The 57,671-nt window shown below is 41.8% G+C and carries 44 protein-coding genes, 1 tRNA gene and 1 pseudogene (1 of these 46 running past the window's edge); 18 read left to right on the top strand and 28 right to left on the bottom strand.

Going from position 1 to position 57,671, the window contains the following annotated elements; all coding sequences use genetic code 11:
- Nucleotides 1-54: 54 nt before the first annotated feature.
- The 6 genes from ACEYW6_RS06265 to ACEYW6_RS06290 form a co-directional block, all read right to left on the bottom strand.
- On the bottom strand, nt 55-756 hold the full coding sequence (locus ACEYW6_RS06265) for a hypothetical protein (RefSeq protein WP_412979042.1): 702 nt from the start codon (nt 754-756) through the stop codon (nt 55-57).
- A gap of 141 nt (nt 757-897) precedes the next feature.
- Entirely contained in the window at nt 898-2,331 is a 1,434-nt protein-coding gene (locus tag ACEYW6_RS06270) for a vWA domain-containing protein (protein WP_412979043.1), read from the bottom strand.
- 223 nt (nt 2,332-2,554) lie between these two features.
- Nucleotides 2,555-2,734 carry a hypothetical protein gene (locus tag ACEYW6_RS06275; RefSeq protein ID WP_412979044.1) on the bottom strand — a complete coding sequence of 60 codons (180 nt, stop codon included), beginning with the start codon at nt 2,732-2,734 and terminating at the stop codon, nt 2,555-2,557.
- A 116-nt stretch (nt 2,735-2,850) separates the two neighbouring features.
- Nucleotides 2,851-2,919 (bottom strand) — tRNA-Phe (locus ACEYW6_RS06280).
- A 32-nt stretch (nt 2,920-2,951) separates the two neighbouring features.
- On the bottom strand, nt 2,952-3,689 hold the full coding sequence (locus tag ACEYW6_RS06285; protein ID WP_412979045.1) for a hypothetical protein: 738 nt from the start codon (nt 3,687-3,689) through the stop codon (nt 2,952-2,954).
- A gap of 457 nt (nt 3,690-4,146) precedes the next feature.
- Nucleotides 4,147-4,347 (bottom strand): hypothetical protein, encoded by a 201-nt coding sequence (locus ACEYW6_RS06290; RefSeq protein ID WP_015132106.1) that lies wholly within the window; start codon nt 4,345-4,347, stop codon nt 4,147-4,149.
- An 86-nt stretch (nt 4,348-4,433) separates the two neighbouring features.
- On the opposite strand from ACEYW6_RS06290, the gene ACEYW6_RS06295 reads away from it, so the two are divergent.
- Complete coding sequence (locus tag ACEYW6_RS06295; RefSeq protein WP_412979046.1) at nt 4,434-4,595, top strand: hypothetical protein; 162 nt, start codon at nt 4,434-4,436, stop codon at nt 4,593-4,595.
- A gap of 563 nt (nt 4,596-5,158) precedes the next feature.
- Here ACEYW6_RS06295 and ACEYW6_RS06300 read toward each other — a convergent pair.
- The 3 genes from ACEYW6_RS06300 to ACEYW6_RS06310 form a co-directional block, all read right to left on the bottom strand.
- Nucleotides 5,159-6,655: an aldehyde dehydrogenase family protein gene (locus tag ACEYW6_RS06300; RefSeq protein WP_412979047.1), complete on the bottom strand. Its 1,497-nt coding sequence runs from the start codon at nt 6,653-6,655 to the stop codon at nt 5,159-5,161.
- 113 nt (nt 6,656-6,768) lie between these two features.
- Nucleotides 6,769-7,491 (bottom strand): cyclase family protein, encoded by a 723-nt coding sequence (locus ACEYW6_RS06305; protein WP_412979048.1) that lies wholly within the window; start codon nt 7,489-7,491, stop codon nt 6,769-6,771.
- A 312-nt stretch (nt 7,492-7,803) separates the two neighbouring features.
- Complete coding sequence (locus ACEYW6_RS06310) at nt 7,804-11,067, bottom strand: PAS domain S-box protein (protein WP_412979211.1); 3,264 nt, start codon at nt 11,065-11,067, stop codon at nt 7,804-7,806.
- Between the two features lie 1,045 nt (nt 11,068-12,112).
- Here ACEYW6_RS06310 and ACEYW6_RS06315 point away from each other — a divergent pair.
- The 4 genes from ACEYW6_RS06315 to ACEYW6_RS06330 all read left to right on the top strand — a co-directional run bounded on the left by ACEYW6_RS06315 (nt 12,113) and on the right by ACEYW6_RS06330 (nt 20,022).
- Complete coding sequence (locus ACEYW6_RS06315) at nt 12,113-14,656, top strand: proteasome protein (RefSeq protein WP_412979049.1); 2,544 nt, start codon at nt 12,113-12,115, stop codon at nt 14,654-14,656.
- Nucleotides 14,657-14,709: 53 nt separating this feature from the next.
- Nucleotides 14,710-15,519: an Rpn family recombination-promoting nuclease/putative transposase gene (locus ACEYW6_RS06320; RefSeq protein WP_412979050.1), complete on the top strand. Its 810-nt coding sequence runs from the start codon at nt 14,710-14,712 to the stop codon at nt 15,517-15,519.
- A 239-nt stretch (nt 15,520-15,758) separates the two neighbouring features.
- Nucleotides 15,759-18,734: a molecular chaperone gene (locus ACEYW6_RS06325; RefSeq protein WP_412979051.1), complete on the top strand. Its 2,976-nt coding sequence runs from the start codon at nt 15,759-15,761 to the stop codon at nt 18,732-18,734.
- 196 nt (nt 18,735-18,930) lie between these two features.
- Nucleotides 18,931-20,022, top strand: a complete 1,092-nt coding sequence (locus ACEYW6_RS06330; RefSeq protein ID WP_412979052.1) for a hypothetical protein — start codon at nt 18,931-18,933, stop codon at nt 20,020-20,022.
- A gap of 102 nt (nt 20,023-20,124) precedes the next feature.
- On the opposite strand, the gene ACEYW6_RS06335 is transcribed toward ACEYW6_RS06330, so the two are convergent.
- Nucleotides 20,125-20,304, bottom strand: coding sequence for a high light inducible protein (locus tag ACEYW6_RS06335; RefSeq protein WP_190893926.1), 180 nt, complete (start codon nt 20,302-20,304; stop codon nt 20,125-20,127).
- A gap of 187 nt (nt 20,305-20,491) precedes the next feature.
- Nucleotides 20,492-21,220 carry a cytochrome b/b6 domain-containing protein gene (locus ACEYW6_RS06340; protein ID WP_412979053.1) on the bottom strand — a complete coding sequence of 243 codons (729 nt, stop codon included), beginning with the start codon at nt 21,218-21,220 and terminating at the stop codon, nt 20,492-20,494.
- Between the two features lie 64 nt (nt 21,221-21,284).
- Between ACEYW6_RS06340 and ACEYW6_RS06345 the strand changes: the two genes are divergently transcribed.
- From ACEYW6_RS06345 to ACEYW6_RS06355, 3 genes are all read left to right on the top strand, one after another.
- Nucleotides 21,285-21,584, top strand: a complete 300-nt coding sequence (locus ACEYW6_RS06345) for a hypothetical protein (protein WP_412979054.1) — start codon at nt 21,285-21,287, stop codon at nt 21,582-21,584.
- 59 nt (nt 21,585-21,643) lie between these two features.
- Complete coding sequence (locus ACEYW6_RS06350) at nt 21,644-22,567, top strand: DMT family transporter (protein ID WP_412979055.1); 924 nt, start codon at nt 21,644-21,646, stop codon at nt 22,565-22,567.
- A 455-nt stretch (nt 22,568-23,022) separates the two neighbouring features.
- On the top strand, nt 23,023-24,729 hold the full coding sequence (locus ACEYW6_RS06355) for an alpha/beta hydrolase (RefSeq protein WP_412979056.1): 1,707 nt from the start codon (nt 23,023-23,025) through the stop codon (nt 24,727-24,729).
- A gap of 236 nt (nt 24,730-24,965) precedes the next feature.
- Here the strand turns inward: ACEYW6_RS06355 and ACEYW6_RS06360 are convergent, their stop codons facing one another.
- Nucleotides 24,966-25,220 (bottom strand): hypothetical protein, encoded by a 255-nt coding sequence (locus ACEYW6_RS06360; RefSeq protein ID WP_412979057.1) that lies wholly within the window; start codon nt 25,218-25,220, stop codon nt 24,966-24,968.
- 461 nt (nt 25,221-25,681) lie between these two features.
- On the bottom strand, nt 25,682-26,278 hold the full coding sequence (locus ACEYW6_RS06365) for a response regulator (RefSeq protein WP_412979058.1): 597 nt from the start codon (nt 26,276-26,278) through the stop codon (nt 25,682-25,684).
- A 509-nt stretch (nt 26,279-26,787) separates the two neighbouring features.
- On the opposite strand from ACEYW6_RS06365, the gene ACEYW6_RS06370 reads away from it, so the two are divergent.
- The 3 genes from ACEYW6_RS06370 to ACEYW6_RS06380 all read left to right on the top strand — a co-directional run bounded on the left by ACEYW6_RS06370 (nt 26,788) and on the right by ACEYW6_RS06380 (nt 31,572).
- Nucleotides 26,788-29,091 (top strand): ATP-binding protein, encoded by a 2,304-nt coding sequence (locus ACEYW6_RS06370; RefSeq protein ID WP_412979059.1) that lies wholly within the window; start codon nt 26,788-26,790, stop codon nt 29,089-29,091.
- A gap of 52 nt (nt 29,092-29,143) precedes the next feature.
- Entirely contained in the window at nt 29,144-29,599 is a 456-nt protein-coding gene (locus ACEYW6_RS06375) for a response regulator (protein WP_190893920.1), read from the top strand.
- 272 nt (nt 29,600-29,871) lie between these two features.
- Nucleotides 29,872-31,572 (top strand): ATP-binding protein, encoded by a 1,701-nt coding sequence (locus ACEYW6_RS06380; RefSeq protein WP_412979060.1) that lies wholly within the window; start codon nt 29,872-29,874, stop codon nt 31,570-31,572.
- A gap of 1 nt (nt 31,573) precedes the next feature.
- Here ACEYW6_RS06380 and ACEYW6_RS06385 read toward each other — a convergent pair whose 3' ends face one another.
- Nucleotides 31,574-32,083 carry a hypothetical protein gene (locus ACEYW6_RS06385; RefSeq protein WP_412979061.1) on the bottom strand — a complete coding sequence of 170 codons (510 nt, stop codon included), beginning with the start codon at nt 32,081-32,083 and terminating at the stop codon, nt 31,574-31,576.
- A 449-nt stretch (nt 32,084-32,532) separates the two neighbouring features.
- Here ACEYW6_RS06385 and truB point away from each other — a divergent pair, with 449 nt between their 5' ends.
- Nucleotides 32,533-33,417: a tRNA pseudouridine(55) synthase TruB gene (gene truB, locus ACEYW6_RS06390; RefSeq protein WP_412979062.1), complete on the top strand. Its 885-nt coding sequence runs from the start codon at nt 32,533-32,535 to the stop codon at nt 33,415-33,417.
- A 184-nt stretch (nt 33,418-33,601) separates the two neighbouring features.
- The gene (locus ACEYW6_RS06395) at nt 33,602-34,450 is read left to right on the top strand and encodes an alpha/beta fold hydrolase (protein ID WP_190893916.1); all 849 of its coding nucleotides are present in this window, start codon (nt 33,602-33,604) and stop codon (nt 34,448-34,450) included.
- A 169-nt stretch (nt 34,451-34,619) separates the two neighbouring features.
- Here ACEYW6_RS06395 and ACEYW6_RS06400 read toward each other — a convergent pair whose 3' ends face one another.
- The 5 genes from ACEYW6_RS06400 to carA all read right to left on the bottom strand — a co-directional run bounded on the left by ACEYW6_RS06400 (nt 34,620) and on the right by carA (nt 38,906).
- Complete coding sequence (locus tag ACEYW6_RS06400) at nt 34,620-34,922, bottom strand: DUF1816 domain-containing protein (protein WP_190893915.1); 303 nt, start codon at nt 34,920-34,922, stop codon at nt 34,620-34,622.
- An 86-nt stretch (nt 34,923-35,008) separates the two neighbouring features.
- Nucleotides 35,009-36,070 carry a 23S rRNA (guanosine(2251)-2'-O)-methyltransferase RlmB gene (gene rlmB / locus ACEYW6_RS06405; protein ID WP_190893914.1) on the bottom strand — a complete coding sequence of 354 codons (1,062 nt, stop codon included), beginning with the start codon at nt 36,068-36,070 and terminating at the stop codon, nt 35,009-35,011.
- Between the two features lie 92 nt (nt 36,071-36,162).
- Nucleotides 36,163-36,642 carry a Mini-ribonuclease 3 gene (locus ACEYW6_RS06410; protein WP_412979063.1) on the bottom strand — a complete coding sequence of 160 codons (480 nt, stop codon included), beginning with the start codon at nt 36,640-36,642 and terminating at the stop codon, nt 36,163-36,165.
- Nucleotides 36,643-37,228: 586 nt separating this feature from the next.
- Nucleotides 37,229-37,594 carry an STAS domain-containing protein gene (locus tag ACEYW6_RS06415; RefSeq protein ID WP_190893946.1) on the bottom strand — a complete coding sequence of 122 codons (366 nt, stop codon included), beginning with the start codon at nt 37,592-37,594 and terminating at the stop codon, nt 37,229-37,231.
- A gap of 145 nt (nt 37,595-37,739) precedes the next feature.
- Nucleotides 37,740-38,906: a glutamine-hydrolyzing carbamoyl-phosphate synthase small subunit gene (carA, locus tag ACEYW6_RS06420; RefSeq protein WP_412979212.1), complete on the bottom strand. Its 1,167-nt coding sequence runs from the start codon at nt 38,904-38,906 to the stop codon at nt 37,740-37,742.
- A 226-nt stretch (nt 38,907-39,132) separates the two neighbouring features.
- On the opposite strand from carA, the gene ACEYW6_RS06425 reads away from it, so the two are divergent.
- A complete protein-coding gene (locus tag ACEYW6_RS06425; RefSeq protein ID WP_412979064.1) occupies nt 39,133-40,176 on the top strand; it encodes a TIGR02281 family clan AA aspartic protease in 1,044 nt (347 codons plus the stop codon).
- Here ACEYW6_RS06425 and trpD read toward each other — a convergent pair.
- The 3 genes and pseudogenes from trpD to ACEYW6_RS06440 all read right to left on the bottom strand — a co-directional run.
- Nucleotides 40,106-41,179, bottom strand: a complete 1,074-nt coding sequence (gene trpD, locus ACEYW6_RS06430) for an anthranilate phosphoribosyltransferase (protein ID WP_412979065.1) — start codon at nt 41,177-41,179, stop codon at nt 40,106-40,108. The two genes, ACEYW6_RS06425 and trpD, sit on opposite strands and share 71 nt — an antisense overlap.
- A gap of 80 nt (nt 41,180-41,259) precedes the next feature.
- The gene (locus ACEYW6_RS06435) at nt 41,260-42,141 is read right to left on the bottom strand and encodes a DNA adenine methylase (protein WP_412979066.1); all 882 of its coding nucleotides are present in this window, start codon (nt 42,139-42,141) and stop codon (nt 41,260-41,262) included.
- Between the two features lie 166 nt (nt 42,142-42,307).
- Nucleotides 42,308-42,511: pseudogene (locus ACEYW6_RS06440) on the bottom strand (transposase); the annotation flags it as partial.
- A 134-nt stretch (nt 42,512-42,645) separates the two neighbouring features.
- Here ACEYW6_RS06440 and ACEYW6_RS06445 point away from each other — a divergent pair.
- Nucleotides 42,646-44,781: a cytochrome-c peroxidase gene (locus ACEYW6_RS06445; RefSeq protein WP_412979067.1), complete on the top strand. Its 2,136-nt coding sequence runs from the start codon at nt 42,646-42,648 to the stop codon at nt 44,779-44,781.
- Between the two features lie 75 nt (nt 44,782-44,856).
- Here ACEYW6_RS06445 and ACEYW6_RS06450 read toward each other — a convergent pair whose 3' ends face one another.
- Nucleotides 44,857-46,179, bottom strand: a complete 1,323-nt coding sequence (locus ACEYW6_RS06450; protein WP_412979068.1) for a serine hydrolase — start codon at nt 46,177-46,179, stop codon at nt 44,857-44,859.
- Between the two features lie 469 nt (nt 46,180-46,648).
- A complete protein-coding gene (gene eis, locus ACEYW6_RS06455; RefSeq protein WP_412979069.1) occupies nt 46,649-47,827 on the bottom strand; it encodes an enhanced intracellular survival protein Eis in 1,179 nt (392 codons plus the stop codon).
- 448 nt (nt 47,828-48,275) lie between these two features.
- On the opposite strand from eis, the gene ACEYW6_RS06460 reads away from it, so the two are divergent.
- A complete protein-coding gene (locus tag ACEYW6_RS06460; RefSeq protein WP_412979070.1) occupies nt 48,276-49,472 on the top strand; it encodes a hypothetical protein in 1,197 nt (398 codons plus the stop codon).
- 66 nt (nt 49,473-49,538) lie between these two features.
- Nucleotides 49,539-52,058: a phosphoenolpyruvate--protein phosphotransferase gene (gene ptsP, locus ACEYW6_RS06465; RefSeq protein WP_412979213.1), complete on the top strand. Its 2,520-nt coding sequence runs from the start codon at nt 49,539-49,541 to the stop codon at nt 52,056-52,058.
- 173 nt (nt 52,059-52,231) lie between these two features.
- On the opposite strand, the gene ACEYW6_RS06470 is transcribed toward ptsP, so the two are convergent.
- The 4 genes from ACEYW6_RS06470 to ACEYW6_RS06485 form a co-directional block, all read right to left on the bottom strand.
- A complete protein-coding gene (locus ACEYW6_RS06470; RefSeq protein ID WP_412979071.1) occupies nt 52,232-52,621 on the bottom strand; it encodes a hypothetical protein in 390 nt (129 codons plus the stop codon).
- Between the two features lie 208 nt (nt 52,622-52,829).
- Nucleotides 52,830-53,177, bottom strand: a complete 348-nt coding sequence (locus tag ACEYW6_RS06475; RefSeq protein ID WP_412979072.1) for a hypothetical protein — start codon at nt 53,175-53,177, stop codon at nt 52,830-52,832.
- Between the two features lie 100 nt (nt 53,178-53,277).
- Nucleotides 53,278-53,574, bottom strand: coding sequence for a hypothetical protein (locus ACEYW6_RS06480; RefSeq protein WP_069074363.1), 297 nt, complete (start codon nt 53,572-53,574; stop codon nt 53,278-53,280).
- Between the two features lie 298 nt (nt 53,575-53,872).
- Nucleotides 53,873-55,966: a TonB-dependent receptor plug domain-containing protein gene (locus ACEYW6_RS06485; protein ID WP_412979073.1), complete on the bottom strand. Its 2,094-nt coding sequence runs from the start codon at nt 55,964-55,966 to the stop codon at nt 53,873-53,875.
- A gap of 584 nt (nt 55,967-56,550) precedes the next feature.
- On the opposite strand from ACEYW6_RS06485, the gene glgX reads away from it, so the two are divergent.
- A protein-coding gene (glgX, locus tag ACEYW6_RS06490) for a glycogen debranching protein GlgX (protein ID WP_412979074.1) crosses the window boundary here: on the top strand, nt 56,551-57,671 show its 5' portion. The gene runs 1,006 nt beyond the window's last position; only the first 1,121 of its 2,127 coding nucleotides appear in the window; its start codon is at nt 56,551-56,553; its stop codon lies beyond the right edge, outside the window.

A 57,671-nucleotide genomic window follows, 5' to 3' on the forward strand; every position in this document is an offset into this window, starting at 1 on the left:
CTTTTCATGGTGAGTGGAACTATATTATCAAACCCAAAATTTCTCCCTAATTGTTCAAGTTATTTTTACTTGATGCCTTAATGTTGTAGAACTGCTGTCTTCTGTATATGCTGTGTATAATTTATTCATCAATTCCGTCTTGTAGACTGAAGGAAGGTCTCCTAGAGCTTGTTCTGCGGAAATTTCATTGCGATTATAAGTTGAACTTTCTAATTTGATTAAATAGGCATCAATATCAACAATGGGAGTTGGATATTCTTGAGAAAGCACGTACTTGTTACAATCACTAATTAAATTCAGCACTTTGATTAGGGATGGGTCAGTACTTTTGGGATGACCATCAAAGAGATTTCGAGTTTCACGAGCCTGTTGAAGTAGCTTCTTTGCTTCCCAGCCAATAACACCTATTTTATAGGCTCCTTCAATGAGTTCATGATCTAGAACATAATCTTGAAAGTCCTCGTATGCTTTTATTTCCTTTCGAGGTTTTACTTCTTTATTAAAAAGATCAAGGCTTCTATGAATAATCTTGTTACGCAAGTCATCTACTACTGCATTCCAGTAAGAACCAATAGCACTCCTATATCCTCTAACTTGCAAAACACGTAAAGCCTCTAAGACGTAAGGATTGTCTAACATTTCTTCCCTAACATTTAAAAGCTCTTTTTGAAGTAATTGAAGCTCCTCTGTTGCTATTTTACTGGTTATCTCAGATGAAATTATTCCAGATTGGGGTATTATTGCTTCTTCATTCATATAAAATACACTTAAATAATAAATTTGTGACAACCTGACTTTTGATACCTTACAGAGAATAGGTTTATTTTCACCATCCTGTAATAGTAGAGCGTTGCATTGCCAATCAGCCTCACTGATTAGCAATGCCACATTATAGCCTCACTTATCTGATCGCACAGGCAACGGCATATCCAAAATCTCCATCAGCAAATCCAGACGAGAGGGGCGCGTCAAGAGTGGGACGATATTCGGTAAACTGTAGTAATCGCCGGCGAAAGTGAACGTATCAACAGGTGCTTGCTGCTGCTTCAGTTGAGTCTCCACCCAGTTGTAATGAGTACCCACACGGACAATCACCACATTGGGCATTATCGCCAACTCCCGGCAGTAGTTCTTGTAGACTTCACCGAAGTAAGGAGCCGCATTTTCGCCCTCATCCGTCACTAAGATAATCTGGTCAACCACCTGCTTCTTCTTCCGCATTGCTTCCAATGCACAGCCGATGCTAGTGCTACCGCCTGCCTTGATGTGCTGGAAGGCACGCTCCCAGTCGGTCAACTCCTTGCCCTTTGCCGTAACAGCGTAAGGAATGGTGTCAAAGGCGTAGACAAACAGTTCTGCCTTAGTGATACCAGAAATTAGGGCAGCGAGTTGCAAACCCGTCGCGATCGCATTCTCCATTGAACCAGACTTGTCTACCAATAAAGCAGTTGGACGAGCGATCGCACCACGCCGTTTCACCTGTTCGTTTGTCACCTTTTCCAGTTGGGCAACGGTGTCTGCGTCAAAATCTCCTGCGTCTGTGGCAATCTGTGCTTTGAATGCTGAGACACGCGTACTCTTAGACGCTACTTCTAGTTTGGAATCAATTAGCTTCTTAACTTCTGGGTGATCCATTGCACCTCTAGTCTGGAGAGACTTGAGGTTGTTGATCGCTTCTTGAGGAGACATGCTGTTGATTAACGCCACCAACACAACTGGTGTAAGTTGCTTGATTGCACCAATTGCGATCGTGTAGGGAATGTTGAACTCCACAATCAGCCGTGCCTGTTCTGCGGCACTTTCTGCCTTAGCAACCTGCTTCAGCACATTTGCTAAGGAACCTTCTGGAGGAGTATCGCGGAACAGAATCGCATTTGCCCGTTCATTTGGCTTGATGTGCAGCGAAGCATACAAGTGCTTCATTGCCTTACGACCTCTGAGTGCAGCGCGATCAAACAGAGCCGGATTGCTTTCCCGTACCTTTAGATAACGCCGTACCGCAGTCCGAGCCGAACGAGGCAGTTTATTCTGCTGTTGCTTCATGAAGTCCACCACACGAGCCACCTGATAGGGTGGAAACTCTTGCAGCATCATAAATCCAGCATCTCGGTGTTCAGTCAAATTGCTAGTTAGCAAGTGAGCAACAAACACCTCCTTGTGGTCGCGGACATCACCATGACGCTGATACCAGACTGCCAGGTGTCCGTAGAAGATGGGATCGAGTTCAACAATTAACTGATGAATTTCTGCGACTTGCTCAAGCTTGCGGTGAGGAGTTGTGAGCAAACTGTTGAGCATTTCCAAACGCAGGTCACGTTCTGCGGTGTTCATTATGAACCTCCTCTAGTTGTGATGGATGAGGAGGCAGATGTTGCACGCGAGGTGATAAAGTCACCGCGCAAGTTGTGGAAGCATTGGATATAACTTATGCAGAGTTATGTAAGCTTCTGCGATCGGGGCGCGGCAACAACTGCCAATTTTGATATAAAGTATCGAAATCGTTGGCACTACTCCCTAAAAGTAGTAGCTGCGTAAGCTGCCATCATATCTGCCGCTATTGCGACAGCACTTTTTGAAAGTAGCGACCAGAACCACAAAGACAAAGGTCATTGCTACCAAGCTTTTCTTGTAGTTCCTTGTTGCCATGAACAAGGCGATTGCCACGTTTAACAGCTTTTTCAGATGGGTAGCCACGACGACGTTTGCTCGATGGTTCAAAAGCAGAAATCGTCAAATTCGTCGAAATCTTCAGGCTCGATGTTGAAAGAATTAATCTTTTTCATCGTTCTCACCTCCATCATATTCAAATGAAATAAGATCACCTCGTGCAAGTCGAAAAAGCTGTTGATTCACACACGGGATTTGAACCCGTAGTTGCTTGAGCTTCAGTCAAGTGCCTTACCATTCGGCTAGTATGTAAGCTTTTTCAGTTAGGGCACGAAGTGAAAATTTTAGGTTTTAGAAAGTTGATTTAAAATAAATCGAATTTCTTTCTTGTTACACTGCTGTTTCCTAATAGCGTAAATCATTCGACCTCTATACATTGCAGCAGAACGATGAATTATCCCTTTGACAACATCCGTCACATAATGAGTTGGTGGCGGTGGAAAATCTTCAAAGGTAATTAAATACCAAATCTCGTTTAGCTTCTGGTATTGATGATAATTATCAATGATGACAATATCAGTTTGTTCTTGCTTTTGTTCCTGCTTTTGCTTCTGCTTTCGAGGTATTTTCTCGGCTGCACAAAGAATTCCAGTTTCAGGATGAATATAGAAGCGATCGCGATAGCTTGTATCTAGCTGATTTCGATACCCTTGATAAGGCTTGCTATAAAAACCACCATCAATTATTTCCACATGCCGTTCAACGTAGTCCCAGACATGATCGATAACATGCTGTCCTGCCATTGTGCTGGGATCTAATCGTTGACACAGTTGGCTGTAAACGTCATTCCAAGGCTGTCCGACTTGCGATCGCAAAAACCGACGCAATGGGCCGAGATGATCTGAAAGATACTTAGATTTATTTATTGGTTTAATCAGGTAGGGATTCAACAATCCATCCTGAATTGCATCCTGGGTGATTTTGTATAATTGCTTCTTAAAGCCAGTCACCTTTTTGAGGCTAATTCTCCTCCCACCGCGAGGACGCTCAATCACAATCTCGCTCAAACGATGTTCGCTCATATCTCACGTTGTTTAAATGCAGTTGTACTAATTGAGTTGTTATTAAACATGAGTTAGCTAACATCATTGAACTCACCTCTGTATTGAGTAAAGGTTATAGATAAATACGATTTAAATAATTGAAATTCCGCACAAGTTAGTAAAGCAGTTTTCACAATTGCCTATACCAATTTGGCTCCGCTCCCATAAAAGGGAGCGACAGGAATCGTTCGCATAGCGTTCCCCCAGGGTACCTGCGATCCGTTGCCGGATAGTGTGTGTAGGCTTCACAAGTTAGGGAGCGGAATAAAACTATACATTTAGTAGAAATGAAGTAAAGGTTTAGGTTTATGTTTTAAACTTTCTTACCTTCTGCTTGGAAAGTGCTAAGTTATAAGTTCAGGGTAAATAATTAAAAGTGATGAGTCAAAGAAACTAATTTATTCAAAACTCCTAACTCCTAACTCCTAACTCCTATCTAACCATAGACCGCTTCAGGGCGGATGATCAAATCACCACTAGGACGGCGATCAATTACATAGGCCGAGAGGCGATCGCTATTCACATCTAAATGCCGAGCAACGCGCTCCTTCACCGCTACATCATTCATCCCTGCTGCAATTCCCAATTGAGTTTTTGGGACATCAACAGAACGTCCTTCAAATCGAATATGAACCATTGCAATCACCTCTTGTTTTAATTACGAATTACGAATTACGAATTCGTATTAGTGGATCTGATCGGGATTGAACCGATACCCTCCCTGTGAGAGTTACACTCACACCTCATGCAAGTCGAAAAAGCTGTGGTAACACCGCAGGAATTGAACCTACACTTATCGTTTTAGAGACGATCGCTCTACCATTGAGCAAGTATGTAAGCTTTTTCTGTCAGGGCACAAGTGATATCCGGGATCTCTACCGTTAGAGCTACAGACCCAAGCCTCTACACAACTTCAACCGCAGTCAAGTCTAGTGGAGCCGTCGGAAATCGTAGGCTTTGCCTTCCCGTTCGCGCTAGCGTTGCGTAGCAAAGGGTACCCGAATCCTGCAACCGTCCGTTTGTTGGTTTCGGAGCAGTCGAACCCCAATCACGGCCCCAAACAGTGGCATCTATGCAATTGTCAAGCTTCTGAGAGCTTTTAGTTTTGCCTTTGAGGAGGCTTTTCTTTTCATGCTACAAATGTAATACAAGCTCTACATAATGTCAAGGGGATACTACAAATTTCGCATTCCAATGCGTGTTAAGCTAACGCGCCTACATATTGCACTATTTTCCGTGTAGACCGTCATTAGTCATTAGTCATTTGTGTTTACCAATTGGACTTGGGACAATTGACAAAGGACAACCTCACCAGTTGATGTGCAACTTAAATGCTTAACAGCTTATTTAGATTCTCTCTTCTAAAACGCTTACTCCCCTTCCCTACAAGGGAAGGGCTGGGGGTTAGGTCTTTTTTATACTCAACTGAAAATCGCTGTATTGGGAAATTAACTACGGTTATCTATCTGAGCGCGTTGCAAACTTCCAGAGAAGTCAACATAAACACTTTTCCATTCTGTGAAAACATCCAAAGCAGTAGTTCCAGCTTCGCGGTGTCCGTTACCGGTTTGTTTTACACCACCAAATGGCAAGTGTACCTCTGCGCCGATAGTGGGGCCGTTAATATAGGTGATACCTGCTTCGATGTCGCGCATGGCAGTAAAAGCCCGGTTGATATCGCGGGTGTAAACTGAAGAAGAAAGACCGTAATTGCTATCGTTGAGAATTGCGATCGCTTCCTCAAAGGAGCTAACCTCAATCAATGCTACTACTGGCCCAAATATCTCTTCACGGGCAACTCGCATATCAGGAGTTACATCATCCAAAATAGTTGGTTGAAAGAAGTAACCGTTTTTCAGTGAGCCTTCATTGGCAATTTCTCCACCAATTAAAACCTTTGCTCCTTCCTCACGCGCGATATCCAAATACTTGCTCACCTGTTGGAGTTGTTTTTCATTGACAATCGGCCCAATATCTGTATTGGGTTCAGTGCCAGCACCCAAGCGTAATTTGCTGGTACGCTCATAAAGCATGGCGGTAAATTTTTCTTTGATATCACGATGTAAAATCAAACGACTAGTAGCCGTACACCGTTGACCGGTTGTCCCAAATGCTCCCCACACTGCACCATCGAGAGCAAGTTCTAAATCGGCATCTTCCATCACCACTTGAGCATTTTTACCACCCATTTCCAAACAGACACGCTTGTGAGTGCGTCCGCAAGTAGCGCCGACAAAGGCACCTGTTTCTGAAGAACCAGTAAACGATACCAAATCTATATTAGGATGCTCAACTAAAGCTTTCCCCGCCTCCTCTCCCACACCATGCACCAAGTTAATTACTCCTGGTGGTAAACCTGCTTGTTGGAAAATTTCAATCAATTTAGTCGCACAGGCGGAGGTATCTTCGGCAGGTTTGAGAATAACTGTATTGCCACACACCAAGGCTGGCATAGCTTTCCAGCAAGGAATTGCCACTGGGAAATTCCAGGGAGTGATTAAGGCACAAACTCCTATGGGCATTCGCACAGTCATGGCGAATTTATTGGACATTTCCGACGGTGTGGTTTGCCCGAATAGTCGCCGTCCTTCGCCAGCAGTGTAAAAGGCGCAATCAATACCTTCTTGCACATCTCCTCTGGCTTCTGTCAGGGGTTTACCCATTTCCCGACTGATTAACTGGGCGAGTTCTTCTTTATGCTGGAGTAATATTTCCCCGACGCGAAAGATGTATTCTGCCCTAGCTGGGGCCGGGACTGTGCGCCAACTGTGGTAGGCTTTGCGGGCGGCGGCTACTGCTGTATCTACATCATTAACCTGGGAACGGGGGAATGTGGCTACGACTTCGGTTTTGTCAGCAGGGTTGCGGCTTTCTAAAGTTGCTTCCCCTACAGCACTCAACCATTGACCGTCTATATAATTGCGGCAAGATAGCGGAGTTGTCATCTTGAAAATCTCCGGCTGATGATCCACTGGAAGTTGTGTATTAAGTTTGCTTGCTTTCTAGGTTATCCTCAAGTTTAGGAAATTGGCGTGAGAAGCAAATATCGATATAAAAATTAAGGCACTAAAGCCAATACACCCACAGGAGAACCAGAACCACCACGTAATCTTAGAGGTGCGATCGCTAGAGTAGTACCTTTAGGTGGCAACTGATCCAAATTGGTGAGATTTTCTAAAACAATACGCGGTTTTTCCAATACTAGGCGATTAGTAGCAAAACTGTTATCCTGTCCGGGGTCTACACCATGAGTATCAATTCCTACCCCAGCAATTTGCCGTTCATTCAGTAAAAACTGAGTTGCATCGCTGCCAAAACCTGGAAAGTGCGCAATTCCTTGAGAATCCTGATTTAGGAACGCACTTTTATCAAACCACTTTTTTTGCCAACCAGTATTCAGTATAACTACGCAACCAGGAGAAATCTCACCGTATTGGTCTTCCCAAGCCACAACATCAGCGATCGTCAGCGCATAATCAGAATTAACAGCTGTGGCTTGGCGAATATCTATGACTACCGCAGGTACAACCAGAGATTGGGCGGGGTATTGGTCAATTCCCATACTATAGCTATGAAAGCTGTTAGGGGCGTTGATATGGGTAGCGCTATGTTCCCCCAAGGAGAAACGCCGCAGGTAATAGCCATCATTATTTAGTTCAGCCACAGTTTCAAATTCTACTGGAGGGTCGCCAGACCATTGGGGAATATCTATGTCAATTACATGACTTAGGTGGATAACGCGTGTGTAGGTGATACTATTTTGACTTTGGGGTTGTATCATCCCAGCCTTCTATTTGATTATTTGTACTCAGAGATTTTTTTCAAAGGTGCCGCAGCTACACCCGTGGTAGACATCGCCTAGGTTGGGCTACGCCTACGCAAGCATAGTAATACCATTACAACGTTTTTCAATCAATTGAACTGCAACATTCCTACTCCTAATTCCCTATGATAAGAGAAATAATCCCCCCACTTCCCTTAAATTTCAGGTTGTTGGGGGGAATTCAAATGTTGCAGCAAAAAGTGAATTAATCTTTAGTTAACAACCAATAGGTTAACCTTTGATTAAGCTTAGATTAAGGTTGTGTGATGTCTACGTTGAAGGTTGCTCGTGTAGTGGAATCATAATCACAAACTCGGCACCTTCTCCTGGTACTGAAATACATTGGATTTGCCCCCCGTGTTTTTTGACAACAATTTGGTAGCTAATTGATAAACCCATGCCCGTGCCTTTACCAACGGGTTTCGTAGTAAAGAAGGGGTCAAATAGGCGTTTGCGTACTTCCTCTGTCATACCTGGGCCATTGTCGGCAATGCTAATTATTACACGGTCTTCTTGGATAAGGGTGCGAATGCGAATTTGTGGAAAAGTCATTTGTCCTTGGTCATTTGTCCTTTGTTCAGTGTTGTTTACTAATGAAAAATGACTAATGACAAATGACTCTTCAATTGCATCGATCGCATTTGTCAACAGATTCATAAACACCTGATTCATCTGTCCAGCGTGACACACTACTGGTGGTAGGTTGCCGTAGTCTCGGATTACTTGGATTTCGGAATGTCCTGATTTGGCTTTCAGGCGATTTTGCAAGAGCAGCAAGGTGCTATCAATACCTTCATGAATATCTACTGCCTTTGTGCCGTCTTCATCAAGGCGAGAGAAATTGCGTAAAGATAAAACAATCTGCCGAATGCGTTCGGCTCCCATGTTCATAGAATCCAGGATTTTGGGCAAATCTTGCTTGAGAAAGTCTAAATCAATGGCGTAGATTTGTTGGTGAATCTCTGGTGTTGGTGGACAGTAACTCTGTTGATAAAGGTCTACCAAGTGCAGCAAATCCTTGGTATATTCACGGGCATGGCTAATATTGCCGTAAATAAAATTGACGGGATTATTGATTTCATGGGCAATACCTGCAACCAATTGTCCCAAACTGGACATTTTTTCAGTTTGAATCAGTTGCGCTTGAGTTTGTTGCAGTTCTAGCAATGCTGCTTCTAGCTGTTGGGCTTTGTCTTGGGCAGTTTGGGCGGCGATACGGCTTTGGGTATAAAGTTTGGCTTGGTCAATGGCGATCGCTAGTTGAACTGTAACTGCTTGTAGTAATTCTACTTCGTTGTCCAACCAAGGACGGAAGCCACTACAAGAACCACAGCTAAATGTGCCTATTTCGCCAGATTGGGTGTGTACGGGTAGCGACATAAAGGCAGTGAAACCGAAATCCTGCAAAAACAACTGTCCTATGGAATCGCCTACAGTCTCTACATCATTAATGCGGATGATTTCTCTATTCAAGGTTTTGGCTGCGATTAGTTCGATTTCTGCATTAATTGCTTCTTGGTGGTTAAGGAGACAGGGTAAAAAGGAACTTTTCGCCTCATATACTTTATCCCAGTAGGGAACCTCAGCGTCTTGCCGATACCAAAAAAAGGCGCAGCGATCGATTTGGAATAAGTTACGGATCTCCTGGACTGCGGTTTCCACAATGTAATTGAGATCCAAAGAAGCTCGAATCTGGTTAGAAAGACGATTGAGTAGGGCTTCCCGTTGGGCGCTTTCTCTGAGTGCAACTTCTGTTTGTTTGCGCTTGATACCAATGGCAATTTCCTGGGCGGCAAATTCCAGTGCTGTGAAAGTTGATTCTGTCACTGTTTGGCGGGTAAACATGGCTATCACCCCTACAGTTTCATCTTCAACAATCAGAGGATAGCCAGCGAAGGCGACCATACCCTCTTGCTGTGCCCACTCTTTGTTACCCACGCGGGGATCTTTCTGCACAGAGTTAGTTAGGTGGGGTTTGCCCTCTTCGGCAATTAAACCAATTTTGAATTGACCAACTGGCACACGTTTATGGGGCCCATTAATGTGGGTGTACATCCCAGAACTTACTTGCAACTCCAATACGTTGTCTTTTTTGTTCAGCGTCCAGATGCGAGCAAAGGCTGCATCAAGATGTTCAACTAAAGCGTCAGTGCAGCGGCGCATCATGTTTTCTAAGGTGTCACTCTGGGTAAGGGCCGCGTCTACATCGGCACGAAAATGTGCCAAACGCGCTCGTTCTGCTAAAGCTTCCTCTGCTTGTTTGCGGTCAGTGGTGTCATAGCAAATACCAACGAAGTTTAAAACATTACCATTGCCGTCTCTAATAGCAGATGAGTTGCTTGTATGCCATCGCCAACTACCATTTTTGTGTTTGACTCGATATTCAATTGCGTCTTGTTTATCGCTTGTCGTCAAAATTCTTTGAAAATAATCTGCACAGATATGCACATCATCGGGATGTACAAAGGGAATAAAGGATTTGCCTACAACCTCCGCAATCTCATGCCCAAAAATTTCAGTCCAGTTAGGAGAAACGTAAGAAAATATCCCTTCAAGTGTCAGCGCAAAAATAATGTTATTGGCGTTTTCGACAATGCTGCGAAACTTGGCATCGCTTTCTATGAATGCTGCTTGTACTTTGTCGCTGGTGTCACTGACAAGAACTATGATTTGCTGTTCTGGTAATGGTAATAACCTAGCTTCAAAATTATTCTTCCCTTCTGGCAGGGGTAAGGTATATTCAAAACTGACTTCATATTGAGTTTCAAGTACTTGAGTTATTGCTTGCTGGAAGCGATCGCTTATAGCAGTCGGTAGGCATTCTCGCAAACTCTTGCCCTGACAATCTCCTGGTAGAATATACGGGTTATCCATCTTTCCTGGCTTGTAATCCAGAATATTCCCATCAATATTAATACGTAAGTATAAATCAGGTAGCAGTTGCAAAATGGCTGCAAATTCTGATGTTTTGTGGTGTAACTGTGCTTCAACTGCTTGGCGTTTTGTAGTTTCAGCTTGTACTTGCTTTAGTGCTTTTGCTAATTCTGCTGCCTGTTTTTGTTCTGTAATTTCATGCAGACAATAAGAGGAATTTGTCGATTTCAAGCAGCTTTCTCTCAGGGGAGGTCGAACTTCTGTTATATCCACACAATAACCGATGTAACCAACAAAGTTACCATCTGCCGAGAATCTTGGCGCTGCTGTATCTAAAATCCAGCGATATTTTCCATCAGCCCGACGCAGACGATATTGCCTCTGGAATGATTCATGTGCCACGAATGCTCTCAGGTATATATTTTCACATCGCTGCCTATCTTCTGGATGGACGCTGCAAGTCCAGATATTGTTTATCTCCTCTCCTAGCACAGATGCAGACGCGCCTGTTGTTAGATATGTTCCAGTAAATTCCAGCCAATTTGAATTTAAGTAACAGTAAAGTGCATTGCATCCAGCCATCCAAATCATCAGAGGAGCAGTATCCGCCTGCTGACAAAATACTTTTTCATCCTGTTGTATTTCTTCCTCTTCGACCATGATTTGGTTAATGTAGCTCTGCACCTTTTTAGAAAACACTTTTGCCTGCCTGCTCTGCCTAATTTATTAAGGGAATAGTCTGAAAATAAAATTTGTTAATAAATGTATATAATTTCATGTCAACTTGCTATTGATCTTAATACTTTATTTATTTTTATATGTATAAAACTTCCGGTTTTACTGTAAATAAATTGAAAAAATGCTGAAGTTATCATTAAGATTAACTTCAGCATTTTTGGTGGAATTTAAACTCTCCATATCTCTGGGAAGTTGTTTGACTTTGTTTCTTCTTAAATTCGCTTAGAAATTCATCTTAGCTATGTAATTGCATTGCTCAAAAACCTGATTTAGCTTTACGGAAACTATATGATTCCCTGTAAAGCACTTACATCTTTATAATAAATTCACAATAATCAAGAATTTCATATCAAATAAATATTGATTTTTTATCAAGAAGAATTCAGCATGAATTAGAGTCCTGGCAACTATAAGTCGCACGCCAGTTGCTTCTCCTGTTCGGAGACGCTACGCGTAGCTTGCTTCCCCGAAGGATTACAAGTCGGACATTACCCGCCCAACGCATTGGCTTGGCTATACAGACAAAACCCACCTCCGTGGGTTCGAAATTTTTAATTTTTCATGTTTTCCGCGTAGGCAGACTTTGCTTGTATAGTAGCGAATTATATTCACCTAATACTTTTCGGACATCCTCTTAAAATAATGGGTCTCAAATGGTTTAATACCAACATTTGTACTAAGCAGTCTCCAGAGCATCTGTGGTATAAAACTCTACTATATTGATTCTTGCTCCTGTTAGCGGTAGCGGGGTGTTTAGCCCATTCTGACTTCTGAATTCTTCTGCAATTTTCCCCGCCAAACCAGATTTTTCAAAATTGTCTTAACCGTTCAAAACGCCTCATACCAAAATCGCAAATTAAATGAGAGAAATGCTAAATGTAATATCAACACGTTGCAACAATGGCTGGCGATCGCGTTTTATATGTTATAAAGCTCACAGAAATTAATGTTAGGCGGAAACTACTTTATGGAACCAGATAAACTGGGCCGTTTTAAGGAGTACGGCGAATTCATCCTCCGAAAGATAGATTCTGTGCCCCAGCACCCTTCAAAACAAGAAGATTGGGTTCCAGCTAGTCTTGACGACTGTCTTTTGCGTCTGCGGTCAGCTGCCCAGAAAACTGTAGACCTTGCAACTTCACCTGTGAAAATTGGGGTGATGGGGGAATTCAGTAGTGGGAAAACTTTACTTTTAGGCAGTCTAATTGGATATGCAGATGCTTTGCCAGTCAGTGAGAATCCCACTACAGGTAATGTTACCGCCATACATATCATACCGCAAGACGAATTTGCAACTACACAATTAAGTAATTTTACTGTAGATTATCTTTCTCATGAAGGAGTCCATGAGTGTCTACGCTTCATGCTAGGGGAAGCCAATAAACGGACAGCAGCAGCCGGACTTCCTCCGATACCAGTATCGAAACTCAACTCTGGCAAAGATATTATTGGCTGGTGTGAAGAAGCATGGAATAGCAGTAACAATTTAGAGCTACGTTATTTACTCCGAGAGTTGGTATTATTCCTGCGGGCTTATCAAGCCTATGGGGAAGTTATGTGTGGTGGGCGCTACCAGATTGATGCTACCACCGCCCGCGAAGGGCTACAGCTGGTCGAACAGCCAATGGCAATCCAAACTATGAAATTTGAGGATTTACCGCCAGCGCACATCCGATTACCGAGTCCACCCCAGAGGCTACCAACAAAGTTATTACAAAACAGTTTCCCACTGATCCGCCGCGTAGATATCGATGTGAAAATATCACGGGAAATTTGGGATTTTGCAGGCGCAGCCAAATTTATTCTCATCGACTTTCCGGGATTGGGGGCTGCTAATTCGGGGGCTAGGGATACCTTTTTGTCGCTGCGAGAATTGGCAGAAGTACAGACAATTTTGGTACTGCTAAATGGTAAATCTCCAGGGAGCGATCGCGCCAATAAAATCTTTACCATGATGCAGCAGCAGCGACCAGGACAAGACCTAAAAGATTTAATTCTCGTAGGTGTGGGTCGCTTCGATCAACTCCCCCTAGACAGTGAAGGTGGCGAAAGAGAACTTGACCACCTGATTGAAGATAGTCCACATTTAAAAGAAGAAACCGTTTTCCAAAAACTCAAAGTTCTGCAAACTACCATTGATGGTGCAGAGGCATTTACAACCCAAAAAGACCGGATCGTTTTACTGTCGCCACTGTTGGGACTGGCTGAATTAGCAAAACGTTCTAGTACAGTCAAAGCAGGCTCACCAGATTTTTTGGCTAACTTGGACTATCCTGATTACCTAGATCGGTCTAAACGCCTACAAGATAAATGGGAGCTATTAAGTGAACGGCTGTTAGAGACCGATCCCCGCAGTAATTTAGGCAAACAGCTAGGTTACTTTGGTCAAGATGGGGGACTTAGTAAACTGCGGGAATTGATTCAAAACCACGTAGCGACTCATGGTTTGAAGCAACTATATGAAGATACTCGCAGAGCGGCTGATGTGGTGAGTCAGCAACAAGATCACTTGAAAGACATCATAGATGAAATTCACGAGCAAGGCATTCCCACAGGAGACAGTCCCGCCTTTATCGAGTTGCGCTTTGTCGTCGAAAGCTTAGATAAAATCTACAGGAATTTTCAAAAAGATTTAGGGACAGAACCACTCAAAGATCGGCGGGGTGTTGTCGTCAGCGATGTAGTTAAAGACGAACTCACTTTTAGAATCCTCAATTGGAACCAGTGGACTTTACTCTTCAACAAAGCCAACAATGGAGCGATCGCTCTGGCAGAATCTAAAGGTGCAGCCGGGAAATTATTTGATCGAGGAAACCGTGTAAATACTTCCCTTCCGACTAAAAGCGATGATTTTTATCCAGTATTTGAGAAAACCGTTAAAGAAGTAGAAGATTTTGCCCGCGATCGCATCCATCAAGCAGTGGTAGATTTGTTGAATCAATTGTCAAATTATGTAGCTCCAGAACGCGAACAATTGCAGGCATTTTTCCATCCAGAAATGGAGCAAGAAATCGAAGAAAAATTTGGTTTTGAAGATGCCGATCTCTTTTACAAATTATTACTAGGATGCGATCCTAACGAATGGAAGGAAGCAATCATCTCGGAAATCAGTAGTAAAGACAAAACCGTTGCGCCCGAAATCATCTTTCCCTTAGCGCGTCAAGACGAGAAACACAATGTTGGTCAAATCTTTGACTGGGCACCAGAAAAAAGCCAAGGTTTACCTAGATCGAGCAACCACCAACTTTTAGTACTGCGGCTACGAGATGAAATCACCGCTAGCGCTAGCCTTCATCTTGTGCAATATGTTAGCGAAGTGAATCAGCAAATTAATTCTGAAATAGAAGGCATTTTGGATCAAATTATTCCTAGTTTGCAAAACCTCTCAAAAAAAGAAACTTTGCTGAGATATTTGGCAGCTGGTGACTTGCCATCTGAGACAGAAATTCCTACTTGGTTGCAGATTATTTCAGAACTTGCTGCTGTTTCTTACTTAGATGATTTGAGATAAGCTAACTCAGAAAATGACTGATTGCGATCGGCTACGGTTATGAGGATGTATTTGTGAGACGTGATGCGATTTTTTATGCAATTTTTAAGCGTGTCCCAGGATTGTTTTTCGAGTTAGTAGAACAGCCACCAGCCGAAGCTAGTAGCTATCGCTTTGAATCAGTTGAAGTTAAAGAACCAACATTTCGGATTGATGGGGTATTTTTACCTCCACCTGATGCAGCATCTCAGATGATCTTTTTTGCTGAGGTACAATTCCAAAGAGATGAGTTACTGTATCATCGCTTTTTCACCGAATCCATGCTGTATATGTATCGCAACCCGTCGCTTTACGATGACTGGTATGGGGTAATTATTTTACAGTCTCGCAACTTGGAACCGGAAAACACTACTATTCATAGATCGTTACTGAACAGTTCCCAAGTACAACGGATTTATTTAGATGAGTTAGGTAGTCCTGATGAGCAAAAAGTAGGTATCAGTTTGATGCAGTTAACTATTGCCTCAGAGACTCAAATGGTGCAAGAAGCGAAACGTTTAATTGAGCGGGTGCAGCAAGAACAGATAACTGTTTTAGCTAAGAAGGAGATAATAGATGTAATCACAACGATCGCAGTTTATAAATTCGCAAACTTAAGTCGTGAAGAGGTAGAGGCAATGTTAGGAGTTAAGTTAGAAGAAACTAGAGTTTATCAAGAAGCTAAAGAAGAGGGACGAGAAGAAGGACGAGAAGAACTAAAACTTGAACTTGTACCTCGGTTCTTAGCTCGTGGGATGTCGATGGAAGAGGTTGCCCAGTTACTTGATTTAACTATCGAACAAGTAAGACTTGCAACTGAGCAAGAATCTTCAACATCAACTTAATAACTGCCGTAATTTTCATAGCGATGCCTAGTTTGGGCTATGCCTACGCCCTTTCATATAAAAGCATAGCCCAACGTAAATATCGCACCAAATAAAAAAGCTAGTGCTAAAGAGAATCAGTGGTACAAGACCAAAGATTAAAAGTCTTTACCACAAGGATTCTCTAAATTTGTAATTTTATGATCAAACATTACAGTTTTTAGCCAGCTATAAAACAAACAACAGAAAGTGATACTATAATGAACCCTTTTCAACTCAACAAATATAGCGATCAAGAACCAAGCGAGAAACAACAAAAAAGATTTCCGGGATGGTTTGCTTTAGATTTTGGTACATCGAATTCCACAGTTACACTCTTCGATCCCATTGAAGTACCGATCGCAGAAATTCTACCAAAAGAACAAGAGATGCGGTTGCGCGATCGCTTATCACAATGGCTGAGTTCTCCCGCCTCAGTAGCTTTACCAGATGTCAGCGCTGATGATTGGGAAAAGTTTATCGGAGAAATTAGCAAAAACCTGGAGATAGAACCCAGTCGATTGAGCGAAGTATTTGAAAGTGACAATAAAGAGCGATTTTTGGAAGCAATTCGCCAAATTGAACTTTCTTTAGGAAACAGCGAGAGGTTCCGCCGTGCTGTCAGCAAAAAACTTTACCAAATTTATCATGAGGTGTTCCGCGTCCCTACCCTAGAGTCGCAAAATCTGATCCCAGTTGTACTGGATATCGATCGCCGCGATACGGAAATTCCCAGCGAGTCGGAAATTTCGCACTTAGGAGACTTAAAACTGCGAATGGGTAGGGAAGCTAGAGATAACCGAAAAAAAGCGATCGCTCAAGGTACAAGCAGTTCTTTAAAGGAAATTATCAGCAGGTTTCACCATTCACCCAAACGCTATTTTGGTCAAGAGCGGTTATTTTCAGTGATTTTAGATGGTGAAGAAGAAATAATTACTGCTAACCAACTGATTCAATCTGCTTGGGCGCATTTAATCGAGTTAACTGAAGATTACCGCCAACGCGCCCAGCGCAGGTTTTCAGAAGGAGATTTTTTGACAGCAGTTGTCACCTACCCCACTGTCGCCCCACCAGTTGTTCGCAAGGAAGTTAAGGAATTAGTTGAGCAGTTGGGGATCGATGATGTACAAACTGCTTATGATGAAGCCGTTTCTGTGGCGATATTCTTTTTATGGCGAGAATTTGGTGGTAATCTCAACATTGGGATTGAGTCATTCAAAACTCGTTGTCGCCAAGCAGGAAACAAATGGTCACAAAATGTTCTCGTCTTGGATATTGGCGGGGGAACCACAGACTTAGCTTTAATTGAACTGACTTTGGAAGATAAAACCCCTACCTTTGCTGATTATGAAGACCGAGGTTTAGGAGGACGTTACTATAAACTTACTCCCAAACTATTAGGTTCATCCGGTCATTTACAGTTAGGCGGTGAATTAATTACACTGCGAATTTTTAGATTATTAAAAGTTGCGATCGCAGACTTTTTGTTGACAGCAGTAACAACAGGTGATATTGAAAGTGAAAGGCTAGAAGATTTAATTAGCTCTGAGTTAAACGAACGCTTTCTAGAACAAGGTAAATTCAAAAGTGGCAGTATTTTAAAATGTCTAGATAAAGAGAATCCAGAAGGCGATATTGCTTACAAAGATGCCCTAGATACTGCCGAGAAAGTATTACCTACCCGTTGGCAACAAGCACCCCAACGCCTGCAATCATTTTATATTCTTTGGGATTATGCGGAAGCTGCTAAACTTAAACTTGGGCAAAAAGCACCAGTAGATAATTCTCTATTAACCTTCACACTTACTGAACAACAAATTTCTGAACTGCTCACCCAAAGCGCCGTTAAATTGGAAGTCAAAGATCCAAATAGTATCTGCGTCACCCTAGATAACCAGCAATTTGAACGAGCCGCCGTTTCAGGAATTAAAGAAGCGATCGGTATTGCTAAAGGTTTGATGGAAAGTCGCTTGCGTCCCGATGATATCACCAAAGATTCTTGGAATTCCCAAAAAGTTGATTGGTTAATTTTGTCTGGAAAAACTTGTAATTTAGACATAGTGCAGCGCCAAATCTACCAAGAATTTAGTAAGTCTCCATATTTTGTGTGGAATCCAGAACGAATTACCTTTGTGTTGGAATTTACCAAATTAGCCACCTCTGCTGGTGCTTGCTATGCCGAAAAACTACGAAGATTAAGATTCGATCCAGAAGAGTCCAAAAGCTTGCTGCGTAAGGGAGCCAACCAGCTAGAAATTGATGTCAAAAATCTGTTTTATTATTTACCCTGCAACTTCAAACGCAAAACTCAAAGTAATGATTTACTAACTATATTCAAGGCTGGACAAGAACTATATCAACTCGCACCTTGGGAAACTGTCGCCAAGGTTCGGACTGCATGGCAAGGAATCCAATTAACTAATATTATTTACCGTCAAGACTACGAGGATGGAGATTTACGACTATGGGGTAGCTTTGACGGTAAAAACCTCATGAATAAATTGGGAATGCAAGAAGCAGAGTTTCTGAAAAAAATTAAAGTCCAGTTTGAGATTGACCAAACCCTTGAATTTAGTGTGTTGCTTTGTCAGGGAAATCCCCATTATTTAATTGATATTTCTGGCATTGATTTGGAATCGGTAGTTTCAGAAACTTCAGCACTATTTGCTGATGGTAAATTGAACTGGAATATTGCTGTGGAACGTTTCAATAAAGACTTGAATGATGGTGATATTGCCGTCAATGTTATTGAGTCTGCAACTGTTGATCAACCAGATGCCTATCATCTTGTATTTGAAGTAGGAAATGATGGTAGTAAATTGTTCCAAAAATTCCATTATCTGCGCGATGGTGTGACGGAACCAGGAATTGGGTTAATTAGTAATCCTTTACCTCCATTTCCGCAAACTGGCCAGCATACTTTCTATGTTTATCAAACAGATGCAGAAACTAACAGCAAAAAATGGATACGAATTGGCGCACTCAGCAAACCAGATGTGACAACAGATTACCCTTGCCAATATCGGGTAACTCTCGATGATCAAGGCATTCTGCGGATGCACGCTGGTGAAGTACCTTACTGGACATCAAACAGTCAGGAATGCTTAAAGGAAGAAGGATGCGTTTATCTTGCTGAATTAGAATTGCAGCCGAATGAGGTTGATAAAGAACGCGATCCATTTTGCGGTATACATTAACTCTTGTATTAAACCTTTGCGTTCCTCTGCGTTGAAAAAAATTAAGATTTTTAAACGCATAGGCGCTTCTATACGAGACGCTACGCGTAGCTTGCTTCCACGAAGTGGTACGCCTTCCCGTAGGGTAGGGGCGCAGAGGTTTGCCAAATTTAATTCGCTACGAATCATATACAGGTAATATTTGGAGGTGAGATTCATGCAGCACTTGCGTCAATTATTAGAGATAGAAAACTCAGAGTTAGCCCAATTACTGCGGTTTAGTTTGTATGGACTAGAGGCTACTTTAAATCAGGCTCGCACAAAATTTCCACTAGATCCAGGATCTAAAATATGCGATGAGGTGCTGCAAGAACTTCGTAACCTGTTGCAACCTGCACCCCCACAGCAAAATATTGGTTGGGAAGATGCGCCAGATGATTTAAAACTAAGTCACCTGCGGGAAGCTTTTAATTCTGACTCAGAACTTAATTATTATCTGGGTAATTCCCAACTGCAAAGCACAACGGACTCAGATTTATGGAATGAAATTCAACGCAAATTGCTGCGAGTACCAGAGGATTTAGCTGCAACTTGGCGATCGCGCACCTTGGATTTAGCTCAAGAAGTTGGTGCGATCGCAGATAATTCTAACCTCTATCAACTTCCCTTTATCCGCGATGAAATTATCTACCCCGGTCTTAGTGGTACTGTTCAAACTCAGGGATTGAGCTTGTATCGACAAGCACTGTCAAGTCCTCAAAATACACAAGATAGTGTATCCGATTTACCAGCGGCATTCTTATTTTTATATATGAATTTTATCGAAATAGACCCAGATTTACATCATGCTTTAAAGAGTGTTTTTAGCTTCGATGTCATTTCTTTACGCTCCAAACCAGAACAGCGCGATCAATATATTGATGCTTTAAGCGATCGCTTCCAACGCACCCAAAAAGCTGAGAAAAACACTGATCCCCTGTCAATTCTGCGTACCTGGATTGACATTGACGAAGCAATACATTCCTTAGTATTCGTACCGCCGGCTGAACGTTATTCTTGGTGGGGCAAGCTACAACACGAATCACGACGCATCCTGAAGAAAGTCACTGATGAGGCAATTAATGCAGGCAATGAAGTGCGAATTCGCCAATTATCGGGACTTTATGCAGATATCTGTGCTTTATCTAAGGATGACTTACAACTAGACTGTGGTGGTATTCCTGGCGAAGTCTTAACTTGTCTTCGAGTATATGCACGAATTAATCAGGAAGAATCTCCAGGTCGTGTAATATTTCGCTCATCACGCTAGTGGCTGGCGAGTTTTTTAATTCTTGAGATGATGAGGCAAGGCAGACGATTTTGCAAATCTCCGCCTTGCCTCATCATCTAATGAAGGTAAAAACGTTTAAATTTATAAAATGCCCCAGAAGTGTAAAATCCCTTGACCAGAAAACACTTCAAGTGCAACAGCAGATATAAAACCAATCATTGCAAAACGACCGTTCCAATTTTCGCTCTGAGGAGTGAAGCCCCAGCGCAAAGCATTAGGATCTTCTGAAACTGAAGGCGTAGTCTTCTTAACGTCTGCCATAAATAATACTCCGAGCTTTTATGTTGTAACAGTTATAACTGCCTGTAAAGTAATGTAACAGATTTCTAAGAGAATGCAACATAAAATCAAGTTAAAATTCAGCAGTATATATTACGGGCACGTAGTTTAATCTTAACAAGTTTGCGATGCCTACGGCGGCACAAGCTACGCAGCAACAGCCAATTACCTATGACTCACTACCGGGAAAAAATACAGGTAAGACAAAGGCTGTGAGAATTCCACCCAGTACAATCACCTCAATAATTCTGAGGTAAAAATTGTTTTGCATAAAATTATTCATTCCCGCACCCAAGTTAGTTTGTAAACTAGTCAACCAAGCACGGAAACGACTAGACCATTCAGCAGGGCTATCTTCTGGGCGAAACTTCCGCGAAAACATAGAGAGTAACAACGGCGCACCACCCACCTTGGTAGACATCAAAACATGAATCGCCACACAGCAAACCATCACAACCCAAGCACAAAGGTGGAGTGAGTACCAAATATGATCTAGCTGCCCTGCTGGAAGCCACTCTTCCTTCATCATCCTGCCAGAGTTCACAGCCAAAACAGCGGCGATAAGCATGAGAGTATTTGCCAAACGTTGCAAGCTAACCCACCAAATCGGCTTGCCAACCTGGGTTAGTTGCCGCCAAGAATCAGATTGAACAAGGCGCTTTTGTCCAGCATGAAAGCTATAGAGGGCAAAAGCAGGCAGAAGAAGTAAAAAACATAATGCAAAAGTGCCGTGAATGCCCTGAATATCCCCAATTTGAGGAAATGGGATTCTGCCAAATCTGCGATCGTAAGTGTTGTAAACTAGAAATCCGGTAATGATTGCTGCGATAACTAAAATTCCACTTAAGCCGTGAAGAATTCGCAATAACAAAGGTTGATAGGGTGCAGAACGGGGCATAGAAATGAACCTTGGTAGCTAGCTTACTTCAGAAAATTGTAACCAGTCAGCAGGAAATTAACTCTTGCTTAGTGATTTCTATGCTTTAATAGCCAATGCTGAACTAACCTATGGCAAAGACAAATATTTAGAAAAGTTTGAAGATATGGTAGAAGTTTTCCATTTTACAGGATTTATCAAAAGAGTGACCTATAAAACTTATTTGGATGATAATTTAAGTAGGATTAGTTTGGATGTATTTGATATCAATAAAGAAAGGGGTTATGGATTAATAAAGTCACCTACAACTGAAATTGCTTATTCAAAATGGATTTATCAATGGTCTCTTAAGATGATTTATGAACAAGAGCTTGATAAAATTTAGATATGCAAATTAGATATGTTTCAATTTATCATCAGCCCTACTTTGAGTAGGATATTTAAATGTCACTACATCAAAGTTCTGGTCGGTGGCGCTTAGGGCTAGCGTTATCACTATTGACGGTCTTATTGTGGGGAATTTTACCTATTGCTCTGGCGGTAACTCTGCAAGTGCTTGATGTCTATACCGTCATTTGGTTTCGCTTTTTGGTATCATTTTTACTCCTTGCTGTGTATTTAGGAATACGCGGCAAGTTACCAAAGTTAGAACAACTGCATTCTGCTTCTTGGAAATTACTAGCGATCGCTACACTCTTTTTAGGGATTAATTACTTTCTGTTCATGCAAGGTTTAGCACTAACATCACCTGCTAACGCTGAAGTTCTCATTCAATTATCTACCCTTTTATTAGGTTTCGGAGGGTTAGTGATTTTTAAAGAACGTTATCGTCTGTATCAATGGATTGGTGTCAGTGTAATGACTTGTGGTTATCTATTATTCTTTCGGGAACAACTAACAAATTTAATTACAGCGCATGGCACATACATACTAGGTAGTGTTTTGATTGTGCTAGGAGCAATGGCATGGGCTATTTATGCTTTGGCACAAAAGCAGTTATTACAGTCTTTATCTTCCTCCAGTATTATGCTGATTATTTATGGGGGTTGTGCTTTATTATTCACTCCTCTAGCTAAAATAAAATCACTTTTTATACTTGATGGGTTCCATTTAGGAATGTTGGTTTTTTGTGCTTTTAATACTTTAATCGCTTACGGTGCCTTTGCCGAATCATTAGAACATTGGGAAGCATCACGAGTCAGTGCGGTAATAGCTTTAGCTCCCATTGTGACATTAATATCAGTCGCAGTTGTATCAGTTATTGCACCTTCGTTGATACCATCAGAACACTTCAGTTTTATAGCAATATTAGGAGCGGGTTTAGTAGTCACAGGATCAGTAGCGATCGCACTGGGAAAAGCTGATTAACAGGAAGTATTTTCAGAATTTTTACTGGGTTTTTCATCTAGTGAATTCGTGACAGATTCAAAGCTACAACATAAATACTGAGGCAGAGAATTTTTTATTTGTTATGATTTGATAGTGAAGGCAAGCTACGGGAGCTAGTTTCTTATATGATGGATAGTTTACCCATCTGTATGGCTCTGTAGTATCTGATTTTTGACTTTATAGCCAAGAAAAAAATTCTTGAAGAAGAATTGATAAATCAGAATGGGCTAAACGCCCCGCTAACGCTAACAGGAGTCAGATAAAGCTTTCTACATTCGCAAGTCATACACAATTCATACTGAATTCTAACGACTGACTCCTAAATTCTGTTTTGAAAAAATTGAGGCTAAAAACTTTAAGTAAACCAAGCAGGGTGCCCGAATAACTACCAAAGCCAACACCTGATAAAACCAGACCACCGAAACAGTTGAGCGATGAATAGTTTGTTTGGTAATTGGGCCAGTACCCTGAGAAATAATTTCTTATTGCTGGTTCTTTCAACACTGCTGCCAACATTTGGAATTAGTAATTCTGTCTTGGCAGCAGAGCGGATTTATGCATCTTATTCAGCTTTAGAGCTTTCCATTTCAGTCACCACTTTAGAAAACTATGCCAAAACAGGTGTAATTAACGAAGATTTGGCAGCTTATCAGCAATATCTGCCTCTACAACAGCTTCAAGAATTGCGGCGGATTTTACTCAATCGTGTGAAAGTTAATCCAGCAATAGTTTCACAACTTCTCTACACACCGCAAGGAGAGTTTTTGCTGCATCGGTTGGCGCAAGTCATTAAAACCAGTCAGCCAGAACCAGGATTTGGTACTTTACGTTCGGCGCTAATTTTAGCCTCTGCTGAATCGGGAGGCTTGACACTTTTGAATGTGTTGCGTAAATATCCCACAAGCAGCATTCGCCTTGATGTTGCAGAGACTTTGAATATAGCTACGGAATTAGAGAAACTTGTTAACCAAACCCATCGGGCGATCGCAGCAGTTTCCCAAGAGTCTAAAATAGAAGCTGCTACCATCAAACAACCAAATTTCTCGCAATTGCCAGATTTACAAGTTCCGGGAAAGTTGAAGTCGCAAAAATATACCCTAAAGTTTTTCGACTCAACGCGCAATCGGCTTTTATTAACTGATGTTTATATTCCAAATGTCAAGAATGCTGCACCCGTAATTGTAATTTCTCATGGCTTGGGTTTAGACAGCAGCAATTTTCAATATTTAGCTACTCACCTAGCTTCTTACGGATTCGCCATCGTCGTTCCCAATCATCCTGGTAGTGATGCTAAACAATTACGTTCTCTGTTGAATGGACGCGCCAATGAAATAGCAGAACCCAGTGAATTTAAAGACCGTCCCTTGGATGTCACATATATCCTGAATCAATTGGAAAAAGGTAATCAATCTGATTCACGATTTAAAGGTCGGTTAAATCTGCAACAAGTCGGAGTATTTGGTCAATCTTTGGGAGGCTACACAGCCTTAGCCCTAGCAGGCGCTAAAATCAACTTTGAGCAGCTAAAACAAGACTGTCAACCAGCAGCACTGCAAAATACCTGGAACATGTCTTTACTGCTTCAGTGTCGCGCTTTAGAATTGAGCATCAGTAAGTCTGGCAAGGATTATAACCTACGGGATGAGAGAGTGAAAGCTGCGATCGCAGTTAATCCCATTACTAGTTCTATTTTCGGCAAAGCTGGCTTAAGTCAAATAAAAACTCCAGTGATGATTGTCAGCAGTAGTGATGATACAGTTGCACCAGCTTTATCCGAACAAATTCTACCTTTCTCCTGGTTTGCAAATTCACAAAAGTATCTCGTCATGCTTGTAGGTGGCACCCACTTTTCCACCATTGGTAATGGCAATCCCGCAAATCAACAAGTAGCATTACCTGCCGATATGATTGGCGATGCTTCTCAAGCGCGTAGTTACATGAATGTCTTAAGTTTACCTTTCTTCCAAACCTATGTTGCAGGAAGACTGCAATACACCCCCTACCTTAACGCCGCCTACACCCAAAGCATTTCTAGTAAGTCTCTTGGTTTGAGTCTCGTCAAGTCATTGAATACAACTGAATTAACACAATTGCTGGATGTAAAAGGAGCTAAACCTGCAAAAAAGTTCCCAACACCATAGTCAGCTTTGGATTTTGGATGCTGGATATTGGTGTTGCATTGCTGAATGTGATGATTTTTATTTGACTTGTACAGACTTAATTAATTATGCCTGTGCAGTTTATTTGCACCTTCATGCAAAGATAAAAGCTATTCGACCTAGAAAAACTATTTTCATCTGCTGAATCAGCAGATGAAAATATCACGCATTCGCCGTCAGGCATTCCCGCTTTTTAAACCAAAGGTAGAAAGAAAAGTTCATCGGTCTTGCTCATTAGCAATTCCCAGTTCCTTTTTGCTGTGCTTCAACTCTTTCCAAAGTCCTTTAATCTGCTTGTAAGCTTCTTCAGGGTCAAGCTTTCCTGATGTTTCTAAAATCGAGATAAAGCTAACTTTTTGAGCAAATTCTTGGAGATTGGCGTTAAATACTAGACACTCTGGCCGAATTTGACCGTAGTAACGACTGCGCGGGTAAAAATATCTGTTTTTATCTGGCTGATTGGGTTGTACCATTAGCTACGCTCCTATCTATAATTTTTATTTATAATAGTCAACTAATTCAAAAACTGGTGTGACAGTCGTTACAACAAATTTCCCTTTAGGCTTCTAATCTGATCTGTAGCGAGAGATTCGAGAAACACTCTTGTGTTTCCCATTGAAGTAGCCTTTCTACATCCCCAACCTATTGAGTAGAGACTATCGCTTGTATCAACACTAGAAGCAAGAGAGGCTGCTGAGGTTGCTTTTTCTTTCATACACAAGCTGCTATTGACAGCTTAGTAAGATTATAGTTACTTTTTATAAACTCGGAAAGCTTTCTTAAGATAGATTTAAAACCATTTTTAGTAGGTATGGCAAAACTATATTTTTTACATAAAAGCATTCGTCTAGCCGTGACAGATAATACTTGCTAGAGCTTCGAGTTATTTGTGCTGTAATTTCAGTATAGAGAGAGCAGAGCTACTATAAAGCCCCTAAAGGGCTGAGGTTACCTTACGAGTAGGGAAATAATCTTCATTTATCGCCTTTTGAAAGGTAGGCATTTTCTCTAAACAGGAATAGTCGCCAAACAACGAAAAACTTTTTTTACTGGAACATCTAAGTAGCTTTGCTACTTCTATTATCAACTGTGTAGGATTTGATGGCTTTTTCATATAAGTTTGAAACCCAGAGGCAAGAGCTTTTGTGTGAACCTTATCTTCAGCACTGCCACTAAAAGCGATCGCTGGAATTTCTCTAATTTGTGCTGACTTAAGTGCTCGGACTTTCTGTATTAACGAATACCCAGATTCACCTGGCATATCAATATCGCTAATTAGAAGATCCAGTTTACATCGCTTAATTAACTCAAATCCTTCCAAAGCTGATGATGCCGTCATCACCTCAATTCCATACTTTTTAAGAACACGGCTAATCAAGACAAGAATATCTTGATTATCATCTACGATTAGAATTGTCATTCCTTTGAAAATATCTACATTTTTTATATCTTTCAGAGGATGCAAATCTTCAAAAGCTATCTGGCTTCTATCTTCAAGAGAATGTGCATCCTCAAAATGGTCTGACACCATATATTCGCCTCCTGAGTTGGCTAATCAATTAGGGAGGAAGTCCTAGAGGTAGCTAGCTGTCAACTAGCTGCCTAGTAAGCATTTTACAATGTTATTAACTTGATTAAATCAAGTTCTCTAATCGCTACTCCTATATCGTTAGATATATAAAATTGGCTGGTTTTCTGGAGATTGGTGTTTATTTTTACACAAAGCGATATTCTTAGGATTTAAGTTAAGGATTTTTGTAGTACGCTGCCACATAAGCTACAAGAGACGAAAGTTTGCTTCTTCTATCTCACTTCCAGCCTCAACTATGTAATAAAGACAGCAGTGGATCTCAAATATCCTTATGTTGCTTTCCATAGTCAAGAGAGTGACATGAGGATATTGATGCTGAGGTTTATTTTTGTAAAAAACGTCACAAGGCAATTGATATGCGATCGCATTCGTACTTATCAACATATACTTTAAAGAAATGTGACATTTAATTGCGCTATTGTAAAAATCAGCTTTACATAAGTTGATTTATGAGCCAGCCTGAAAATACTACTACCCAAGCTACCGCTCTGACTAACCACGATCACAAACCTATTCATATACCTGGCTCTATTCAACCTCATGGCGTTCTACTGGCACTCAGTACTCAGCTAGAGATAGTGCAAGTTAGCAACAATACCCAAGCTTATTTGGGCCAAGAGCCAGAAGATTTGCTCGGTAAACCGTTGAGCTATTTGCTAGCAGATCAACAAATAGAAACTGTAAAGCAGTGCTCGGTAAAAGAAATTGGCAGAACTAATGCATTTAAAGTATCAATAAATACTTTGCATAGAGAACGATACTTTGACGCGATTGCTCATCGTACAGAAGAGGCTGTGATTCTGGAGTTAGAGCCGACAGATTCAAAATCTGAGGTGAGTTTCTTAGGCTTTCATGCTTTGGCGAGTGAAGCGATCGCAAAAATGCAAAGAACATCAAACCTGATAGAATTTTTGCATGTAGTGGCACAAGAAGTCCAAAAAATCATCGGTTTTGATCGGGTAATGGTCTATCAATTTGACCAGTCGGGAGCGGGTTCTGTTGTTTCAGAAGTCAAACGGGAAGATTTATCACCTTATTTAGGACTGCATTATCCCGCTACAGATATTCCAGCGCAGGCTAGGGAGTTATACACACGCTGCTTTCTGCGATTTCTCCCCGATTTGACAGCCGAACCTGTCAAGCTAGTTCCAACGGAAAATCCGACAACACATCAGCATCTTGATTTAAGCTACTGTCTGCTACGAAGTTTTGATTGGTGTTGTGCTGAATATCATCAAAATATGGGAGTAAAGGCTCTTTTGGTGATTTCGCTCATTCAAGAGCAGAAGCTTTGGGGATTGATATCTTGCCATCATTTAACACCAAAGTATATTTCTTACGAAGTCCGAAAGATGTGTGAATTTTTGGGACAGATTGTGTCTTCTGAATTAGCCCATAAAATTAGTTATTCGGAATGGGACTATAAGGTAAAGCTCAAATCGCTACAGTCTGATTTCCTTGAGTCCATTTCCCAAGCAGATAATTTTATCGATGCTTTAATTAAACCTGAAATCCGCTTGCTGGATCTTGTCAGTGCTTCAGGAGCAGCAGTTTGTCTGGATAATGAAATTACCCTCGTGGGAACAACACCGAATATTCATGAAGTTCGGGCATTAATTGAATGGGCGGATACCCAAGTTAGTGACAACCTGTTTTTCACCGATTCTCTGCCGAAGCTTTACCCAGAGGCGCTCATCTTTAAAGATTCTGCCAGTGGCTTGCTGCTACTGCGGATTTCTAAAGTCCGGCGTTATTATATTCTTTGGTTCCGCCCTGAAGTTATCCAAACGGTAAACTGGGCAGGTAATCCTAACGAATCCATTCAAGCTCAGACAGATGGTAGCTTTACCCTATCTCCACGAAAATCCTTTGAGCAATGGCAAGAAACGGTAAGATTAACTTCTCTACCTTGGGAAACTTGTGAACTTGAGAGTGCGATCGCTCTGAATAATGCGATCGTTGGTATTGTACTATCTAAGGCAGATGAATTAGCTAAAATCAACCTGGAGTTAGAGCGCAGCAACCAAGAGCTAGCATCCTTTGCCTACGCCGCTTCCCATGACCTCAAAGAGCCTTTGCGAGGAATTTATAACTTCTCGACGGTGCTGCTAGAAGACTATGCCCAAGTATTAGATGATGAGGGAATTGAGTGCTTGCAAACAGTAGTTTCCTTGTCTGTACGCATGGAAACTCTCATTAATGCTCTGCTGCGACTTTCACAGTTAGGACAAGCACAACTGCGAGAGCAAGAAACTGACCTCAACAAATTGGTTACCCAAGTGATTGAAGTCTTTCGTGCTAGTCGCCAAGACTCTGGGCTTGTGAATATTCGTATTCCTCGGCCTTTACCAACAGTTCAGTGTGACCGAGTTCTCGTTAATGAAGTCTTCAGCAATCTGCTAGGCAATGCGTTCAAATACAACGATAAGGCAGAGCAATGGGTTGAGATTGGCTACTTAGATGAGGGACTGGGGACTAGGGACTGGGGACTAGGGAAGATTTTTCTTAATCCAATCCCCAATCCCCAATCCCCAGTCACTTTTTATATCCGAGATAACGGTATTGGAATTCCCCAGCATCACCTAGAAACCATCTTTCGACTATTTAAGCGACTCCACTCCCAGGAAAAGTACGGTGGAGGAGCAGGTGCAGGACTAGCTATTGTTAAGAAGATTGTTGAGCTTCATAACGGTCAAATTTGGGTTGAATCTACCGTCGGTGTTGGCTCAATTTTTTATTTTACGCTGGAATAGTTTAATATAATAACCAAATATGTATTTTTGTTAAGTTCTTTTAAGACCACGAATGACAAAAAAACTTCATGAACCTCTGCTCGTTGTTGAGGACAGCAATGAAGATTTTCGGATGCTACAACGTCTGATGCGGCGCATGTCCGTCCAGAACCCCATACATCGTTGTACTAATGGGGATGAGGTTTTAGACTTCCTCTATCAACAAGGAAGCGAAGCCTTACGCAACTCTCAAGTAGCACTAAGACCCTCTGTTATCTTGCTCGATCTGAATTTGCCAGGTATTGATGGCCGTGACATTTTAGATCGGCTCAAGCAAGACAAGAGTTTCAAGGAAATCCCCATCGTTGTTTTTACCACATCATCTAACCCCAAGGATATTGAATTGTGCTACCGAAAGGGCGCAAATGGATATCTGGTAAAGCCGATGGATGCTCAGGAACTAAAAAAGACGATTCAAGCATTTGTAGACTATTGGCTTGAGGCCAATATGCCGCCAGTCTTGGATTAATTTGTTTATTCTCTGTTGATGAGACAGTAGGGAAAAAAGGATAACAAAAGAGACGGCTCAGAGGGCACAGAGACATTTTCCTCTTTGAGTCACTGTGTCTGCTTGTCTCTTTTAGATGAGTTTTCCCCATTTTCTTGTTTATATTCCTTTAGAATTGCTAAAGAATTTAGATTTTATTTACACTTATTTTATATTATTTTTAGAATTATGCAAATAAAAACATAATCTTGACAAAAGGGACTGACATCGCTCCCTAATCCTCATACTTATATATGTTGGACACATGGACGCTACTCATCATTGATGATTGTGCAGCAGATCGAAAAATCTATCGTCGATATCTGTTGAAAGATCCGCACCAGTCCTACCAGATTTTGGAGGCAGACTGTGCAGAAGAAGCACTTGCTTTGTGCCAAAAAATGCGCTTTGATGTCATTCTGCTGGATTTTTGCCTACCTGATATGAGTGGGTTAGAACTCTTCGATCAGATGCAACAGGAGATATTTAAGAATTCTGTCCCTGTGATTATGCTGACAGGGCGTGGCGATGAAGAGATAGCTGTGCAAGCAATGAAACGGGGTGCTTTGGATTATTTGGTTAAGCAACACCTGACACAGGATGTGCTGCAACTAACAGTCCGCAACGCCATCAAGCAATCGTGCTTGCAAGCCCAACTCAGCAAAACTCAAGAGCGCCAACGCCTAATTGCCACGACTGCTCTCCGAATTCGCCAGTCTCTTAACCTAGAGCAAATTTTGAATACAGCTGTAGTTGAGGTACAGCAACTTCTGAAGTGCGATCGCGTGATAGTGTACCAGTTCGCCCCAGATACTGACGGTAAAATAGTTGCCTCCTCAGTTGAGTCATACCGCACTGTAGCATTGTGCGATCGCGTCGGGGTGGGGGACTGGCGACAGGGGAAAGGGAACAGGGAACAGGGGGAAGAGGGAACAAGGGGTAGAACCCATGCCCAATCGCCAATCCCTTATATCTATGAGCTTGGCTTGTGTAATTGTGTCAGCCTGAAAGAGCAATTTAATACTAAGGCAAATCTAGTAGTTCCCATTAATCTGAGCAACAATGGGAACCCAACCTCCAAGCTTTGGGGTTTGTTGATTGCTCACCATAATTCCGGGGAACGACAGTGGCAAACTGATGATGCCCAAATGCTCAATGAAGTTTCGGTGCAACTAGCGATCGCCATCCAACAAGCTGAATTGCTAGCCCAAACTCAAGCAGCACTTGCTAAAGAAAAGCAACTCAATACATTTAAATCTCAAATCATTGCAACGGTTTCCCATGAGTATCGAACGCCGCTAACTTCAATTCTTGCTGCTGCATCAACTTTGGTAAAACATAGCCAGCAACTGGATGAATCTAAACAACAAAGGTTTTTAGGAATAATTGAACAGAAAGCAAGATATATGTCCAAACTCGTGGATAACATGCTTCTGGTTAACCAATTTGAACTGGAAAAACCCAAATTTAAGCCAATCCTACTCGATTTACTGCAATTTTTTTCTGAACTGATAGAACAAGAGCGAGAAACAGCAGGCGATCGCCACAAATTGATTTTTCAAATTAGTGGCAATAATCAAGGCTTTTGGGGCGATCGCGGGCTTTTGCAGCAAATTTTTATTAACTTAATATCCAATGCAATTAAGTACTCTCCAGATGGAGGTACTGTAGAATTCCACCTCATCGGTAAAGAATCACAAGTAATCTTTTCTATCAAAGATGAGGGAATTGGTATCCCAATGGCAGATCAAGAAAATTTGTTTCAATCGTTCAGTCGTGGAAGTAACGTTGACACAATACCCGGTACAGGCTTAGGGCTTGCGATCGCTAAAGCTTGCGTAGAGTTACATGGTGGCTATATCACCTTGTCTAGTGAAGTGGGACAAGGAACTAAAGTTACAGTCAGCTTACCGAAGATATGTCCAATAGGTCAACTATCCCCATCATCAACTTGACCTACTCTCGAATTTCTAGTTTGGTAATCAACCATTCTTTGATTGTTTTCCCGCAAGGCTCAGAACTTTGGCAATCATTGACGTTTTCTAGCCCATAAGACATCTGTACTTTTTTATTGACGTATTTCTCTGGTTCGCAAATATCAAATGTCGCACCGACATCATATAATTTACCCTTTTCATCGACAACAGTAACGTAGCATTTTAAGTCTCCATTCTGCATATCTTTGATAGTACCCAATATCGGCTTATCTTTAGGAACTTCATTAACTTTTTTATTTTTAATCGATGTATTTTCATTTAATGTTGAACTATTAGTGTTTTTGCTAACTTCAATATCATCTAGCTTTGCTTTATTTGCAGAGGGAGATTCAGAATTAATTGGGGTAGTTGTTGCAGTATTTGCTTGATTAACTTTATTTTGTTGAGAAGCACTCTTGCCAGAGTCACCACAACTCACAATCAACATAGAACAAAGAATTAATGTAGTAGTGAAGATTGTTTTTTTCATTTGATTTATGTTCATAAAACCCTATTGATGATTGTTTTGGTAAAAGTATTAGACCAATTGTCAACCCACCAATTATTCTGGTGGTTAAAGTAAAACAGGTAGTGTCTCTATCAAACGTTCAGAAAAATCCTTGTTTCCTTGAGTAGCGCATAGAAGCACAATTGGTCAACGTAAAGATATAAGAAAAATTTTATTAATTTTTCTATAATATTTGTTTAATTCTTACAATTTTATGTTCTGTCACTTATAAGTGACATCCTGATATTTACTGTACATGCTCGGCGTTATCTGCATTTTTTGTGTATTATTCGGTAAAGTGTTTAGAGAATGTCTTTAGATCAATTTCTGCGTATAAAATGATGCCCAATTAAACCTTGATTACCAAATATTAATGCTTTGAGCATTAAATAAGTATTTAATAGAGTTTAGAAGCTGTAAGTATTGATTTTGTGTTATTTCAAGGTTTTCTCAACTTAAACAAACCATTTGACTGGACTTCCCACGACTGCGTAGCGCGGGTGCGAAAATTGTTGCGCCTCAAGCGTGTAGGACATGCGGGAACCTTAGATCCAGCTGCTACAGGGGTTTTACCAATCGCTCTTGGTAAAGCCACAAGATTATTGCAGTATCTGCCAGGAAACAAAGCTTACAAAGCCACTATTCGATTGGGTGTGCGTACTACAACTGATGATTTACAAGGTGAAATTATCACTTCTCAACCTTGTGCTGGATTGAGTTTGGCACAGGTGAAAACTGCGTTACCACAATTTGAAGGCAAGATTGAGCAAATACCACCTAGTTACAGTGCAATTCAAGTAGATGGTAAACGCCTCTACGACTTAGCACGCCAAGGTAAAATGGTGGAAGTTCCAGTGCGAACAGTGGAAGTTTTTCAGATAGATATTTTGGACTGGAGAGAAGGAGATTTTCCCGAATTGGATGTGGCGATCGCTTGTGGTTCTGGTACATATATTAGAGCGATCGCTCGTGACTTAGGTGCAATCTTAGAAACTGGTGGCACTCTTGCCGCTTTGATTCGCACCCAAAGCAGTGGTTTCGATTTAACAGATAGTCTCACTTTGACCGATTTAGAAACTAAACTGCAAGCCGATACATTTCAACCGATTTGCCCAGATGCAGCTTTACAACATTTGTCATCTGTTACTTTACCAGCAGCATCTGCTCAAAAATGGTGTCAAGGTCAGCGAATTTCTCTAACTTTCGATGTTTCTAAAATAGTACGAGTTTATGATGAAGAGACTCGCTTTTTAGGGATTGGGCAATTACAAGACGAAGTGTTGATTCCCCAAATGGTTTATGAACCGATTTCTTAAAACTTTAAGCTCATTCCACACCTAAAAGGGGGATGGGATAATACGAAAGACTGATGACGGTTGACGGTTAAAAGTCAACGGCGGTGGGGCGGCTATCCCGGACACCCCTTGTTCGCACAGCGTCTCGTAGAGAAGAAGTGGGCTTCCCACCGCTTTAATTTGAACACATAGTTTGGCTTGCTAGATGAGCGATCGCTATACTACACCTGCTGCACGTCTCAATGTTTACATCCAAGGTCAAGGATTCCCCATTCTTGGCCTACACGGTCATCCTGGTACTGGTCGTAGTCTTTCTGTCTTTACCAATCATTTATCAAAACGTTATAAAACTTTTGCCCCTGATTTACGTGGATACGGCAAAAGTCGCTGGAATGGCAATTTTGATATGAATGACCATTTAACTGATTTAGAAGCGCTGTTAGACCGCCTTGAGATTGAAAAGTGCCTTGTATTGGGATGGTCACTTGGGGGCATTCTGGCAATGGAACTGGCATTACGTTTGCCAGAGCGCATTACAGGGCTAATTTTGGTGGCGACAGCCGCAAAACCCCGTGGCAGTCATCCTCCTATCACTTGGCAGGATAATTTATATACTGGCGTTGCTGCTCTAATAAACTATATAAAACCGAGTTGGCAATGGAATATTGAAACTTTTGGCAAGCGATCGCTTTTCCGCTACCTAATCCAACAACATACATCAACTACTTATAACTACATTGCCACTGAAGCAGTACCAGCTTATTTGCAGACCTCTCCTGCTGCTACTCGCGCCCTTTATAGTGCAATTCAATCGGGATACAACCGACTTCTAGATTTGCCACAAATACAATGTCCTAGTTTAGTACTTGCTGGTGACCAAGACCGCCACATTACATCTGATTCCAGCTTACAAACTGCTCAACACCTCAACAATTCTAAGTGGCAGTGCTATGCCAACACCGCCCATCTTTTTCCGTGGGAAGTCCCCCAGCAGGTTCTAAATGACATTGACCATTGGCTGGAAGAACATCCGCAGGTAATTGGTAGTCAATAGTCCAATATTTAAAAAATTTTGACTATTGACGAACAAGAAATGGAGAGTGAAGATGTGGTGACGCGGTGAGTGAAAAAGACGCAATAACGCGGTAAAAGAATTCTCTGTATCTCCGTGTCTTTGCGTCCCCGCATCAGAGCGTCCTGTTCATTCTCTGGCCTAACTTAACTTAAATTTGACCGCCAAAGGCAGGCTGTACTTTGCGGTCAAATCTTTCCCCCAAGTCTTCGGCGATTGTTAAGGTATTAGGTTTACAGCGCTTGACATTCACAGAAATTCCCTGCGCTCCTTCGATCTCCAAATCTTCTATATATCCAATGCTTGACAATCTTGCATCAGAAGAACTTAGAAATGGCCCGAAATAGTACGTGCAACGGGGATTTTGCGTCACAATCTCTACCCACCAAGCCAAGCCGATGGAGTCGAATGTGTTAATTAACACTTCCTTAAGGTTATGCCAAATGGTTTTCATGGTTTTCGCCAATTTATAAACGTCTACAGGGTGTTAAACGATATGTTGCTTTATTATCTTTTACATTTCTTTATACTCTGTTACTGTTATTTTTTCAAAGAGATTTTTTGTAATTTATCTAGGTGAAGGGTATTTAGCGATCGCTGGCGATAAATTTCATAAAGTGTCATACCCGCTGCTACAGAAGCATTGAGGCTGGGAGTCTTACCTTGTAGAGGAATCGATACTAAGAAATCACAGGAGCGTTGAGTTAACATACTCAGACCTTCACCTTCTGAGCCGATTACCAAAACGATTGGCCCAGTGAAATTTACTGTATGCACAGGTTCGCTTCCACTTGCAGCAGTGCCGTAAATCCAAAAGCCAGCTTCTTTTAATTCTTCTAAGGCGCGGCTGAGGTTGACAACTCTAGCTACAGCAAAATTTTCTAAAGCGCCTGCTGCCACTTTCATCACAGTGGAAGTGATCCCAGATGCCCTTCTTTGAGGAATCACCAATCCTTGAGCGCCTATTGCTTCGGCGGTGCGAATAATTGCTCCCAAATTGTGGGGATCAGTAATTCCGTCAGCCACTACAATTACCGGATCAGTTACAGCTTTTGCTTGCTCAATTAGATCGGGCAATTCGATATAGGCGTAGGGAGCAATTTGTGCAGCCACACCTTGATGATTGGCCCCGTTGGTGAGATAGTCTAAACGCTTGGGTTCAACCTCATCAATAACTGTGCCATTTTCCTTCGCTTGCAGCAGAAAATGGTGAAAGCTGGGATCGTAGCGCAGACGGGTAGTAATCCAAAGACGGTTGAGATTGCGCTGATTTTGCAACGCACTCAATACTGGATGACGACCGTAGATGAGATCGTTATCTTCTTCTATCGGTTGTGTAGATACAGATGGCTGGGAGAAGTTGCTATTTCGTTGGCGGGAGTTGCCAGAAATGGGGTTGCTATCTATTTTCCTGGGATTGCGAGTAGGGTTGCTATCTATTTTCCTAGGATTGCGAGTGGGATTAGCAACAGAGACGGGATTGCTATCTATTTTTCTAGGATTGCGAGTGGGATTAGTAATAATACGCTTACCCTGAATTTTTACGGGTTGCCCACGATTGGGTTCGTTAGAAGTTTTGACTTTTCTTGGTTTATTCTGCATTTGAGTTATAGATATAGCGAATGGTTGATAATCCCGATTACCTCAATTTCTTGAACCTAATCTACTGCTGTGGCTACTGTGAAATTGAGTTCTCACTCTTTTTCTACATGCAGCATTTGCAACAGTTCGTTTAGACGCTGGTAATCGGTGAGATATAAGTAGCCAATTAAGGTTTCTAGACTAGTTGCCTGTTGATAAATTTCGGGATTAAGTCGCTTAGGGCGTCCTGTAGCGGCGTTTCTACCCCGTCGGACAATTTCTAATTCGGTGTCCTTTAGAAAAGGAATCAGCGATCGCAAATGTAGCGCTTGTGTTTCCGCTCTTACCTGCTCCACTACCAGACGATGGTAAATTCCTGACCGCTGCAATGGCAGCAGATAGAACATCCTAACATACAACTCATAAATTGCATCCCCCAAATATGCTAAAGCAGTAGGAGAAATTTTTTCCACTTGTGAGAGGGAAATCTGTTGGAATGGCGCTGCGGTTGCCAAGAGTGCTTGAGTCCAAGATAAACTCTGTTTGGGAGTTACATCTTGTCCATCTAATAGCTCTTCCTCCTGTGACTTCACAAATAAATCATTCCTTGACGGGCTACATTTGGCAGGCATTCTTTGCAAAGACTGATTTTTCTGAAGTAAGCCATAATACTATACTTAGCATAATCAATACTATCAGAAACACTTACTAATTCTATCTTTTTGATTGAAACTTGGCATTTTAGATCACCCTGATGTCAACGCCCATAAACCAAATTTCGCCTACTTGTGGTCTGTAGCTAAGATAGGGTAAAATTCTGACATCAAACTCACCCTGTTACTTGATCGCATTTTCATGCTTACTTAGCAAGCGACAATTTTTAACTATACAGTATCAAGACAGTATCAAGTCAAGTTTACATATAGACAAATCTGCTAGCTTTGTATTTCGTACAACTTTTTCAGACTTGATTGTTTATCCGATAATAACCCAACAATTACATACCCAATAACTGGGTGTCTATATCTTTAGTTATTGCTTAACTTTAAACATAATAGCTCAACTGGCTTTGTGCCTCTCCCACAAGGAGAGAGGTTTTCTGCCAGAAGTTTTAAAAATTAAGCTATCCGATGTTGAATCTGGATAGCCAAATTGATCTCTCAGGTCGAGCAATCAAGACTACTTGACGTTTTCTAGAGCTTCTTCAACTGATTTTTGCAGGGAGAGAAACTTCTCTAGGCGAACAAGCTTGACCGTTTGAGTTACGCGGGCATTCGTGACAATTTGCAAAGTGCCCTCAGCAGTTTGAGCCTGCTTGGCTAGCTGTACCAGAGCACCCAAGCCAGAGCTATCAACAAAGTCGATTTGTGAGAGATCCAAAATAATGTGCTTAGGGCCCTCGTCAATCTTGCTGCCAAGCACCTTGCGAAATGTCGGTTCAGAAAAGGCATCTAACAAACCTGTGAGGCGGAATAGCTGACAGTTATCCCGGACTTCACGAGTGCCCCTCAGGCTAACGGTTAGATTCAGTGGCTCAGCAATAATTCCCTCCTCATGAGTTAAAGTGAACGCTCAAGTATAGATGGTTTTTGAGCAAGTTGTCTACAATCTGCTGGGATAGGGTATTGGGGATTGGGCATTGGAAAAACCCCTTCCTGTTTCCATATTCCCTATTCCTTGTTTCCTATTTTTAACTCACCTCAGCTACCACGGCTTGACGTGCTGTTCGCATGGCTTGAACAAATTGCTCAAACAAGTAATCAGCATCGTGAGGGCCAGGACTGGCTTCTGGGTGATACTGTACGGAGAACACAGGTAGAGATTTGTGACGTACCCCAGCAACGGTGCGATCGTTTAGGTTCAGGTGGCTGATTTCCACAACTGCCGTAGGTAAAGAATCTGGGTCAATAGCAAAACTATGGTTTTGGCTGGTAATTTCTACCCGTTGTTGTAAGCCGGCAGGCTGATTTAAACCACGGTGACCAAATTTGAGTTTATAGGTTTCTGCCCCTAGTGCATGACCTAAAATTTGATGCCCCATACAAATACCAAAGATGGGTTTTTCACTTAACAGAAGCGCTTTGGCAGTTGCAATCCCTTCGGTGACAGCAGCCGGGTCGCCAGGCCCATTAGAAAGAAACACACCATCTGGATTGTAGTTGAGGATTTCCTCTGGTGGCGTATCAGCAGGTACAACAATCACCCGACAACCATAACTTGTTAAGCGACGCAAAATATTTCGTTTTACGCCAAAGTCAAGGGCAACAACGGTAAAGGGTTCTCCAAGATTTTCCGCAGCTTCAGAGTTGAATTCCCAAGCTGGAATTGTGGGATCTGTCCATTCATAAGCCTTTGCGGTGGTGACTTCCCGAACCAGATTCAATCCCGCCATGTTGGGAGCCGCCTGTACCTGCTCTAGCAATTCTGCCTCATCGAGAATGGCTGTGGAAATGCCACCGTTCATGGCTCCAAACATCCGAATTTTGCGGGTAAGGGCACGGGTATCGATGCCGTAAATTCCTGGTACTTGGTTTTGTTTAAGGTAGTCTGGTAAGGATTGTGTCGATCGCCAATTACTCGGTCGGTGACAAATATTCCGAGCGATCGCACCTCTAACCTGGGGCCCATCTGATTCCTCATCTTCAAGATTGACACCAGTATTGCCTAATTCAGGATAGGTAAAAATGACAATTTGACCGCAGTAACTTGGGTCTGTTAATACTTCTTGGTAGCCGGTCATGCCAGTATTGAACACCACTTCTCCGATCGCGGTTCCCGTAGCACCGAAAGACCAACCGCGATAAGTGGTTCCATCTGCCAGGACAAGTAAAGCAGGTATTGCGTCAGACAGGGACATAGGCGATAGATTATGGATTGGGCATGGGGCATTGGGCATGGAGTATTGGGCATGGGGCATTAATCAATTCTCCCCCCTGCTTTTTATCCTTCATTCCCCAATACTGCGATTGTTAATTATCCCATGAGTTGAGCAATTGGGAGTTTTTAGGATAGTTAATTAAAATTAAAAGGGAATTAAAGTAGCGGGAGTGGATTTGGCAAAGCTTGGGCAGTTAAAATTAATTATGCTTCAGTCTTTTTTATCCCGTGCAACCCTAATTTTTGTATCAAGCGCTCTAGCGGTTTTGTGTGTTGCCTGTAGTGAAGACAAACGGAACACTGCGACTGGTGGCAATGAGCAACCCGTGCCAATTGGGGATCTGGCATCAGTACAGCCTGCCGTCAAACCAGCAACACCAGCAGTTACCCCAGAGGCACAACCGCTAGAGCCGTCTGAAAGTGAACCAAGCCTTTTTGAGATGGGGCTAGATAGAGCTGTTGGCGCTTGGACTATCAGCCAATCTGCTCAATCCCCAAGTGATTGGACTTTGGTGGCGAATCAGTACCAGGATGCGATCGCGCTGATGCAAAGAGTCCGGCGACAAAGCTCAGAATTTGCGATCGCTCAAACCAAAATCACCGAATATCGCCGCCAAATTAAATACGCCCAACAGCAAGCTAATCCTCGCCCTGTGCGCGTTGCCGAACCGAAGAGGATAGTAGTGGTCGTTCCCCAAACAGAAATCAGACCAAAGTCTACCTTGCCTCCACAAGACATCAAACCGTTACCAACAGAGCAAGGTTTGCCCTCATCAGCAGTGGTGATTCCAGATGATCAGGAAGTGTTTACAGCCCCGATTAAGAGGCGACTTGGTGGAACGCCAATTGTCGAAGTTACCTTTAATGGCCAGCGACAATTTGAGATGATTGTGGATACGGGAGCCAGTGGCACTGTAATCACCCAAGAGATGGCAAATACCTTAGGAATAGTGCCAGTGGGAAAAGCTAAGGCAAATACCGCTAGTTCAAGAGCTGTAGAATTTCCTGTGGGTTATGTTAATTCGATGGCACTTGGTGGGGTAATAGTGAATAAAGTACCAGTAGCGATCGCAGGTGCGGAACTAGAAACTGGACTTCTAGGACATGACTTTTTTGGCAACTACGATGTCACCATCAAACGTAATGTAGTAGAGTTTCGCCCGCAATTGCGATCGCAAATCAATTCCCCAGAAACTCAACTAACTGCTCCAACTTCGTCCAAGCTGCCCCACTTTGTAGGATATCCTTAGCGATTTTAATCCCTTGAGCGTGATCGAGGAATGCGATCGCCCCCGCTACTTGTAGCGCCAACGACGCATTCAACGCTACTGCGTCCTGTTGTGCCTGAGTTCCCTTACCTTGGAGTACCGCTTTCAGAATCACCGCATTCTCTTGAACATCCCCACCCCGAAGCATACCGATGGGAGCAGGCGTTAAATCCAAATCCAGGGGATTAATGCTAGTTAACTGCACTTCTTTGTCTGATAACACCGCCAAATCAGTTAAATCTCCTAACCCAGCTTCATCAAGTTTTTCTCGTCCGTGTAGCACAATCGCCTTTTCTTTGCCCAAATTCTGTAAAGCTTGGGCAACAGTTGCCAAAAGTTGGGGAGTAAATAAGCCCACTACCTGCCCAGTTGGACGCAAGGGGTTTACTAACGGCCCAAGCAAATTAAACACCGTTCGCACCCTGAGAGTCCGTCGCAATTGGGCAACAGCCTTGAGTGCTGGATGCCAACCAGGGGCAAACAAGAAAGTGATCCCAACTTCTTGTAGTGCTGCTTGCACCTTTTCACTAGAGGCACTCAAGTTTACACCCAAGGCTTCCAATACATCTGCACTTCCCGTGAGACTTGAGGCTGAACGATTGCCGTGTTTGGCGACGGGTATACCGTAGGCTGCGGCAACAAAAGCAACAGCTGTAGAAATATTAAAGGTTGATGACCCATCTCCACCAGTGCCACAGGTATCTATTAGGGGGATTGGGGATTGGGTAGATTCTTGCCCAGTCCCTAGTTTTGATTGGGATTGTAATACTTCAGCCATGCCGGTCAACTCGTCGGCAGAAATGCCTTTAAAGTTCAGCGCTGTTAAAATAGCCCCTGATAACTCTGGGGGAACCGCTTCACTGAGCCAACCTTGCATCAATTCAGCAGCTTGAGTACGAGACAAGGATTGGCCATCTATTAATTGTTGCAGCAGGATATACCAGCTAGCAGAGGATTCTTGAGCAGGGATTGGGGAAGTTGTCATAGCTAAGGTTTGTATGTTGTAGCTATATTGAGAGCTATGGGGTTATCCTACCGGAAAATTGGAAGCTATCAAAGTTAGGTTTAAATCTCAAGGCTTAATTGCAAAGCTGGATTAACAAGGTTCTGATTTTGTGCTTTTTTATTCAAATAAAGTTTAACTTCGTAATTAGTAATGAATAACTCTTGTCCTTTAGCTGCACCACTCTGTTTATAGTTATTCATGCCATACTGCAATTCCCATGCTGAGATATTAGCCCACTGAAAATTTTCTCTAATTTGCGGTGAGTCATCGTAGGTAATTAGCCAGCGATGATGACATTGTTGCAAAAGTTCAGCAAATCTATGATGCTCAAAAGAGGTGTGCAAGTCACCATCTTTACCATATAGCTTTGATTTTGTAGCACTAAAATATGGTGGATCTAAAAATAAAAATACATCTTCTCCTTTTGATTTTAATAGGTGGCTGTAATCCAAATTAGTAATTTGCACATTTTTGTCTAAAATATATTCTAACTTTTCTAGTCGTTCTATTGAAGAATCAGTAAAGCGTTTATGGAAAGCTTGTTGAGAAAAACCACCGGATTCTACAGTTCCTGAAAAAGTAATTCTATTGAGTACAAAAAAGCGAACTGCTCTTTCTAAATCAGATAAATTATTGACATCTACACTAGTTAGCTCTGTGAAAAGTAATTTACCATCTGTATGTTTGACTTTAATATGTCGAATTTCTTTAACTAACTGACCTATATCAGATTGAGCAAATTTCCAGAATAAGAAGAGTTCGCGGTTTAAATCATTAATCCAAATCTTGATATGAGGAAAACTTTGCTTTAAATAAATAAAAACAGAACCACCACCCACAAAAGGTTCTCGAACTTCTGAAAAGCTCTCTGGTAAGTATTCGACTATCTGATTAATTGCTTTTGACTTACCACCAGGATATCGTAGAGGACTTTTGATCATAACAGAAAATTATAACTTTAAAAATTACTGGATATTTCTAGTTTAAGTTTCTGATTATTTTAAGCTTCTAAAGCTAATTTTTTGATAATTCCTTTTTAATTCGCATTAAAATTTTTAATATTAAATTTTAAAAAATATTCTAAGAGACCATTTATAAAGTAAATATTTAGACAGCTAGCCGACGGAGCATGATTCGAGTCATAACAGCATATATAGCAGGCTCACTTATTTTAGGAAGACGCTCATAATCCTTGCTAAGACGACGATACTGATTAAACCATCCGAAGGTGCGCTCCACTACCCAACGTTTAGGTAAAACCTCAAACCCAGACTCCATACGATGCATCACTTTGACAGAGATTTGAATCAAATTTATTGGTAGCCCTATGGCATTTTTGTTCACATAAAATTCGTAATTTGCGTAATTACTTTACATGAATATTACATTTCAAACTTCCTTGTAAACGTATAATTTGTTTCGGTGTTATTTTATTACAAAAATCTATGGGGATTATACCCATAATAAGCTTAGTAATCTTTATTACTAGCTTATCAATTTACTTGCTCCTGACCTCAAAAGGTCGATTTTTGCTCAAATCTTTGGCGACAAAAATAAAGCGCCAAGAGTGGAGATTCAGATATGGCAAGCTTAACTATTTGAGATCAAGAATTTCAAGGGCTATAACAATTGCTGCGATTATTATGACAGTAGTAATAGCTGGAAATACTGTATCAGCCCAGGTTACGCCGCCGCCTCTAACTTCGCTCAAGAGCATATCAGTTCCTGAGCCTGACAATCTTGGAGACTTCGTAAAAGACAAAGTAGCTGCCATCAAGTTAGGAAAAACTCTTTTTTGGGATATGCAGATTGGGAGCGACGGAGTGAGCGCCTGTGCTAGTTGTCACTTCCATGCTGGAGCCGACAATAGATCCAAAAATCAGATTGCTCCTGGACTTTTGCGGATTAACTCTGATGGTACAGAGAACCCAGATACAGTTTTTGATGTAGGCGGCGCACCAAACTACCAACTCAAACCAGAAGATTTTCCCTTCCACAAGCTGTCGAACCCAAATGATCCGACGACCATTATATCTGACCGTAACGATGTCAGTTCATCTCAGGGGGTCTTCAACACTAAGTTTATTGATGTCAAACCTGGTAGTGCGGAAGACCAAGTAAAAAACGAGCCAGATCCGGTATTTAACGTGGGAGGCATTAATGTACGCCGCGTCGAGCCGCGTAATACCCCAACCGTGATTAATACAGCATTCAACTTCCGTAACTTCTGGGATGGAAGGGCGCAGGATATCTTTAATGGAGTGAATCCTTTCGGTTTAAGAGACCCTAACGCTGCTGTCGTCAAAGCAGAAAATCCAAATCAACTAGAATTTGTGAAAATCAGCCTGAAGAACTCGTCTTTGGCTTCTCAGGCGGTCGGCCCGCCACTCAGTTCCTTTGAGTCCTCTGCTGATGGTCGCACCTTTGAAGAAATTGGTGATAAGTTCGGGCGAATTGACAAAAAATCTCTTAGCGCTGCTAAGGGTAAAAAGCTCCCCCGCAAACTTGCGAAAAAGTTATTACCTCTTAGACCGCTAGGTAAACAGGTTGTGCATCCACAAGACAGTGTTTTAGGTGCAGATAGTAGATCGCCCCAACCCGGACTCAAAGATAGAACCTATGAGCAGATGATTAAAGATGCCTTCAAGTCGGAGTGGTGGAAGTCGAATCGACTCATCCAAGTTGATGCTGAAGGTAGACGGACTTTTGTCAAAAAGCCCGATCGCTCTTTGCAGACTAATGAGTACACATTGATGGAGTACAACTTCTCACTATTCTTTGGGCTTGCAGTTCAGTTGTACGAATCTACACTCATTTCCGATAATACACCCTACGATCGCTTCTTGGAAGGAAACACCACCGCCCTGACCGAGCAGCAGCAACGAGGGAAACAACTATTCGAGGGTAAGGCTCGGTGTATCGGTTGTCACAGTGGATTAGAACTCACCAACGCCTCGGTTACCAGTATACAGAAGCAACGACTGGCAACCATAAACATCCCCAATCAAAGAATTGTCTTTGACAATGGCTTCTTCAATATCGGTGTTAGACCTACCTTAGAAGATACTGGTGTTGGTGGTCAAGACCCATTCGGCAACCCGCTTTCAGAGTCGCGAGTCGCTGCTTTGGGTAAATTCCCACAACTTCTCGATTCAAACCCGAATATTACAGTTAGTTCAAATGACAGAATAGTTGCCGATGGAAGCTTTAAGACTCCCGGATTACGCAACGTAGAACTCACCGCCCCTTATTTTCACAATGGTGGCTATTTGACTCTGTTGCAAGTGGTGGACTTCTATAATCGTGGTGGAGATTTCCGCCAACAAAGCGCCCTCGCCCCGTTGGGATTAACCGAAACTGAAAAAGATGACTTGGTAGCCTTTATGAAAGGACTTACCGATGAGCGAGTTCTTTATGACAAAGCGCCCTTTGATCATCCGCAACTTTTCATTCCCAATGGACATCCAGGTAATTCTACATCCGTTACCAATGATAGTACTGGCAAGGCCACAGATAGCCTACTGGAAATTCCTGCTGTTGGTAAGAATGGTGGTAGTGGTACCCCAAATTTCTTAAGTTAAGTAGCAAGGTAACTCAGGCGTGGGGCAAGGGAGATGAAGAAAAACTTTTAACTCCCCATTCCCCACTCCTCATTGCTAACGAGTGCGTAGGCGTAGCCCGCTGGAGGCATCGCTGGAGTTGGGTTCTATATTGCTAACTGTGGCTTGGTTTAGGTAATTGTAGACTCTGCGAGAAACTTCACGGACAAAATCTCCAGCTCTGCGATCGTGGTTTGGTCTTTGTACCAAAACACCTGCTAAATAGCTTTTCCCGTTGGGCATTTTAATAATACCCGCATCACCAATGATAAATCTCAATGTACCGGTTTTGTGGGCGATCGTAGCTCCTTTACCAATACCAGCTGGTAGCAAGCTATTAGTTTTGACACGGCGCATAATGCCTAAAACTTGATTGCGGCTATTTGAGGAAAGCAAACGATTGTTAGAAACTAACGCCGCCAATCTGACCAAATCTTTGGAACTGGTTGTATTTTTGCCAGGAATGTCTGGAAGTAAATTCTGAATTGCTGTATTTTGCAATCCCCAATTACGAAAACGTTGGTTAACTTTTCCTGCACCACCCAAACGATCAAGAACCATATTTGTTGCGGTATTATCGCTAATCGTCATCATCAAGGTAGCAGTTTGGAGGACGCTAAATTTAGTTCCGACGGGTTTGTATTTCATAGTTCCGGCTTCACCAACCCTTAAATCGCGCCGCATCACTAATTTATCTGTTAGTTTAATTCTACCAGCGTCTATTTCTTGAAAAAGAGCTACTAACAAGGGAAATTTGATTGTACTGGCAGCAGCAAATCTTTTTTCACCATTAATATCTATATAGTTACCTGTATCTAAATCTAAGAAAAATATTCCTGGATTCAATGTTTTATAAGTTGCTAACAATGCGCGAATTTGAGAACTGATGCCCTTCATTTCTTGGCCAAGATTTACAACTCCCGCAAATGTTGAAGCATCTGTAGAATTTATGGCAACATCTTCTCTATTTTCCCCAGGAATGTTATTGCTTTGGCGGTCAAATGAGTTGAATTTTACAATCCAATGGGAACGAGAATCTCCCTTGATAGATAGATTGCGGGAAGCAATATGATAACCTGGAGCTAATTCTACGACAAAACGAGTTGTTTTACTGTCTGGTTTTCCGATACGAATTTCTTTAATCGCATTACCAAAACTTTTTTTGACACTATCTGAATTAAAACTAGTTCCAGGTAAGTCAATTATTAATCGATTAGGATTATCTAATAAAAAGGCTTTTGGTTGGATTCCAGAAGTTGTAGTTAGGTGTAATTGGTTTTGCTTAGAGTCAAAGTACCAAGACTGTAATCGTGAGGCTTTAGCTTGTCCTGCAACTAGAAGCAAACTGCTTAAACCGATCGCAAGTAAATGTGATTTCATGTTGTGATTGTAGGTATGCAACTATGTAGGTAGCAACTAATCAACTTGATCTTAGATTGTTTTCTGATAATCATACTGAAATTCCGGACAGAAAACACAAATTCCATTAAGTTATTTTTTTGATGATAAGTAAGTAGAGATCATCCAAATTTGTAGCTTGTAGTTGGCGCTATTTTCGCTCAAACGCAAACTACAAACTTTAATTGATTCATCTCTACTTACTTATCTAGGATTAGATAATCATGATTTATCAAAAAAACGCTGACAGCCTTGTTTATGATATGAATTGACAACAGAAATTGCTAATCTAGCGGAACGACGATCTAATGATTAATTATGTTTCCAACTTATATTTTGCTGATTGGGGAGCGTCGGGGATGTGAGTTGAGTAAAAACTGGAGGCACAACAGTTTAATCCCTTCCCCATTACCCCTTATCCCCAGAGGAGGCTCAACCTTCCCCACTCCCCTTAAAAGAAATCAGCCATCCAAGGAGAGCTACCTGCAAATATTTGCGTAGCTGCTATGATAGCCGTTTCTGTGCCATCAAGTTTTCCCGCTATTTGCAAATGGTAGGGGGTAAACAAACTTGTATACAATGGTGCTAATTCCCGGATATTTAGCTGTAATTCGCCCTTTCCACCTCTTGTGACTTCACCACGTCCGTTGGCAACAGAAAGAATGAATTTATCATTATTTCCAGTTAGCAAATTATCTTGAATTTCTAGGTGCAATTCAGTTTCGATTCCCAATGGATAACCCCGCGCCTCCAGCGCCTTGACTACATCTATCACCCGTAGCATCCAACGACTCTCACGCCATATCTTGGCAGTTTGCTCTGGTAGTAGCAATGTCAGGGAATCAATCGCAGAACTCTTCCATCGCACCTTGTGAATTTGAGAGCGATGATTTGCTAGAAAAGACCAGAAAGTTTGTGTAGCAGCAACTGTGCCCAGTACCCAATCTTTCACCCAGAGGATTTCACCATCCTCTGTTCGCTCTTGAGTAAAGATGATGTAGCCTTGGGGCTGGTTTTTAGTACCAATAAAATAGGCATAGACTGTTTCTTTCTCATCTGGTTGGATTATTCGCTGCCAGATTGCTGGATGTCTGTCTAAATATCCATGCGTTTGTTTCGCCTGCTGCTGATATAGCTCATGAAAGACTTCATGATTAATGCTCACTACTGGTTCTAAAGGTAGGGGTTGCTCCCGCACCTGGATATTCCTAGTAGCAACTTCCCAAATACACCAGCTACCCCCCTGCTCATAACCTACTTTTCGGTACAAAGTTTGAACAGCCGGATAAAGAGCGGAAATCGCCACACCCCTAGCATAAAGTTCTTTGAGGGTGTGCTGCATGAGAGCGATCGCAGCTCCCGAACCACGATACTCTGGAGCAATGCCCACTGCGGCGATTCCTGTCATTGGTACACGTTGACCACCCCACCACTGGCCCATATCCAGAGTTGCCAATCCACCAGCTAATTGCTCTAATCCCCGAATAATGCGGAAATTTTTTATACCAATCAGGTTGATGTAAGCTTCCTCACCACCAAGCCCGCTGATAAAACACTGCTCAAGGATATACATCAGCTGCTGAATATCCTGCGGATGGCTGAGAGTGCTGTATTCAAATTGAGCCGTCATCTCTTTTACCATTAGTATTACAAAATCAGAATCATACTACAACGGATGTTTCTTTAGTGCTTCATCAACTCAGTACACAAGGAAAAGATTAATGCGGTTTGTATTTGCAGATATGGGATATTTAGTAGGTTTGCTTAATCCTCATGTTGATTTATATAACAAAGCTGTACAAATTTCACAAGCTTTATACACCTGAAGTTTCGACTTCTTGAACTTCAACGTTGACCTTCTGAACTCGAAACTTACTTTTAGAAGCTGGCTGACATTCAAATTTCGATTATAGAATAACTCGGTAAGCGTAAATTTATACTATTTCACTTTAAGGTTGATACAAATATGTTGGTAGGGTAGCACAGCTGTGCTACCCTACGGTAAATCTATATATATCAAGATTTTCATTAAATGGTATTACACCTAATAGTGTCAATTCTAACTAACTAAAATACTGATGAATACTGTAATCAATTTATTGCTTTTTTTGCTGCCAATTCTGAGTAGCCTTTGGATTGCCCAAACTTTCAACCCTCTATCTTCTTATCAGCCTCTCCAAACTATAGACGGGGCAGCTTTATATAAAAAACAATTAACAAATGGTAACGAAGCATATTTACAAGTTATTGATCTGGGCAAAATGCAGATAGACCAAATTACCGGAGAGGTAGATAATATGGGTCTAAATGAGGGTAAATATTATAAAGGAGAAGGTGGACATTACAGCCCTTTTTTCAAAAATAAGTTGTTTTCTGAAGTTACAAACGAATATAAAAAACTTTACGCAAACAACGTTTTCTCAATAATTAATTGTTCTTTTTTTGAGCAATACCAATCTAGTACTCAATTATCCTTTCCAATTAAACTCAATGGTGTAGTCATCAGTGGTGGCAATAGTCCTTATGGCCCAATCAAGGAACCAAAAGATAAATTTTATAGCAATATTCGCCTCAAGACCTTAGTCTGGGATAACAAGCAGGCATACATTACCGATTACAACCAGGTTAGCGGTGCGCCTCTTAACCAAAAAGCAGTGAAGAATGCAATCGTCACTTACCGATACAGCGATCATCCGGCGAAAGTATTAGCCCAAAACCAAGTGAATAAGTATCAAGTAATCGGTACTCTGAACAAAGATGGTGTTAAGGGTGACGAGCTTTTGTTGATTATGACGGTGAACCAAGCAACTCTGGATGAAGCAGCGGATTTATTACGTAAATTAGGAGTTAAAGGAGATATTATTACTGTTGATGGGGGCAGATCAACTTATTTATTCAATTCCCAAAATGGAAACATTATTGTTCCCCAACTATCTAATCTGCAAGAAAATCCTACTTTCCGACACCTACCTCATTATCTAGGATTCCGTAAGAAAAGCAAAAATCAGGTTGCACCAAAAATCTTGATCAGTCAACCAGCCAAGAAAGTACTTCCAAAGAAGGATCAGCCTTATTTAATATTGTGGCAGGATAATTTTGACGGCGATGTCTCGATTAAGTTGTACGATGGGAACAAACTTATCCAAAACATTTCTACCCGTACTGCTAGCGATGGAGTTTATGAGTGGACACCACGTATTTCCGTAACAGAAGGCTATTTTATTCGTATTTCTAGCTGGAAAGACCGGAAGATTTTCGGGCAGTTGCAATTGTAGCAGAATGGGAAAATGAAATGGATAACTAGCTAACGCAAACCTCTCAACAAGGTTGACAGTGTGGCAGTGATCGGAATTGTTATCGTTTCTCACAGTAAACAACTAGCTCTGGGTGTGCGGGAACTCGCCGCGCAAATGGTTCAGGGCAAAGTCCCTATCGCTGTTGCAGCAGGTATTGAAGATCCGGAAAATCCATTGGGTACAGATCCCATCCAGGTTTATGAAGCGATCGCTTCTGTTTTCTCTGATGATGGTGTTTTGGTGTTAATGGATTTGGGTAGTGCTTTGCTGAGTGCAGAAATGGCAATCGAGTTTTTACCAGAAGCACAGCAGCAAAAAGTGTATTTGTGTGAAGCACCTCTAGTAGAAGGCGCGATCGCTGCTGTGGTAGCTGCTGCTCTTGGTAGAGATATTCATCAAGTTATGGCGGAAGCACGCGGCGCACTCCAAGCAAAAGCAACTCAACTGGGTGTAGTTAGTCGGCCGTTGTCACTTGCCAGTCACAACACCCCAACAATAACCAATGTAGAATCACCAACGCAAGAAATCCGGCTGATTGTGAGCAATCGCTTAGGATTACACGCTCGTCCCGCAGCGCAGTTTGTCGCAACCGCAGCCAAGTTTAAATCCCAAATTTTAGTACGAAATTTAACGAGAAATACTGAGCTAGTTAGGGGTGACAGTATTAACCAAGTCACAACTTTAGGGGTGCGTCAAGGACACGAACTCGTAATTACTGCCACTGGTTCTGATGCAGATGAGGCGCTGACGGCATTACAGGCATTATTTGCAAATAACTTTGGTGAAGATAATGTTGCTTTGAATTCTCCGCCAGCATTTCACCATGAAGTTACACCAGCAACTCACGGCGAACTTTCGGGAATTGCAGCTTCTGCTGGAGTAGCGATCGCACCTGTTATTCATTATCAACCCACCCACATCTCGATTACGGAATACCACGTAGATGAACCTGATGCCGAGTGGCAACGATTACAAGCAGCAATCCACACAGCCAGACAAGAAATTCAAGCAGTATTCTCACAAGCATCTCTGCAAATTGGTGACGCTGAAGCCGCCATCTTCGATGCCCAATTACTATTTTTAGAAGATCCAGTTTTGCTAGAAGCGGCTAAAAAACGCATTTTAGAAAACCATATAAATGCTGAAGCCGCTTGGCAAGCCGTAGTTGATGAAGTAGCGGCTTCCTACCGTACACTTGAGGATTCTTACCTGCAAGAGCGAGTTGACGATGTTGTGGATGTCGGGCAAAGGGTACTGCGATTACTAGCTGGGAATGCTGCGCCTAACCTGCATCTTGAGGAACCGGCGATTTTAGTAGCGACAGATTTAACTCCCTCAGATACCGCTAGATTAGATCCGACAAAGGTGTTGGGTATTTGTACAACTTCAGGTAGTGCCACTTCTCACAGCGCAATTATCGCCCGGACATTGGGTATTCCCGCAGTTTTGGGAGTAGATGCCCAGGTGTTGCACTTGGCAGATGGTACACTTATGGCACTTGATGGTGAAAGTGGCAGAGCCTGGGTAGAACCAGAATCACATATCCTGGATTTACTAGCAGCAAAGCAGTCAGCTTGGCAAACTGCTCAACAGGAAGCACGAGCTACAGCACACCAGCCAGCAATTACTCGTGATGGTCGGCAAATTAGCGTTTTCGCCAATATTGGGAGTATAAGTGATGTTCAAGTTGCGGTGGCTAGCGGTGCAGAAGGTGTGGGGCTACTCCGCACAGAGTTTCTCTATCTAGATAGGACAAGCGCCCCCACTGAAGAAGAACAACTAGAAGTGTATCAGGCGATCGCCCAAGTTTTAGATAATCGTCCGTTGATTATTCGTACCTTAGATGTCGGTGGTGATAAGCCACTTCCTTATCTGAGACTAGGGTTTCCAGAAGCTAACCCTTTCTTAGGCTGGCGAGGAATTCGTTTCTGTTTAGATCATCTGGATTTGTTCAAAACTCAATTACGGGCAATTTTGAGAGCTAGTGTCGGACACCAAATTAAGATCATGTTGCCGATGATTGCCAGTGTAACTGAGGTACGTGCAGCTAAGGTAATTTTGGGTGAAGTGCAAGCTGAATTAAATCAAGCTGGTATTTCCTTTGATGCAGCTATGAAAGTAGGAATTATGGTAGAGGTTCCGGCAGCAGTAGCGATCGCAGATCAGTTAGCTGCTGAAGTAGACTTCTTTAGTATAGGGACTAACGATCTGAGTCAGTACGTCATGGCTAGCGATCGCACTAATCCCCGCGTGGCAAATTTGGTTGATGCACTACACCCAGCAGTATTGCGAATGGTGCAGCAAGCTATTCAAGCTGCCCATGCGGCGGGTATTTCGGTAGGATTATGTGGAGAATTGGCAGCAGATACTTTAGCAACACCAATTTTATTAGGTTTAGGACTGGATGAATTGAGCGTGAATCCTCAAGCCATAGCTGGAGTGAAGCAAGCGATCGCTCGGTTAAGTATAGTTGAGAGTGAAGCGATCATCGCATTAGCATTGCAACAAGATTCCGCAGTTCATGTCAGAGAGCTAATCTCAACTTCAGTTACCCCACCTGCATAATTCGTAATTCGTAATTCGTAATTCGTAATTCGTAATTCGTAATTCGTAATTGAATTACCTAGAGTCTAAATCCCCTACTAATTCAAGACCACCAATAAATACAATTACGCATGAGTATTTCGCCAATAATGATGTTAGCGAGTCCGCGAACGTCATTACGAATTACGAATTAGTTAAAATCTTATTCCCAGTTGCCCGTTAAAGCCACGAATAGAATTGTAACCAGCACCAACAAAAACGTTATCAGTAGCACTTACCTGAACGCCACCTGAAACTGCAACACCTTTATCCTCTGAATAAAGTCCAACTCCTACATAAGGTGAAATGACAGGCAAACTGATAAATTTCAAAACATCTACTCCCGTAGAACCATCAGGGCCAGTTCCTACCTCAACCCCGAAATCCAAAGCCCTAGCTCCCACAGCATAAGTTATATCACCATTTTTTCCACCGACTGAAACCCAAGGTTGCGGTATAAGTTGAGCCGATGCTTTACTTGGGGCAAAAAAAGCTAACAAACATATAGATGTAATTAATGTTTTTGCAATAATCGCTATTTTCACATTGTTCTCCTACACTAACTGCTGCATCTTAATTGTTTTCTCACACTACCCTTGGTTCAGCACTACTGTTAACTAGGGTTTGTCCATGATGGCTAATCGTGACGGATTGAAGCTCATTTGAGTGCCCGATGAGTGCAAGTATTATTTCATTTATGTAATATTAGTTACCAAGGGACGGATTAAACAAAGAAAAAAGAAGAAGTCAAATCTAAGCCCCGCACTGACTCCGAGCGATTTTCAGATTGTCGCCTGAGTAAGAGGGAAGGGGGAAGCGATCGCCGAACAAGCAAATGTAGTCGCCGAACAAGCAAATGTAGTCGCTCAACAAGCAAATGTAGTCGCCGAACAAGCAAATGTAGTCGCTCAACAAGCAAATGTAGTCGCCGAACAAGCAAATGTAGTCGCCCAACAAGCAAATGCGATCGCCCAACAAGCAAATGCGATCGCCCAACAAGCAAATGTAGTCGCCGAACAAGCAAATGTAGTCGCCGAACAAGCAAATGCGATCGCCCAACAAGCAAATGCGATCGCCCAACAAGCAAATGCGATCGCCCAACAAGCAAATAGCGAATGTGATTGTTGCCCTTATTTAATTATTAAAAATTGATGATTTATAATCTAAGCTGAAACTCTAATTGATCCTCGCGGCAGCAACGCTACTCAAAAGTGGACACATCTCGCAGCAAACTAGGAATTTCCCCTTGAGATAAAGGAAACTCCAGCAAAGTTTCTCTAAGACCCAAATACCCAGATTCAGCAAACGACAAAAGCATTCGTGAAAGCGCTAGCCAAACCTCCGATTCGTATTCCCAATCACGATAACGCGAAGCTTTACCAGCAATTGAACGTAGCGCCCAGAAATAAGAGTTTCGCACCACCGAACCACCCTTCTTAAACTCTGGTAAATCTTCATGATGAATAAAAAGCACTTTATTTTCAATTCTGGCTCTCATAGCAATTTTGAATTTTAGATTTCGGATTAAAAGTAAATTTTAAATAGGGTGCCTTACAATCCGTTTCAGTTAAGGTTTTTGATTAATTAATTATTTATTGTAGAGACGGCGATTCATCGCGTCTCTTGCCTTAACCGTAGGGTTCGTTACGACTTTAACCTAACGCACCATGTTGTATCATCGCGGTACCTCGTCTTTACCAAAAAGCTCCTCTTTATCTCTGTATTCTCTGCCCCTCTGTGGTTCAATAAATAACTTTTAAACCGCAGAGGCACAGAGAACGCAGAGATTTTACCACCTAAAAACTGGCATTTAAACCCACACGAAAAGTGAATCCAGGGCTATAGATGCGATTAACTCGCTCATATTGCTCACCCAGTAGATTTTCTAAGTAAACTGTCAATCCTACATTGCTAGTTATAGGTACACGACCGCTCAAATCTAAATTCACGAAAGATGGGGCAAAATCTGTAATCGTGTCACCAGGGTTTGTAAAGAAGGCTCTGCGAGTGCCACTGTTGTAGGTAACATACAAATTAGCCTGCCAACCTGAATTTTGATAACCCACACCAGTTTGCAGTACAGAGTAGGGAATTAAACCTAACTGTAAACCTCTCTCTGAGCCTGTTTTTATTTCAGCATCTGTATAAGTGTAGTTGAGGAAAGTTGACCAGCCATCTGCAATTCTTAATTGCAATGCAACCTCTAAACCATTGGTATCTACTAGTCCAATGTTTTCCCATCTTCCGGCGATGACTCCCAAGCGATCGCCTATACTACTACCAAAGTAAGTAAACTGCCCAATCAGATTTTGAGAAAAATTGACATCTACTCCCGCACTCCAAGTAGAACCAGTTTCCGGTCTTAAATCAGGATTAGGTTCCCAACCATGAACTGTATCATAAACATACAACTGATCTAACCCAGGATTGCGTTGTGCCCCTGCCCAACTTCCCCGCACTGCTATTATTGGTGTGACGGCATAACGTAACCCAACACTAGGATTGAGATAATTTCCAAACTGGCTGTCAAAGCTTTGCCTTAGTCCTAAATCTATCAGGAAATCATCGCTAATATTCCAAGTATTTACAGCAAATAAAGCTGTATTGAACAAACTTCTATCTTCAGTTTCATTATTGGCAATCCTAGTAGGATTTGTACTTAAAACATCACCAGTTAAATCGGTGTTTTTTAAATCTAATCCCCAGCGCAATTTATTATTGGAAGTAACTTTCCACTCATGATCTACCCTGGCTGTAAGTTGTTGGGTATCTAAAGCTCCTGTACGGTAAAATTCTCCTGTAGGGCCATAGGTGCTGAAATAATCTTGGTTATAACCAATAGAGGTTGTAAGATTGGAACTTTCCCCATTACCTAGTCGAGTTTTCCAGGATAAGCCAACATTTAAACCATCATGGTCTAATCTATCTCTTTGCAGAGGGAAACCGAAATAAATTAAGCCGCGACGACTGCTGAGTGCAGTAACATCTAAATTCAAAGAATTTTTTTTATCTAAATCTAGCCCAATGCTACCAAAGTAAGTACTTGTAGCTGTATCTGCATTTGATAAAAATCCCTGTTCATCACGATTAGCTGCACCTACAGGGACGCGGTAACGGTTATCTATAAAGAATCTTTCAAAGCTGAAGTTGTACTTAACATTATCAGATGAACCACCATAGGTTACTTGTTGATTATTTAAACTCAATGAACCAAATTCTGCACTAGCGCTCAATTTAGGTTTGCCATAACCTTCCTTAGTGATGATATTCACAACTCCCCCAAAAGCTGAAGAACCATATAATGCGGAGGCTGTACCGCTATATAATTCCACTCGTTCAATAGCCTCTATAGGAATGCTATTTAAGTCAGTTCCACCATGATAAATATTGACATTATTGTTAATTGGTCTACCATTAATCAAAAATACAGACTGATTAATTGAGGCTCCCCGGTAATATGTACCTGTGTGAATATCTGCCCCATGCCCTACATCATTGATCGCAAAACCAGGCATTCTTTTCAAAATATCAGCTAAACTAGTAGCGCCCTGCTTTTGAATTTCTTCTTTATCAATTACGTAAGTTGGTGTAGATTGAGGTAGATTGTCTGGTTCTGCGATCGCTTCTATAGAAATGTCTGCATCATCTGTATAATCTGGCTCTGTTTCTGGCTGAGTTTCTTGATTAACTTCACTCGGCGCAGATTGTTGAGTTAATAATTCGGCATTAGTGGCGGGTAGCTCAATTTCACTCAAACTCGGAATATCTGAAATGACTTCGGTTAATTTATCAGTATTTCTCTGTTTAATTTCGCTCTCAGCAGCAAAGCCAGGAAAGGCTATCAGTAAACTCGGTAAAGCAACTGTTAGCAACAAAAAATCCTTTTTCACGTTCTCTTTCACACCAAGTAAAAACAGTCACTACGTAGTATTGTTGCTGTAATAGTAAAATCGTGTCAAAAGACACGCTGTCATATTTCTACAATTCAGATGAGACTGTTGGTCAATTCACTATGGGTTAAACCCCAAAGTGTCTGCATTTGAACAAGTCAGGAGGGAACGACCCTGGATGTTTGGAGCTATGTAAAAAGCTATAAGCTAACGCAACAGTGAGGGTTTTGAACTCTTGCTTTTTAGCGTTGGTGCAGCCAGCACTTCTCTACGAGACGCTGCGCAAACGGCAGAGCTACTTTACCACCGTAGGCATCGCTTTACTGAAGCAAATCGCGTAGGTGTCGCAGACAGGGCAGTTTTTCTCTAGCCTCTTGCTCTCTGCCTCAATTATTCCTACTTAAGGAATAGAGATTTCTATTACTACTGATAGATCAAAGAATATTATTTACTAAGTTATACTTGAACGTTAGTGATTTTAAGGAATTATTAGTAACTTTAAATTTTAACTAAATTATTAATTATTCAAAAAAATCGAAGTTGATTATTTATTTGCCGAAAAACTAATTATTGAAAATTTACTTATGTATATAGCTTTATGGCCAGGGAATGTATATCCTTTAGGCGCAACTTGGGATGGTAAAGGAACAAACTTTGCTTTATTTTCGGAAAATGCAACAGGGGTAGATCTTTGTTTGTTTGATAACGATGGCGAAGAAATTCGCTTGCCTTTGACAGAAAAAAACAATTTTGTTTGGCATGGTTACTTACCAGGAGTGGGCCCCGGTCAAAAATATGGGTTTAGAGTGCATGGGATGTGGGCACCGGAAGTAGGTCATCGATTTAATCCAAACAAACTATTAATTGACCCCTACGCTAAGGCAATTGACGGTGAGTTTAGTAACGATCCATCTGTCTTTGGTTACTCTCTAGATGCTCCAGAAAAAGACTTAGTTTTTTCTGAACTAGATGATGCCAAAATAATGCCCAAGTGTGTTGTGGTCGATCAATCTTTTGATTGGGAAGGCGATAAACTGCTTTCTACACCCTGGCATACAACTGTTATTTATGAAACTCACGTAAAAGGTTTTACTAAACTACATCCAGCTATTCCAGAAGAGTTGCGTGGCACTTATGCCGGGTTGGCGCATCCTGCTGCAATTCAACACTTACAGCAACTAGGAATTACAGCAGTTGAGTTGATGCCAGTACATCACTTTCTATCTCATCCAGGACATTTAGAAGAAAAAGGATTAACCAATTACTGGGGCTACGATTCCATCAACTATTTTGCCCCCTATTCTAGTTACAGTGCTAGTGGAACTGTGGGCCAACAAGTCATCGAATTCAAGCAAATGGTCAAGGCACTACATTTTGCCGGAATTGAAGTGATCTTAGATGTAGTCTACAACCACACTGGCGAAGGAAATCATTTCGGGCCAACGCTATCTTTGCGAGGTATTGATAATTCTGTATATTACCGTTTGGTAAAGGATGATCCTCGCTACTACATGGACTTTACAGGCTGCGGTAACTCTCTGAATGTGCGTCATGCTCAAGTTCTGAAGTTAATTATGGATAGCCTGCGCTATTGGGTAACAGAAATGCATGTAGATGGCTTCCGATTTGATTTGGCCTCGGCGCTGGCGCGGGAATTATATGAGGTAGATAACCTATCAGCTTTCTTTGATATTATTCATCAAGA

This window comes from Nostoc sp. UIC 10607 (genome assembly GCF_047228265.1).
GTDB classification, from domain to species: Bacteria; Cyanobacteriota; Cyanobacteriia; order Cyanobacteriales; family Nostocaceae; genus Nostoc; species Nostoc foliaceum_A.

What these genes read in the sequence shown, in the direction of transcription:
- ACEYW6_RS06305 (WP_412979048.1), bottom strand. Translation starts at nt 7,491, where the DNA reads ATGATACAACCCCAAAGTCAAAATAGTATCACCTACACACGCGTTATC.
- ACEYW6_RS06425 (WP_412979064.1), top strand. Translation starts at nt 39,133, where the DNA reads ATGCTTCAGTCTTTTTTATCCCGTGCAACCCTAATTTTTGTATCAAGC.
- ACEYW6_RS06435 (WP_412979066.1), bottom strand. Translation starts at nt 42,141, where the DNA reads ATGATCAAAAGTCCTCTACGATATCCTGGTGGTAAGTCAAAAGCAATT.
- ACEYW6_RS06330 (WP_412979052.1), top strand. Translation starts at nt 18,931, where the DNA reads ATGCAGCACTTGCGTCAATTATTAGAGATAGAAAACTCAGAGTTAGCC.
- ACEYW6_RS06355 (WP_412979056.1), top strand. Translation starts at nt 23,023, where the DNA reads ATGAATAGTTTGTTTGGTAATTGGGCCAGTACCCTGAGAAATAATTTC.
- ACEYW6_RS06375 (WP_190893920.1), top strand. Translation starts at nt 29,144, where the DNA reads ATGACAAAAAAACTTCATGAACCTCTGCTCGTTGTTGAGGACAGCAAT.
- ACEYW6_RS06360 (WP_412979057.1), bottom strand. Translation starts at nt 25,220, where the DNA reads ATGGTACAACCCAATCAGCCAGATAAAAACAGATATTTTTACCCGCGC.
- ACEYW6_RS06290 (WP_015132106.1), bottom strand. Translation starts at nt 4,347, where the DNA reads ATGGTTCATATTCGATTTGAAGGACGTTCTGTTGATGTCCCAAAAACT.
- ACEYW6_RS06395 (WP_190893916.1), top strand. Translation starts at nt 33,602, where the DNA reads ATGAGCGATCGCTATACTACACCTGCTGCACGTCTCAATGTTTACATC.
- ACEYW6_RS06365 (WP_412979058.1), bottom strand. Translation starts at nt 26,278, where the DNA reads ATGGTGTCAGACCATTTTGAGGATGCACATTCTCTTGAAGATAGAAGC.
- ACEYW6_RS06325 (WP_412979051.1), top strand. Translation starts at nt 15,759, where the DNA reads ATGAACCCTTTTCAACTCAACAAATATAGCGATCAAGAACCAAGCGAG.
- ACEYW6_RS06310 (WP_412979211.1), bottom strand. Translation starts at nt 11,067, where the DNA reads ATGGTCGAAGAGGAAGAAATACAACAGGATGAAAAAGTATTTTGTCAG.
- ACEYW6_RS06480 (WP_069074363.1), bottom strand. Translation starts at nt 53,574, where the DNA reads ATGAGAGCCAGAATTGAAAATAAAGTGCTTTTTATTCATCATGAAGAT.
- ACEYW6_RS06350 (WP_412979055.1), top strand. Translation starts at nt 21,644, where the DNA reads ATGTCACTACATCAAAGTTCTGGTCGGTGGCGCTTAGGGCTAGCGTTA.
- ACEYW6_RS06270 (WP_412979043.1), bottom strand. Translation starts at nt 2,331, where the DNA reads ATGAACACCGCAGAACGTGACCTGCGTTTGGAAATGCTCAACAGTTTG.
- ACEYW6_RS06460 (WP_412979070.1), top strand. Translation starts at nt 48,276, where the DNA reads ATGAATACTGTAATCAATTTATTGCTTTTTTTGCTGCCAATTCTGAGT.
- ACEYW6_RS06300 (WP_412979047.1), bottom strand. Translation starts at nt 6,655, where the DNA reads ATGACAACTCCGCTATCTTGCCGCAATTATATAGACGGTCAATGGTTG.
- ACEYW6_RS06315 (WP_412979049.1), top strand. Translation starts at nt 12,113, where the DNA reads ATGGAACCAGATAAACTGGGCCGTTTTAAGGAGTACGGCGAATTCATC.
- ACEYW6_RS06340 (WP_412979053.1), bottom strand. Translation starts at nt 21,220, where the DNA reads ATGCCCCGTTCTGCACCCTATCAACCTTTGTTATTGCGAATTCTTCAC.
- ACEYW6_RS06450 (WP_412979068.1), bottom strand. Translation starts at nt 46,179, where the DNA reads ATGAAATCACATTTACTTGCGATCGGTTTAAGCAGTTTGCTTCTAGTT.
- rlmB (WP_190893914.1), bottom strand. Translation starts at nt 36,070, where the DNA reads ATGCAGAATAAACCAAGAAAAGTCAAAACTTCTAACGAACCCAATCGT.
- ACEYW6_RS06370 (WP_412979059.1), top strand. Translation starts at nt 26,788, where the DNA reads ATGAGCCAGCCTGAAAATACTACTACCCAAGCTACCGCTCTGACTAAC.
- ACEYW6_RS06285 (WP_412979045.1), bottom strand. Translation starts at nt 3,689, where the DNA reads ATGAGCGAACATCGTTTGAGCGAGATTGTGATTGAGCGTCCTCGCGGT.
- eis (WP_412979069.1), bottom strand. Translation starts at nt 47,827, where the DNA reads ATGACGGCTCAATTTGAATACAGCACTCTCAGCCATCCGCAGGATATT.
- ACEYW6_RS06265 (WP_412979042.1), bottom strand. Translation starts at nt 756, where the DNA reads ATGAATGAAGAAGCAATAATACCCCAATCTGGAATAATTTCATCTGAG.
- ACEYW6_RS06380 (WP_412979060.1), top strand. Translation starts at nt 29,872, where the DNA reads ATGTTGGACACATGGACGCTACTCATCATTGATGATTGTGCAGCAGAT.
- ACEYW6_RS06385 (WP_412979061.1), bottom strand. Translation starts at nt 32,083, where the DNA reads ATGAAAAAAACAATCTTCACTACTACATTAATTCTTTGTTCTATGTTG.
- carA (WP_412979212.1), bottom strand. Translation starts at nt 38,906, where the DNA reads ATGTCCCTGTCTGACGCAATACCTGCTTTACTTGTCCTGGCAGATGGA.
- trpD (WP_412979065.1), bottom strand. Translation starts at nt 41,179, where the DNA reads ATGACAACTTCCCCAATCCCTGCTCAAGAATCCTCTGCTAGCTGGTAT.
- ACEYW6_RS06400 (WP_190893915.1), bottom strand. Translation starts at nt 34,922, where the DNA reads ATGAAAACCATTTGGCATAACCTTAAGGAAGTGTTAATTAACACATTC.
- ACEYW6_RS06335 (WP_190893926.1), bottom strand. Translation starts at nt 20,304, where the DNA reads ATGGCAGACGTTAAGAAGACTACGCCTTCAGTTTCAGAAGATCCTAAT.
- ACEYW6_RS06445 (WP_412979067.1), top strand. Translation starts at nt 42,646, where the DNA reads ATGGGGATTATACCCATAATAAGCTTAGTAATCTTTATTACTAGCTTA.